Genomic DNA, 57671 nt, shown 5'->3' with positions numbered 1-57671 from the left:
CGTGCACAGGCATTGCTGGGCAATACCGCATCGGCCATGGCCCATCGCGCGCCGGCCGATGTCTTCATCGCGCGCGACAGCATCGTCGATGCCGATGGCACCGAGCACGTGCGCTTCGATCGCACGTATCAGGGCCTGCCGGTGATCGGTGGCGACGTGGTAGTGCATTCGCGGCGTGGAGTGATGCGTCAGTTGAGCCAGACCCTGGACACGCCGGTACGTCCGGGCCTGGTGCCTGGCATCGATGCCGACACTGCAGTGCGCGTGGCCGGTGCGCACTTCGATGTACCGCAGGATGCGCCGCCGCGTGCCAGTCTGGCGCTGTACGCACGCCAGGGTGCCCCACGCCTTGCGTATGAGGTGATCTATCGCGGCATCAAGCCCGATCAGACGCCAACCGAAATGCATTACATCGTCGATGCCGTGGATCAACGCATCCTCGATGCCTGGGACACGGTGCATACCGCATGTGCAGGCGGCACCAGCGCGGCGGGTACCGGGCGCCGCTGTATGCCGGTAGCGTGGCGCTGACCACCACGCGCTGTAGCAGCGGTTTCGAGATGACCGATCTCGGTCGCGGCGGCGGCGCCACCTACACCATGCGCAACAGTACCTCCGGCAACGGTACGCTGCTGACCGATACCGACAACGCCTGGGGCAGCGGCGCCAGCAGCGACGCCGCAACGGTGGCTGTGGATGCGCATTACGGCGTGGCGCTGACCTGGGATTACTTCAAGAACACCCATTCGCGCAGCGGCATCGCCAACGATGGCAAGGGCGCACGCAGCCGCGTGCATTACGGCAGCCGCTACAACAACGCCTTCTGGTCGGACAGCTGCTTTTGCATGACCTTCGGCGATGGCGACGGCAGCACCTTTACACCGCTGGTGTCAGTGGACGTTGCCGGGCACGAGATGACCCACGGGGTGACCAGCCGCTCGGCGCGGCTGGTGTATTCAGGCGAGTCCGGCGGCCTGAACGAAGCCACCTCCGACATCATGGGCGCGATGGTGGAATTCTCCGCCAACAACAGCGCACAGCCCGGCAATTATCTGATCGGCGAAAAACTCATTGCCGGCAACAGCAGCGGAACGCTGGCCCTGCGCTACATGTTCAAGCCGAGCCTGGATGGCGACTCGCCCGATTGCTATCGCAGCAACCTGGGTTCGATCGATGTGCACTACAGCTCCGGCGTGGCCAATCACTTCTACTACTTGCTGGCCGAAGGTGCGGTGGTGCCGAGCGGGTTTGGTGCGGGCACCAGCTACAACGTCACTCCGGCCGGGCTGGTCTGCAACGGCAATACCGCATTGACCGCGATCGGCCGTGCCGCGGCCAGCCGCATCTGGTACCGCGCGCTCACGGTCTACATGACCTCCTCCAGCAACTACGCGGCTGCACGTCGGGCCACGCTGAGTGCGGCCACCGATCTGTATGGCGGCAGCTCCACCCAGTACCGCGCCGTGGCAGCGGCTTGGAGTGCGGTGTCGGTGAACTGATGCTCCCCGGCGCTGCCATGCAATCGCCGCGTGGCAGCGCCCGGTTTCTCGCACACTGCCACCACGGCCGTTCGCACGCGTATGCTTGGGTCATTCCTGGGAGGGAACATGACCGAACGCACCACCACCGCACGCGCGATCGACCGCTATTTCGCCAGCTATTCCGACGACCATCGCAACGCCACCAATCAGCACATCCACGTGCTGGCCGTGCCGGCCATCCTGTGGTCGGTGGTTGCCCTGCTGTGGTGCATCCCGGTTGGCGGCACCTGGTTCAGCAGCGGGGTGTGGGCGGCGCTGGCGATGTTTGCCGCATGGTCGTACTACAACCGGCTCTCGCGCCCGTTGGGGCTGGGCATGCTGGCCATCTTCTTTTTCTTTGGCTGCTTGTGCCGGCTGATCGAAGGCAGGGCCGGGCTCAATGGCCTGTTTGCCGCAGGCGTATCGGTATTCGTGATGGCGTGGATCGCCCAGTTCGTCGGCCACAAGATCGAAGGCCGCAAGCCAAGCTTTCTGACCGACCTGACCTATCTGCTGATCGGCCCGATCTGGGTGCTGGCCAAGGCATATCGCCAGCTGGGCTGGCGCTACTGAGCGTGCCTGACGACAGGCCGGGCGCGACGGAAGCCACCACGGCGTGACACCCGGCAGCACCGCGCGAGTTTGCATGCATGCCAATGTCGCTGCGGTTGTCGACAGCTGGGCAGAGGCCAACGCCGCGCTCTAACACCCGCGCACACCGGCTGACATCATTCGCCGATGCCAAGCTCTTCCGGCAGTGGCTGGAACGTGCGTGGTGCATAGCCGAAATCGCGACGCGCCGGCTCCAGATCGAAGACCAGGTCTTCGCGCATGCGCTGCAACGCGGCGGCATTCATGCCGCGCAGGCGACCCAGGCGATGGGCGGCCGTGAGCGCCACTCCGAACAGGCCCGGTGGCACCTGATACAGCCGCGCCGGCCGCGGCAGTGCGGCCAGCACACGCTGCACCATCTGCGTGTAAGCCAGCACTTCGCCACCGCCAACGGCATAACTGCGTTGCTGGGTTGCCAGTTGACCGATCACCGCCAGCGCGGCGCTGGCCAGGTCGTCCACGTGCACCGGCTGGCGCAGGCCGGTGGCATTGGCCGGCAGTACGAAGGCGCCGGTGCGCTGCGCCAGGCCGGCGATCTGGGTCAGGGTCTTGTCGCGTCCGGCGCCATACACCAGGGTCGGGCGCAGCACCGTGGCCGTGGCACCACGCGCCTGGGCGGCCGAGAACAACGCCTGCTCGGCGTGCGCGAGCCGCTGCGCCACATCGCGCTCGGCGGCATCGACCGAATGCTGCTTGACCTCCAGGCTGGTGGAACCGAACGCCACGATGCGCGGCGCACGCACCGGATTTTCGGCATACCAGCGTGCGAAGTGGTCCAACGGGCCGCAGCTGAAAATCGCTTCGAAGGTCTCGCCTGCCGCTGCCGGCACCGACAGGTCGCCTTGCCGCCAGATCAGGCCCGAGCGCGCAGCGCGCGGCTGGCGCGACCATGCGGTGACCTGCCAGCCGCGGCTGAGCAGCCGGGCCAGCAACCGCTCGCCAATTTGCCCGCTCCCGCCGAAAACCAGGGCGCGTGGCGCGGATGCAGCAGCGGTTGGGGCGGGATTGGCAGCGGTCACAGGACGAAAGACACGAGTCACGGATGACTGCAGCATACCGAGTACGCCATGCCAATGCGTCGTCGATCGGCCACGTCGGCAGCGCGGGCGCAGTGCCGACGTTGACACTGGCGTCAGTCAACGATTTGTTAAGCTCTGGCCTGCTCGCGGCTCGTGTTCCCTGCATGTCTTTTCCGCTGGAAATCCTGCTTGCGCTGCCGTTCCTGATGGCAGCCGCCGTTGCGTTGTCCTGGCGCACGCCCCGTTCGATCACTGCGTGGTTGGCCGCGGCCGCGCCGTTGGCCGGCTTGCTGGTGCTCGCCTCGCTGACGCCGGCGGTGCTGCGCGGCGAGGTGATGGAAAGCGAGCATGCGTGGTTGCCGCAGATCGGCTTGCTGTTGTCGCTGCGGCTCGATGGCCTGGCCTGGATGTTTGCGCTGCTGGTGCTGGGCATCGGCGCGCTGGTGGTGATGTATGCGCATTACTACCTCAGCGCCCGCGACAGCGCATCGCGCTTCCTTGCCTACCTGCTGCTGTTCATGGGCGCGATGCTCGGCATGGTGCTGTCGGGCAATCTGTTGCTGCTGATGGTGTTCTGGGAACTCACCAGCATCAGCTCGTTCCTGCTGATCGGCTTCTGGTCGCAGCGCCAGGATGCCCGCGAAGGCGCGCGCATGGCGTTCGTGCTGACCGCCGGCGGCGGGCTCGCCCTGCTCGGTGGCGTGCTGATGATCGGCCGCATCGTCGGCAGTTTCCAGCTGGACGCGGTGCTGGCCGCCGGCGATGTCATCCGCGCCAGCCCGCTGTATCCGTACGTGCTGGGCCTGGTGTTGCTGGCCATCTTTACCAAGAGCGCGCAGTTCCCGTTCCATTTCTGGCTGCCGCATGCCATGGCCGCGCCCACCCCGGTGTCGGCGTATCTGCACTCGGCCACCATGGTCAAGGCCGGCGTGTTCCTGCTGGCGCGCCTGCATCCGGCGCTGGCCGGCAACGATCTGTTCTTCTATACGGTCACCAGTATCGGAGCGATCACGCTGCTGCTTGGCGCGTGGCATGCGATCTTCCAGCACGACCTCAAAGGCGTGCTGGCGTATTCGACCATCTCGCATCTGGGCCTGATCACCATGCTGTTCGGCCTGTCCACGCCGATGGCGGTGGTGGCGGGGGTGTTCCACATCCTCAACCACGCGGTGTTCAAGGCCTCGTTGTTCATGGCCGCCGGCATCATCGACCATGAAGCCGGCACGCGCGACATGCGCAAGCTGGGCAATCTGCGTCGGTTGATGCCCTTCACCAGCGCGCTGGCAATCACCGCCTCGCTGGCCATGGCCGGCATTCCGCTGCTCAACGGCTTTCTGTCGAAGGAGATGTTCTTCGCCGTGGCGCTGGAAACCGATGCACCGCAGCTGATGCGCGTGCTCGCCAGCATCGCAGCGCTGCTGGCCGGCCTGCTCGGCGTGGCCTACAGCCTGCGCTTCGTGCACGACACCTTCTTCGGCAAAGGCCCGCTGGATCTGGACACCACCCCGCATGAGCCACCGCGCTGGATGAAGATCCCGGTGGAAGTGCTGGTGTTGATCTGTGTGGCGGTCGGCATCGTCCCGGCCTGGACTGTGGCGCCGGTGCTGCATGCCGGTGCCGGCGCTATCCTGGGCGACAGGCTGCCCGACTACAGCCTGGCACTGTGGCATGGCTTCAACTGGCCGCTGGCGATGAGCATCGCCGGCATGGTCGGCGGTACGCTGCTGTATATGGCGATCCGCCGCACGCTGGACCTGTATGCGGTGCAGAACCGTTCGCCCGGCAAGGCGCTGTTCCACTGGAACCTGCGCGCCCTGTTCGCGGCCACCACACGCATGACCGACGCGGTGACCAACGGCACTCTGCAACGCATGCTGATGCTGTTGGTACTGAGCGCGGCGGTGGTGACGGTGCTGCCGTTCCTGCAGGGCGGCACGCTGCCGGCCTGGCCGGCTCCCACGCCCATGCCGCTGCTGGGCTGGACGGTGTGGCTGCTGTTGATCGCCTGTGCGCTGGGTAGCGTGTTGCTGTACAAGCAGCGCCTGCTGGCAGTGCTGGTGCTGGGCGGCACCGGCCTGGCGGTCAGCCTGACCTTCGTGTTTCTGTCGGCACCGGACCTGGCACTGACCCAGTTGCTGGTGGAGATGGTGACGCTGGTGCTGATGCTGCTGGCGATGAACTACCTGCCCGAGCGTTCGCCGCCCGAGCACGCGCGCCTGCGCAAGATCCGCGATGTCTGCCTGGCGGTGGTCGGCGGTGCCGGCCTGGCGGCGCTGTCGTATACGTTGATGACCCAATCCAGCCACACCATGGCCGGCGAGCTGCTGCAGCGCGCATTGCCCGAGGGATATGGGCGCAATGTGGTGAATGTGATCCTGGTGGATTTCCGCGGGTTCGATACCTTCGGCGAGATCACCGTGTTCGCCATTGCCGGGCTGGTGGTGCACGCGCTGCTGCGGCGCTCGCGCATGGCGCCGGAGCGCCGCATGCCGGGGCCGCCGATCAAGCTGCCGGTACCGGCCGACCTGGCACAGATCATGTTCCCGCTGACGCTGACGGTGTCGTTGTTCCTGTTCCTGCGCGGCCACAACGCGCCGGGTGGCGGCTTTATCGCCGGTTTGGTGCTGGCGGTGCCATTGCTGATGCAGTACGTGATCCAGGGCACCGCCTCGGTGGAGTCGCGCTTTGGCTTCGACTACATCCGGCTGATCGGCATCGGCCTGCTGTGCGCGCTGGTCAGCGGTGCGGGGGCGTTGCTGTTCGGGCGCCCCTTCCTGACCAGTGGGCACATTGATCTTCCTGTGCCGCTGCTGGGCGAGCTGGAACTTGCCAGCGCGCTGGGCTTCGATACCGGCGTGTATCTGGTGGTGTTCGGTGCGGCGATGTTGATGTTGTCGATGATGGGCACGATCAAGCCTTCTCGCACGCGCGCCTCGCAGCGCGGCGAAATCGATCCCAGCCAACGTTCGACACGCACCGCGGAGCAGCATTAATGGAACTGGCAGTGGCAAGCGCGATCGGCGTCCTCACCGCATTGGCGATCTATCTGCTGCTGCGTGCGCGCAGCTTCGATGTGATCCTGGGGATGACCTTCCTGTCGTATGCGACCAACCTGCTGATCTTTGCCGGCGGGCGGCTGCGCAGCGGACAGCCGCCCGTGCTGCGCGAGGGCGTGCCAGTGGATCTGCAGCATTACACCGACCCCTTGCCGCAGGCACTGGTGCTGACCGCGATCGTGATTGCCTTCGCAATGACCGCAGTGAGCCTGGTGCTGGCGATCCGCAGCCGCAGCGATAACGGCAGCGATCACGTGGACGCGCACGAAGATGCCGCCACCGGTGTGGACACGCGGCAGGCACGGCGATGAATCATTTGCTGATCCTGCCGATCCTGATCCCGATGCTGGGTGCGGCGGCGTCGCTGTTCGTCGAACACCGCCGTTACGGGCCACGCGTGCAGCGCAGCGTGGCGTGGGCGAGCATGGCGGTGCTGGCGGCCGCGGTCATCGCGCTGTTCGCGCGTGCCGCCGACGGTGGCGTGCTGGTCTACCTGCTCGGCGACTGGCCGGCGCGGCTGGGCATCGTGCTGATGGGCGACCGGCTCTCGGCATGGATGCTGTTGACGACGCTGATCCTGGGCTCGGCCTGCCTGCTGCATGCCTGCGCCGGCTGGGACCGGCGCGCACCGCACTTCCATGCCCTGTTCCAGTTCCAGCTGATGGGCTTGAACGGTGCCTTCCTCACCGGCGACATCTTCAACCTGTTCGTGTTCTTCGAAGTGATGCTGATCGCCTCCTACGGGCTGCTGCTCAGCGGCGGGCGCGGCCTGCAGATGCGCGTGGGCCTGCATTACGTGGTGTTCAACGTGTGCGCGTCAACGCTGTTCCTGATTGCGCTGGGCTTGCTGTTCGGCGTATTCGGCACCCTCAACATGGCCGAGCTGTCGCAACGCATTGCCGAGCTGCCGGCGCAGGACCTGCCGCTGGCCAAGGCCGCATTGGGCTTGTTGCTGTTGGTGTTCTGCAGCAAGGCCGCGCTGCTGCCGCTGTATCTGTGGCTGCCGGAGACCTACTCGCGCGCACCGGCCGCAGTGGCGGCGTTGTTCGCGATCATGACCAAGGTCGGGCTATACGCAACCTTGCGCGTATCGGCGCTGTGGTTTGGCGCCGGTGCTGGCGCGCTGCACGGCTTCGGACGACATGCCCTGCTGTGGCTGGGCATCGCAACGCTGTTGATGGCGGCGTTCGGGGTGATGGCCGCATCGCGGCTGCGGGTGATGGTGTCGTACCTGGTGGTGTTTTCGGCAGCGACGTTGTTCATCGCGTTTTCGCTGGACGATGCGGGCGCACTGGGCGCCGGCCTGTACTACCTGCCGCATAGCAGTTTCGTGGCTGCGGCCTTGTTCATGGTCTCGGACCTGATCCGGCGCCGCCGTGGCAGCGCCAGCGACCGCAAGGAAGTGGTGGCGCCACTGCCGGGGCGGGCGATCCCCGGCAGCATGTTCCTGATCGCCGCGGTCGCGGTGGCCGGCCTGCCGCCGTTGTCCGGATTTCTGGCCAAGGCCGCCTTGCTGCAGCACGTGCCCGCCGGCCTGGTGGGCCCGGTCTGGGCCGCGGTGCTGGGCAGCAGCCTGCTGGTGGTGATCGGATTGACGCGTGCCGGCGTGCGCCTGTTCTGGCGCGTGCCCGCCGCGGTGGAGGATGCGCCCGAGCTGCAACCGCCGCGCCGTGGCCGCATGCGCCCGGTGGAAACCGCCGCCACGGTCCTGTTGCTGACCGGCCTGGTGGCGATGACGGTTGGGGCCGAGCCGCTGATGCGCTACACCGATGCCGCCGCCGCGCAGTTGCACGACCCAGGCGCCTACGTCGAGCAGGTGCGTGCCACCACCCCGCTACGGAGGCAGCCATGAACGCACGGGTGTCATGGCGACGCCGGCTGTTTCCATCGGCACCGTTGAGCGTGATGGTCTTCGTGTTCTGGCTGCTGCTCAGCGACAGCTTCGGGCCGCAGCAGTGGGTGCTGGGTGCGCTGCTGGGCGTGGTGGTGCCGATCTTCGCCGCGCGGCTGGACCGCGAGTTCGCGCGCATCGGTTCGCTGCGCTCGATGCCGCGCATGCTGCTGGTGGCGGCCGGCGACATCGTGCGATCCAACATCAAGGTCGCCATCCAGGTGCTCGGGCCGGAATCGCGCATCCATCCCGGATTTATCTGGGTGCCGCTGGATATCGCCAACATCCATGGCATTGCCGCGCTGACCAGCATGATCACGCTGACGCCGGGCACGGTGTCTGCGGCGCTGTCTGACGACCGCAAATACCTGCTGGTGCACGTGCTGCATCTGGACGACCCGGACGCGTTGATCGCCGAGATCAAGACCCGCTACGAAAAGCCCCTGATGGAGATCTTTCCATGACCGGTCACATGTTCATCGAATCGACCATCGTCATCTGCATGCATGCGGTAGGGCTGGCCATTTTGATGGCGCTGTGGCGCCTGTTGCGCGGCCCCACGGTGCCCGACCGCATCCTGGCGCTGGACACGCTATCGGTCACCGCCATCGCCGAGCTGATGCTGCTGGGCATGTACCTGGACTCGCCGATCTACTTCGAGGCTGCCCTGGTGATTGCGATGCTGGGCTTCGGCAGCACCGTGGTGTTGAGCAAGTTCGTGCTGCGCCGGGACATCGTCGAATGATCGCGCTCACCGAATACCTGCTCAGCGCGCTGCTGCTGATCGGCACCTTCTTCATCCTGATCGGTGCCTTCGGGCTGGTGAAGCTATCGGACTTCTTCAAGCGTCTGCATGCGCCGACCAAGGCCAGCACGCTGGGCGTGGGCTGCGTGCTGCTCGCGTCGGTGGGCTACCACCTGCTTTTAGGCGTGGACCCGCAGCCGCGCGAATTGCTGATCACCGTATTCCTGTTCATTACCGCGCCGATCAGTGCGCACATGATGGCCAAAGCGGCGCTGTCGCTGATGATGGAAGATCGCCCGGAAGTACCCAACCACGGCGAGATGAAGGCAGAAGGCCTGCCGACACCGGCGGCCGACGGCGATATCGGCGAGAACGAAGAGACCGCCCGGCAGCATGAGCGCCCGTCCTCTGGGCACTGAACCCATGCGGCGGTGTGATGGGAGTGCGCTGGACAGCTAATGCCGTTCCATGCAGCGCCGTCGGTACGATGACGCTGCAGTGCGGGTGCGCGCGATTGAACGCCGGTGTCTCACCTCCCGGCTGATGCAGCTGCGGCAACCCTCAGCCGCATCCCTCCACATAATCCACCTGCGGCGCCTGCCCCACCCGCCAGCTGCTGACCTTGCCCCCGGCATCGGTCTCGAACACCAGCGCCGACTGCGTGGCAGCGTCGGCGTGGCGCAGCGTCTGCGCGCCGGACACGTATTTGTGCGGCTGCGCCTCCAGGCTACCGGGGTACAGCGCGCGTAGCTGGTCCAGCGTCATGCCGACCTTGCCGCCGCCCGGCGCCACGTCCTTCGGCTCGTTGGTCTGGTAGCGGACCAGCTGGTCGCCCTCGAACATGAGACCGAATCGGCGCGCATCGTCTGCCCATTGCGGACGCAACAGGTAGCAGCCGCCATCGCTGGCCGCCTCGCCGCGCAGGTCCCCGCCCCAGGCTGCGCGCGCTTGCGCAGCGTCCATGCCCAGGCGCAGGTCGCCGTAGCCATCCATGCGTGCCAGCGTGGTCGGCTGCTGCCGCAGATGCGGCGGAAACGTACCGGCCGGTGCAGTGGCCGGTGGCACCGCGCCGGTAGGCTGATCGCTGGCCGGCGCGTGCTGTGCAGCGGCGGGCGCGGCCGCCGCTGGCGTCTCGTCCGCGCGATTGCAACCGGCCACGGCCAGCATCAGGCCCATTACGCCAAGCAGTCTGGATGTCATCAAAGCGCTCCCTATGCAGGCGTCCAGCCTACACAGCGGACATCGCGGCAATGTGCAGGCCGCCATGACCCCACGCAAGACCGAACTCGCCCTCACCGCGCTGCAATCGCACCGCAGTCCGTTGCCCCTGCTGCAACGCCGCGCCCGGATTCTTGCCGATGGGCAGCGTGATCTGGCCGCGCTGGCAGCGTTGCTGGACAACGAGGGTAGCGTGCTGGTGCAGACGCTGTGCGCCACGGGCTATCTGCAACCCACTGGAGACGATGCGACCGACGCAAGGCGCGGCACCGCGCCCGTTGCGGCAAGGGCGCCGGCTGCAGCAGCAGCTCCAGCCACGGTGCAGGCGCCACCGGAGCCAGCACCGAGGAAGACCTGCAGCGTCTGCGTCGTCGCGCAACCACCAACGCCCGGCTCTACCTGCTGGACATCCTGCAGTTGCAGCGCAACCCGGTCGCCATGGCGCTGCGTCGCCAACTGCAGGCCGCGCGCGCCGAAGACGAGATCGCCACCGCCATCAACGCGGCCCTGCGTGAGCTGCCGCAGTTCACCTCGTCCTGGTATGCCGAGCGCGTGCGTACGCGCATCGGCGAGCTGCTACCGGACGCGTTGCAGGCCGCGTGACGCGCAGGAGCGCCTCGCTGTCTGGAGTGCCGCCCTTGGTGGTCAGTCTTCCGCGCCCGCTGCCGGCGCCATGAACCCGGCACGCAAGCCCTCCCAGCAGCGCTGATAGTCGCCCTGCCGATGCGTGGCCTGCAGCGCCTGCTGGGTGGGCCGCAGCACGGCGCGGGTTTCGAACATGAAGGCCATGGTGTCGGCGATGACGTCCGGGCGCGACAGATCCGCCTGCGAGGCCTTGTCGAAGGTCGCCGCATCCGGGCCATGCCCGCTCATGCAGTTGTGCAGCGACGCACCGCCGGGCGCGAAGCCCTCGGCCTTGGCGTCGTAGACGCCGTGCACCAGGCCCATGAACTCGCTGGCCACGTTGCGATGGAACCACGGCGGGCGGAAGGTGTGCTGCGCCACTAGCCAGCGCGGCGGGAAGATCGCAAAGTCCATGTTGGCGGTGCCGTGCGTGTCGCTGGGCGAGGTCAGCACGGTGAAGACGCTGGGATCGGGATGGTCGAAGCTGATCGAGCCAATGGTGTTGAAGCGGCGCAGATCGTAGCGGTACGGCGCGTAATTGCCGTGCCAGGCCACCACATCCAGCGGCGAGTGATCGATATCCGCCCGCCACAGATGGCCCTGGAACTTGGCGACCAGCTCGAATACGCCGTCGCACTGCTCGAACGCCGCACGCGGAGTCTCGAAATCACGCGGATTGGCAAGGCCATTGGCACCAATCGGCCCCAGATCCGGCAGCCGCAGCAGGCCGCCGAAGTTTTCGCAGACGTAGCCACGCGCTTGGCTATCGGGCAGTTCCACCCGGAAACGCACACCGCGCGGTATCACGCCGATCTGTTGCGGCTCCAGTTCGAGCACGCCCAGTTCGGTGCAGACCCGCAACCGGCCCAGCTGCGGCACCAGCAGCAGCTCGCCGTCGGCGTTGTAGAAGAACCGCCCGTGCATGGACGCGTTTGCCGCATACAGATGCACGGCCACGCCGGTCATCGCCTCCGGGCTGCCGTTGCCGGCCATGGTGTAGAGGCCATCGACGAAATCGGTGGGCGTGGCCGGCAACGGCAGTGGGCTCCAGCGCATCTGGTCCGGCGGCACCGGGCCGCTGCCGAAGTCGTTGTGGAGCCGGGACTGCTCGATCAGCGAGAAACGTCCGTGCACCGCCGCCGGACGAATGCGATACAGCCAACTGCGCCGGTTCTCGCCGCGTGGCGCGGTGAAGGCAGTGCCGGACAACTGCTCGGCGTACAGGCCATGCGCCACGCGCTGCGGCGAGTTCTGCCCGACCGGCAGGCTGCCGGCCACCGCCTCGGTTGCGAACTCGTTGCCGAAGCCGATCATGTAGGAAGTTTGGTCATGCATGGACATGGGCTCTTCGGTTGCGGCACCACCGTTGCAGGGAGGTGCGATATTGGAGAAGCGCAATGCTCAAGCCCCTCTCCCACCGGGAGAGGGGCTTTGAGCACGTGCGGCTTTACTACTTTGTTTCGTCAGATTGCCCTGGGATATGGCCAGAAACGTCACGTCTTGCATTACCGCAGCGACTGCACCTAACCGGCCCTCAAGGCACTCCACGCTTCGCATCCCCCCGGCTGACCCGACCAGCAGCCAAACCGCAGCGCCTCAGGTCAATCCCGAATCACCAATCCCGAATCCCTCAAAGCACCCCACGCTTGATCTGGTCGCGTTCGATGCTTTCGAACAGCGCCTGGAAATTGCCTTCGCCGAAGCCTTCATTGCCCTTGCGCTGAATGATCTCGAAGAAGATCGGGCCGATGCAGTTGGTGGTGAAGATCTGCAGCAGCTTGCGCTGCTTGGTATCCGGATCGGCGTCGATCAGGATCTTGTTGCGGCGCAGGCGTTCGACATCTTCGCCGTGCTCGGGAATGCGCAGATCCACGACGTCGAAATAGGTGTCCGGGGTATCCAGGAAGCTGACGCCGGCCGCGCGCATCTTTTCCACGCTGGTGTAGATGTCGTCGGTGAAGCAGGCGATGTGCTGGATGCCTTCGCCCTGGTAGGCATCCAGATACTCGTTGATCTGGCTCTTGGGGTCGGACGACTCGTTGAGCGGAATGCGTACGATGCCGTCCGGGGCGGTCATCGCCTTGGACACCAGGCCGGTCTTGGCGCCCTTGATGTCGAAGTAGCGGATCTCGCGGAAGTTGAACAGCCGCTCGTAGTAATCCGACCAACGCTGCATGTTGCCGAAATACAGGTTGTGCGTGAGGTGGTCGATGAAGGTCAGCCCAAAGCCGGCCGGCTGCTGGTCGGCGCCTTCGATGGCCTCGTAGTCGGCGTCGTAGATGCTGCCCGCCTCGCCATAGCGATCCACCAGATACAGCATGCAGTCACCGATGCCCTTGACCACCGGCGCCGGCACCGCGCGCGTGTCGGGCTTGTTCTGCACTGCTTCGCCGCCGTTACCCAGCACGGTCTGCAGCACGGTGTCGGCCGGGGTGCGGAAGCGGATCGCAAAGCCGCAGGCGCAGGGGCCGTGCGCGGCAGCGAAATCGGCGGCGAACGAGTCGGGGTCTTCATTGAGCAGGAAGTTGACCCCGCCCTGGCGATAGACGGTAATGGCGCGGCTGCGGTGGCGCAGTACCGCGCTGAAACCCATTTGGCGGAAGTAGGCGTGCAGTTGTGCAGCCTGGCCGGACGGTGCGGCGAATTCGACGAATTCGAACCCGTCGATCCCCATCGGATTGTCGAAGGTAGTGACCTGCATGCCCGGATCCGGGCGGTGTGCAGTGGTGTTCGGTTGTGCGCTCATCGTCGTTTCTCCACGCTGGGGTGTCCGCAAGACTATGCGAAGTGGGAGAAGACCCGCGAGAATGCGCAGGTCACCCTCGGTTTGTAGTTGCAAATGAAAACAAAATCAAGACACAGTGCAACATGAGCGATCTCGACGCCCCCCATCCGCCGCAACATCCCGTGCTGCTCAACCTGGAGCAGTTCCTGCCGTATCGCCTGAGCGTGCTGTCCAACCGGATCAGCAGCAACATCGCCAAGGTCTACGGTGATCGTTACGGCATGGCGATTCCCGAGTGGCGGGTGATCACGATCCTGGCGCTGTATCCGGGCTCGTCGGCCAGCGAGGTTTCCGACCGCACGGCGATGGACAAGGTGGCGGTCAGCCGCGCGGTGGCCCGGCTGCTGGAGCGCGGCTTCATCCGCCGCGAAACGCACGGCGACGACCGTCGCCGCTCGATGCTGGCGCTGTCGCCGGCCGGGCGCCAGGTCTATGAGACCGTCGCGCCGCTGGTCAACGAGATGGAACAACGGCTGATGTCGGTGTTCAGCGCCGAAGAGCAGCAGTTGCTGGAACGCCTGATCGACCGGCTGGCCAGGGACGGGCTGCCGCGCATGGCCGACAAGGACTGACGACAGGCATTCGCTCGCCCCCCATCCGCCCTTCGGGCACCTTCCCCCGCGAGCGGGGGAAGGAAGCACTTGGACCAACGCGCAACCAACCGCGCTCCCGTCTGCTGCGCGCGGAAGAAGGGGCCAGGTCTACAAGACTGTCGCTCCGTTGGTCAGCGAGATGGCACAACGCCTGATGTCGGTCTTCAGCGCCGCCGAGCAGCAATTGCTGAACCACATGATTGTTCGGCTGGCCCCCATCCGCCCTGCGGGCACCTTCCCCCGCAAGCGGGGGAAGGAAGCACTTGGACCAACGCGCGACCAGCCGCACGCCCTTCTCCCGCGCGCGGGAGAAGGTGGCGCAACGCGCCGGATGAGGGCCGCTCCTCGGCGACTCCTCGCAGACACTGGCCGGCCATACGCTTACGCACACAGGCCGCCGCGCGGGACTCGCTCAGGCCTACGGCGGTGCCCACTGTTTCAAGAACTCGAACAGCTTCTTGCGGTCGAAGCCTTCGCCCTTGCGCAGTTCCGGGCCGGCCTGGGTAGTCAGCAGCTTGCCGTCGTTGTCCAGCACCAGCAGCGATGGATACTCGTTGAGCTGGGCGAACTGCGACAGGAACGCAGCGTTTTCGTTGGCCGCATCGCGGTTGACCTTGACCACCACGAAGTTCGCATCGCGGAAGCTGCGCAGCTCCGCATCGCCGCCCATCAACTCGTCCAGCACCTTGCACGGCTCGCAGGCGGCGTTGCCGACATTGAGCACGATGCGCTTGCCGCCACGCTTGGCTTCAACCTTGGCCGTTTCCAGGTCGGCAGTCGGGTCGCGCAAGGGGTCGTACTGCGCATTGAGCGCGGCCGCCGCGGCGATGTCAGCGGCAGTGGGCGTGTTGCCCGAGGACACCGGCTGGCTGGGATCGGCGCTGGGCGGCTTCTGCATCGACGTGTCCAGCGGCCGCGGCGCTTCCCGTGGCTCGGACGACTGCCCGCAGGCGCTCAGCAGGCCGGTCAGCAACAGGCCACAGACAAGCGGTTGGATCGGCATCGCGTTTCTCCTCACTTCACACCATGCATGAGTTTGTTGATCAGCGGCGCGATCAGGAACAGCAGCGCGCCGGCGCCCACCAAGGCCCAGAACCCGAAGGTATACCCGCCCAGCGCCGAGGACACGCTCATGCCTGCGTTGCCGCTGACATGGCCGGCAAAGATGCCCGACAGGTTGTTGCCGATGCCGGTGGACAAAAACCAGCCGCCCATGCCGAACCCGACCAGGCGCACCGGGGCCAGCTTGGTCACCATCGACAACCCGATCGGCGACAGGCACAGCTCGCCCACCGACTGGATCACGTAGACCATGAACAAGGTCCAGAACGGGATCTTGCCGGCATCGTTGACCAGGCTGGACAACGCAAACATCAGCAGCAGGAAGGCCAGGCCGTTGAACAACAGGCCCAGGCCGAACTTGCGCGGAATCGATGGATTGAAACGGCCGGACTTGATCCAGATCCAGGCGATCACCGGGGCCAGCGCGATGATGGCGATCGAGTTGACCGACTGGAACCAGGCGGTCGGGAAGGTCCAGCTGCCGAAATTGCGGTCGACGATATTGTCGGCCAGGAAGGTAAACGAGCTGCCGGCCTGTTCGAAGAACATCCAGAACAGCACGTTGAAGGCGAAGATGATCAGCATCGCGATCACCTTGTCGCGCTGCACCTTGCCCTCGCGGATGCCTTCCACCAACAGCATCACCGACAGGCCGATGAACAAGACCGTCAGCACGATCTGCAACACATCCGCGCCCACGGCGAGCAGGAAGTACACGCCCGGAATCGCCAGCAGGCAGCCCACCAGCACCATCAGCACGCGGCCCAGGCCCTGCGCACCCGGCGCCGGCGCGCCGATGCCCTTGAGCTGGACGCGGCCGAACCAGAACCACACCAGGCTGATCAGCATGCCCACGCCGGAGGCCATGAATACCATCTTGTAGGACGGCATGGTGTCGGTGCCGAAGACCTTTTCGGCCAGCAGCTGGGTCAACACCGGCGAGATCATCGCGCCCAGGTTGATGCCCATGTAGAAGATCGTGAACCCGCTGTCGCGGCGCGGATCGGCAACCGAATACAGCTTGCCGACCATGGTGGAGATGTTCGGCTTGAACAGGCCGTTGCCCACCACCACGGTGGCCAGGCCGATCTCGAACATGGTGTGGTCGGGAATGGCGATCAGGAACAGGCCGGTGGCCATGACGGCCGCGCCGACCAGGATCGAGCGCTGGTAACCGAGCACGCGGTCGGCCACGTAGCCGCCGAAGATCGCTGCCGCGTACACCAGCGCCAGATAGGCGCCATAGGTGCGCCCCGCCGGCGCCTGCCCGGCGGCGTCGCCGTCGAAGAACTGCGCCACGATGTACAGCACCAGCGCCCAGCGAATGCCGTAGAACGCGAAGCGTTCCCAGAATTCGGTCATGAACAGCAACCACAGCGGCCGCGGATGGCCCAGCAGCGTGGGGAACTCGGGAGGCGCAGGCGGCTGCGGCGGTTTGGAGGCAGAAGTCGGCGCGGCAGCGTCAACGCTCATAGGGGTCCCTTGCGTATTCAGTAATGGCTGGGGCACCAGGGCGAACCCCGGGGCGACGCGCGAGGATCACTTAGACGTCATGGACGCGTCAAATTCGCCGGAGTCGCCGACCTGATGACGGTAGACGGGAAGAACCTCTGCACCGCTTCCTTCTCCGTCGGGACATTCTCAGCCCTTCCCGGCATCCGCATTGGCCTGCGATGGACGATTTTCCACGCCTACAGAAGTGCGCACGTCGAACAGTTCCGGGAAGAATGTCAGTGCCAGTGCCTGCTGCAGGAAGCCCACGCCGCTGGAGCCGCCGGTGCCGCGCTTGAAGCCGATCACCCGCATCACCGTGCGCATGTGGCGGAAGCGCCAGAGCTGGAACTGGGTTTCCACATCCACCAGGTCCTCGCACAGCGAATACTCGCGCCAGTAGCGGTCGGTGTTTTCGTAGATGCGTTCGAACACCGGCCGCAAGCTGTCGTCGGCCACATGCGCGGCGGTCCAGTCGCGCGTCTGGTAGTGCTGCGGAATTGCATGCCCGAAGCGCGCCAGGTAGCGCAGGAATTCCTCGTACAGGCTGGGCGCTTCCAGCACCTCGCGCAGCCGCGCCTGCCCCTGCGGGTCGTAGGCGAACACCTGCAGCATCTGCGGGTTCTTGTTGCCGAGCAGGAACTCGATATAGCGGTATTGCAGCGACTGGAAGCCGGACGAAGGCCCGAGCACGTCGCGGAAGCCCATGTACTCGCTGGGGGTGAGCGTTTCCAGCACCGACCACTGTTCGGTGAGCTGGCGCAGCACCTGCTTGCTGCGCGCCAGCACCTTGCGGCACTGCCAGACTTCGTCGCGCTGCAGATGCACGATGGCCGCGCGCAGCTCGTGCGCCAGCAGCTTCAGCCACAGCTCGGAGGTCTGGTGCTGGATGATGAACAGCATCTCGTCGTGATGCGCCGGCTCGGACAGGGGCTGCTGCGCCGACAGCAACTGGTCCAGCCGCAGATAGCCGCCGTAGGTCAGCCGCCCCTGCAGATCGGTGTGGATGCCGGGTTCCAGGTCACGCAGATTCTTGTCGACGGGCATGGCATCGCGCTGAAGATCGAGCCACGCAGGGTAGCGCGCTGGCGACGGCTTGGCAGCCGCTGCGGAATCGGGAATCGGGAATCGGGAATCGGGAATCGGGATTGGCGGAGGGCGGAGGGCGATTCGGCTGCCGCACCCGGGCCATGGGCTGCCGGCCGACTCTTTCGCCCCTGAACCACCTGGCGTGCCGCCGGCGCGGGCTCAGCCACTGCGCCGCTGTCACCGTATCGTCAACCAAGGTCTGCAAATTCATGCAGAATCCAACGGCGCTGCCGGCCAGGGACGTGGCCGGACCAGGGGAGCGCTTCACGTCTCATGAATCAGGGGACTCTCATCTCATGCATGTGTTGCAGCGTCGTGCAGCCTTACTTTGCTGTGCGCTGGCAGTTGCCGGCCACGCCGATGCGCAGGTCGTCATCAGCCAGGTCTATGGTGGTGGCGGCAATAGCGGCGCCACCCTCCGCAGCGATTTCATCGAGCTGCACAATATCGGCAGTACCACGGTCAGCCTGGACGGCTGGTCGGTACAGTACGCCTCGGCCGCCGGTAGCAGCTGGCAGGTCACGCCACTAACAGGCAGCGTGCCGGCCGGCGGCTATTACCTGGTCAAGCAGGCCGATGGCAGCGGCGGCAGCGTAGCGCTGCCCACACCCGACGCCACCGGAACGCTGGCCATGAGCGGCACCGCCGGCAAGGTGGCATTGAGCACGGCGGCGGCGGCCCTGAGCGGCACCTGCCCCACCGGCAACGCCGATCTGGTCGGCTACGGCAGCAATGCCAGCTGCGCCGAAGGCAATGCGCCCACCCCCGCTCCGAGCAACACGTTGGCGGTACTGCGTGCAGGCGATGGCTGCACCGATACCGACAACAACGCGGCCGATTTCGCCACCGGCGCACCGGCCCCGCGCACTAGCGCCAGCGCCGCGCGCCTGTGCAGCGGCGGCCGCCAGCCGATCGCCACGCTGGCCGATGTCAGCCAGGCCGAAGGCAACAGCGGCCGCCGCAGCGTCGTGTTCACGCTGAGCCTGAGCCAGCCGGCGGATGCGGGTGGGGTGAGCTTCACCGCCGCCACCGTCGATGGCACCGCCACGGCCGGCAGCGACTACATCGCCCTGCCTGCCACCACCCTGCGCATCGCCGCCGGGGAACGCAGCGCCACCATTTCCGTCGATGTACTGGGCGACACCACGCCGGAGCCGGATGAAAGCTTCCGGCTGCAGATCAGCGGCCTCACCGGCGCCTTGCCGGCCACGCTGAGCGCCACCGGCACCATCCTCAACGACGACTTCACCCTGCTGCCGATCCATGCCATCCAGGGCAAGGGCGCCCGCTCGCCGCTGGAGGGCCAGGTGGTCGCCACGTCGGGCATCGTGACCGCTCGCCGCAGCGCCGGTTTCTTCCTGCAAGCGCCCGACAGCGAAGCCGACGCCGACCCGTCCACCTCCGAAGGCGTCTACGTCTACACCGGCAGCGCACCGCCGGACGCGGCCGCCATCGGCAACCGGGTGCGCGTGCAGGGCACGGTGATCGAATACGTGCCTACCGCCGACCCGACCCAGCCGCCGCTGACCGAGATCGGCGGCAGCCTGACCGTGCTGCTGGATTCCACCGGCAATCCGTTGCCGATGCCGGTCGCATTGAGCGCGAACTTCCCCAACCCGAACGGCGCCTTTGATCAGCTCGAAGCGCTGGAAGGCATGCGTGTGGCTGCCGCCAGCCTCACCGTCAATGCGCCCACCGGCGGCAGCGTCAACGAAACCAACGCCACCGCGACCAGCAATGGCGTGTTCCATGCCGTGGTCACCGGCGTGCCGCGTGCCTTTCGCGAGCCGGGCGTGCAGTTGCCCGACCCGCTTCCGGCCGGCTCGCCTGCCGGCGTGCCGCGCTGGAACACCAACCCGGAAGTCATCGCGGTCGGCAGTGCCGGCGTCGGCGCCGAGCGACTGGATCTTGCCTCCGGCTGCCAGGTGCTCAATGTCGTCGGCCCGCTGGACTACAGCTTCCGTCGCTACACGCTGTACCCGGAACGCACCCCGCAGGTGAGCTGCAACGGTGCCGACCAACCGCGCCCGGCACCGCTGCCGCAGGCCGACGACGTGGCCGTGGCCACCTACAACATGGAACGGTTCTTCGACGACCAGAACGACCCGGCCATCGGCGAGCCGGTACTCACCCCGGCCGCGTTCCAGGCACGTCTCAACAAGGCCTCGCTGGCGATCCGCAACTACCTGCACACGCCCGACATCCTGGGCACGGTGGAGGTGGAAAACATCAGCGTGCTGCAGACCCTGGCCGCGCGCGTCAATGCCGACGCGGTGGCCGCCGGCCAGCAGGATCCCAAGTACGTGGCGTATCTGCAGGAAGGCAATGACGTTGGCGGTATCGACGTCGGCTTCCTGGTCAAGACCGCCGAGGTTGCCGGTGGCGTGCCGCGCGTAGAAGTGCTTTCCATTGCGCAGGAAGGCAAGACCACCACCTGGACCGAGCCGGCCGGCGCGGTAAGCCTGCTCAACGACCGCCCGCCGCTGGTGCTCACTGCCGACGTGCACCAGGCCGACGGCCGCGTGCTGCCGCTGACCGCCATCGTGGTGCATCAGCGCTCGCTCAACGGCGCCGAGACCGACGATGCGGCCGGTACCCGCATCCGCGCCAAGCGCCAGGCCCAGGCCGAGTATCTGGCGCGCCTGCTGCAGACGCGTCAGCAAGTGAACCCTGACGAAAAAGCGCTGGTGATGGGCGACTTCAACGCCTTCGAGTTCAACGACGGCTATGTGGACGCGATGGGCACCGTCACCGGCAAACCGGCGCCGGATGCGCAGACCGTGGTGGGCGGCGATGGTGCCGATCTGGTCAACCCGGATTACACCGATCTGACCTGGTTCAACACGCCCGATCAGAGCTACTCGTACGCGTTCGACGGCAACGTGCAGTCGCTGGATCACGTCCTGGCCAGCGATGCGCTGATGCGCACGCCGCAGATCGCCTCGTTGTTGGTGGGCCACGCCCGCATCAATGCCGACTTCCCCGGTACCGCGCGCAACGATGCCAATACACCGACGCGCTTGTCCGACCACGATCCCACCGTGGTGCTGTTGCGCATGCGCAAGCAGGTCAACGCGGATCTGGGTGTGGCAGTCACTGCCGCACGTGCGCAGGTCACCGAAGGCGAGCGCATCGACTACACCGTGGATGTGGACAATCGCGGGCCGGAGAGCGCCGCGTTTGCCGCAGTGGCGTTGGCATTTGATGCCGCGGTCAGCCCGCGCGTCAGCGCTGCACCCGGTTGGGCGTGCCAACCGCCGCAGATCGCTGCGCAGACCGTGGTTACCTGCACCATCGCGTCGCTGGCACCTGGCAATGTGCAGCGTTTTGACGTGCAGGTGGAGGCCGGCGCCGCGCTGGCCGGTCGCGCGTTGCTGCTGGCAGCGTCGGTGGCTTCACAGACCCCCGATCCGCGGGCAGACAACAACACCGACACAGCCAGCGTGGCCGTGCTGGCGCAACCGCGCAGTGACCTGGCAGTACGGCTCGATGGCCCGGCCAGCCTGCCGACCACCGCCTTCAACGCCAGCTACCGGGTGCTGCTGGACAACATCGGCGCCGCCCCGGCACAGCGCCCCGGCGTGGTGATCGAAGGCAATACCGTGTCTGCACTGTCGCTGCTGGTTCCGCCGCGCGGCTGGCGCTGCGACAAGCAGCTGCAATCGCTGCGTAACGCCCGCTTCGTCTGCAGTGCGGCGATGATGCAGCCGGGCACGCAGGCGGTGTTCCAGCTGACCGTTGCAACCCGGCCCACCCCGGCCGAAGGCGCGGTCCGCGTGCAGGCCAGTGCCACGTCCGCATCGCCGGACGCGAGCCCGGCCAACAATTCGGCGCTGATCGTCACCCCGATCGGTGGAGGCGCCGGCCGCCGCTGATCGCACTGCACCACATCGCAGTTTCTTACTGCGACAAAGGGCGCGGCCTGGTCCGCGCCCTTTTTTTGTGCAAGCCAGCATCCTTGTGTGCTGCGGTGCAGGACAGCGTTTTGCTCCGCCGTCCTTAACATGGCAACTCTTATCATTTGAAACTTCTTGATGAAGGTGTCGCCGCAATGAGCGTAGCCGCGCAGTTCCAGATCGACTATCTGCAATACATGGACGCGGACGGCAACCTCGTCCGCGACGACCTGCCGGCCGACGCCGCCAACCCGCACACCCTGCTGGCGCTGTTCAAGCGCATGCTGTTCGTGCGCACCTTCGACAGCAAGTCGGTGGCGCTGCAGCGCACCGGCAAGCTCGGCACCTACGCCGCCAGCCTGGGTCACGAAGCCACCCACGTGGGCATCGGCGCGTCGATGCGCAGCGGCGATGTGTTCGCGCCCAGCTACCGCGAATACGGCACCATGTTCGAACGCGGCGTGCGCCCGCGCGATGTGCTGCTGTACTGGGGCGGCGACGAACGCGGCAGCGATTACCCGCGTAACTCGGATGCGGCGATCGACTTCCCGATCTGCGTGCCGATCTCCACCCAGTGCCTGCATGCGGCTGGCTCGGCGCTGTCGTTCAAGCTGATGGGCAAGCCGCAGGTGGCGGTGGCCTGCTGCGGCGACGGCGGCAGTTCCAAGACCGACTTCTATGCCGCGCTCAATTCGGCCGGCGCCTACAAGCTGCCGCTGATCCTGTGCGTGATCAACAACGGCTGGGCCATCTCGGTGCCGCGCGCGGCGCAGACCGGCGCGCAGACGCTGGCGCAGAAAGGCCTGGCCGGTGGCCTGCACTGCCTGCAGGTGGATGGCAACGACCTCATCGCGGTACTCGAAGCGATGCGGCAGGCGCGCGAGCGCGCCCTGGCCGGCGACGGCGGTACGGTGATCGAGTTCATGACCTACCGCCTTACCGACCACACCACCGCCGACGACGCGCGTCGCTACCGTGGCGAAGACGAGGTCAAGCAGGCCTGGACCCGCGAACCGCTGCTGCGCCTGCGCCGCTATCTCACCGCGCAAGGCCTGTGGGACGACGCGCAGGAAGAGGCCTGGAAAACCGAATGCGGCGCGCGCATCGACGAAGAGGTCAATGCGTACCTGAACACCCCGGTGCAGCCGGTGGAAGCGATGTTCGATTACCTCTATGGCGATCCGCCGGCCGAACTGCTGGCCCAGCGCGCCGAAGCGATGGCCATGGAGGCGCATCATGGATGAGCTCAAGCATGTGCCCGCCGACACGTCGCAGCACGCCAGTGCCCCTTACAACGCTGCTGCCAGGCGCGGAGAGATCGCCATGAGTTCGCCCATCACCCTGATCGAAGCCATCACCCAGGCGCTGGCCTGGGAGCTGGAACACGACCCCGCGGTGCTGGTGCTGGGCGAAGACGTGGGCGTCAATGGCGGCGTGTTCCGCGCCACCGCCGGCCTGCAGCAGCGCTTCGGCCGCGAACGCGTGCTGGATACCCCGTTGGACGAAACCACCATCGCCGGCCTGAGCGTCGGCCTGGCCGCGCAGGGCATGAAGCCGGTGGCCGAAGCGCAGTTCGATGGCTTCGTGTACCCCATGGTCGATCATCTGATTTGCCACGCCGCACGCCTGCGCAACCGTACCCGCGGCCGCCTGCATTGCCCGATGGTGTTGCGCGTGCCGTGGGGCGGCGGCATCCGCGCGCCAGAGCATCACAGCGAAGCCAACGAAGCCATCTTCACCAACGTGCCCGGCTTGCGCGTGGTGTTGCCGTCCTCGCCGCAGCGCGCCTATGGCCTGCTGCTGGCCGCGGTCCGCGACCCGGATCCGGTGATCTACATGGAGCCCAAGCGCATCTATCGCCAGTACAAGGAAGTGGTGGCCAACGATGGCGAAGCGCTGCCGCTGGACGTGTGCTTCGTGCTGCGCGACGGCACCGACGTCACCCTGGTCACCTGGGGCGCGCAGGTCAAGGAAGCGCTGGAAGCGGCCGACAAGCTCGCCGGCGAAGGCATCAGCGCCGAGGTCATCGACGTGGCCACGCTGCGCCCGCTGGACTTCGACACCATTGCCGAATCGGTGGCCAAGACCGGCCGCTGCGTGATCGTGCAGGAAGCCCCGCGCACCGCCGGTTTCGGCGCGGAGATCGCCGCGCGCCTGGCCGAGCAGTCGATGTACGACCTGGTGGCGCCGGTCGAACGCGTCACCGGCTATGACACGCATATCCCGCTGTTCCGGCTGGAAATGAAGTACCTGCCCAGCGTGGAGCGCATCGTCACCGCTGCGCGGCGTGCGGTGGCTGCCGGCTGACATGCGCGCCCGTCTGCTGTGCGAGCACCGCGCCGCCTACGCCAACCCGGTCCGCTTCCAGGCAGGCCAGCAGGTCAGCGTCGGTGTGCGCGACGAAGAATGGCCCGCGTTCGCCTGGGTCACCACCGACGGCGGCCGTGCCGGCTGGGCCCCGCTGGCCTGGCTGCGCCCGTTGGGGGATGGCCTGGCCGAAGCGTTGCGCGACTACGACGCACGCGAACTCGATGCCCAGGCAGGCGAGGACGTATTGCTGCATCACGAACACGGTGGCTGGTGGTGGTCCGAGCGTGCCGATGGCGCGCAGGGCTGGCTGCCGGCGGCCGACCTGGAACTCCTCGAAGACACCCTGCCGCCATTGCCGGCGGCGCAAGAGAATCTGCCATGAGCGAAAGCAAGACGTTTCACCTGCCCGACCTGGGCGAAGGCCTGCCCGACGCCACCATCGTCGAATGGTTCGTCAAGGAAGGCGACAGCGTGCGCCTGGACGAGCCGCTGGTGTCGATGGAAACCGCCAAGGCGGTGGTCGAGGTGCCCTCGCCGTTCTCCGGCACTGTGGTCAAGCTGGCCGGTGCGGCCGGCGATGTGATCGTGACCGGCTCCATGCTGGCGCAGTTCGCGCTGGATGCCTCGCAGCCGCAGCGTGCCGACGGGCAGGACACCGGCCACGGACATGGCCACGGTGGCGCCCAGGCCCAAGTGCATACGCCCAGCACCGGCCAGAGCGCGGCCGGCCCCACCGAGCGCGTGGTCGCGTCCGACAATGGCGGCGAGATCGCCGATGCGGATGCCGGCGCCGATGCACCGAGCGAGCGCGACGACGCCGGCACCGTGGTGGGTGCCATGCAGAGCTCCAACGCCGTGCAGAGCGAACAGGCGATCGCGGTCGGCGGCGTACGCGCCATGCCGGTGGTACGTGCGCTTGCGCGCAAGTTGCGCGTGGACCTGGCACAGGTGCGCGCCACCGGCCCGGACGGCACGGTGACGCTGGCCGACGTAAAGCAGGCCGCAGCCGCAGGCACCGCGCGGCCCTCACCCGGCGCGCAGGGCGCGCCGACCTCTCCCGCAGGCGGGCGAGGTGGCCAGTTCGCTGAAGGTGGCAGCGCTAATGGGACCGCTGCCGACGGCAGAGATCGGCCGGCAACGGCGCCCCTTCTCCCGCCTGCGGGAGAAGGGGCCCGCAGGGCGGATGAGGGCAGCTCTACCCGCTCGCCGCTGTCGGCCAGCGGCAAGCCGATGCGCACCCAATCGCCCGGCACCAGCGTCAAGGGCCAGCCCGAACAGCTCAAGGGCGTGCGCCGCAACATGGCGCGCGTGATGGCCGATGCGCACAGCAAGGTGGTGCCCACCACGCTCAACGACGATGCCGACCTGCATGCATGGCAGCCCGGCAACGACGTCACCGTGCGCCTGGTGCGCGCCATCGTGCGTGCCTGCCAGGCGGTCCCTGCGCTCAACGCCTGGTTCGACGGCGACGCGCTCAGCCGTACCCTGCACCACCAGGTCGATATCGGCATCGCGGTGGATACCGAAGAAGGCCTGTTCGTGCCGGCGCTGCGCAATGCCGACATGCTCAACGCGCACGGCATCCGCGAAGGCGTGAACCGGCTGCGCCAGCAGGTGGAAACCCGCAGCATCGCCGCCTCCGAACTCAGCGGCTACACCATCTCGCTGTCCAACTTCGGCATGTTCGCTGGCCGCTATGCCACGCCGGTGGTGGTGCCGCCGTGCGTGGCGATCGTTGCTGCCGGCCGCGCGCGCTACCAGCTCGTGCCGGTGATGGGCGGCGTGGAAACCCACAAGGTGATGCCGCTGTCGCTGACCTTCGACCACCGCGCCGCCACCGGCGGCGAAGCCGCGCGCTTCCTGCGCGCGATGCTCGACGACCTGGCACTGGCGCAGTAAAGCCGATCTGCAACAACGGCGAATGCAAACGCCGGCGCAGCGATGCGTCGGCGCCTGACATCCGCGCTGCAGGCTGCATCTGCAGACGACACAACAGGATGCGAATCGATCGATTCCACGCATCCGCAACAGTCACCACACCCGACGCTTACTCACTGCCGACTGCCGCGCACGGCCCGTCGCACGGTGCGGCGGTGATCGCATCGACCAGGCGGCGGTCACGCAACGTCGTCCCGGATGGACACGCGCGCTGACGATCGATGCACGGATGCAGCTCCGCAACGGCGTGCACTCCGATCCAGGCCCTCCCACCGCTTCTCCCAGCGTGTCTGCCGCTGCACACGGCCATCGTGCATCCCATTGCGGTTCGGCGCTGGATGACCGATGACCGCACACCGCGTCGCGGGCGCTGCAGCGTAAGAGCGGCTAACAAAAAAAAACTGCGCAGCCAGACGGGCACAGCCGTTGCCTGCAATCCTCATACATTCCGGTGGTGAGCGCGCCGTCCACACACCCGACACCTGCTCGCTACATCCTGTTAGCCGCTCTGAATGCCGGATAATCGCTGCATGTCATTTGCCCACCTCTCGCTGTCGCCACAGCTACTGCCGTTTTTCGAGACCGCCCTGCGCCAGGCCGGCCACCGCACGCCCACGCCGGTCCAGCAGCAGGCCATCCCACCGATGCTGGCCGGGCGCGACCTGATCGCAATGGCGCAGACCGGCTCGGGCAAGACGCTGGCCTATGCGCTGCCGTTGTTGCAGCAATGCCTGCTCGCCCCGGACACGGCTCCGCGCGTGCCGGGTGCGCTGGTGCTGGTGCCCACCCGCGAACTTGCCGCACAGGTGGAGGCCACGCTGCGCCAGCTGGCTGCGCACCTGCCGCGACGGCTCAAGATCGTTGCCGCCACCGGCGGCAGCTCGATCAACCCGCAGTTGCTGGCGCTGCGCGGCGGTGCCGACATCGTGGTCGCCACGCCCGGCCGGCTGCTGGACCTGGTGGAGCACAACGCGCTGCGCCTGGGCCAAGTGACCACCCTGGTGCTGGACGAAGCCGACCGCCTGCTGGACCTGGGCTTCGGCGCCGAGCTCGATCGCATCCTTGCGCTATTGCCGGCGCAGCGGCAGAGCGTGCTGGTGTCGGCCACGTTTCCGCCCGCCATCGCCACGCTGGCCAAGCGCCGGCTGCGCGACCCACTGCGCATCACCGTCGAAGCGACACCCGAGCAGGCGCCGGCGATCGCGCAGCGCGCCATCGCCGTGGATGCCGCCCAGCGCACGCAGCTGCTGCGCCAGTTGCTGCTCGATCGCGGCTGGCCGCAACTGCTGGTGTTCGTCGCCAGCCGGCACACTGCGGAAAAGGTCGCTGAAAAGCTGGAGAAGACCGGCATCAGTGCACAACCCCTGCACGGCGAGTTGAGCCAGGGCCGCCGCGAACGCACGCTATCGGCCTTCAAGCAGCAGACCGTGCAGGTGGTGATCGCCACCGACCTGGCCGCCCGCGGCATCGATATCGTGCAGCTGCCAGCGGTGATCAACTACGACCTGCCGCGCTCCACCGTGGATTACACCCACCGCATCGGCCGCACCGCACGTGCCGGCGCCAGCGGCGTGGCGATCAGCTTCATCACCGCCGACAACGCGCAGCAATGGCGGTTGATCGAAAAACGCCAAGGCCTGCGTATCGCCGCCGAGGTGATCGCCGGCTTCGAACCCACGCCCAGCGACGCACCTGCCACAGACACGCCGACACGCGCCGCCGATGACAACGGCGGCATCAAGGGCAAGCGGCCCAGCAAGAAGGACAAGCTGCGCGCGGCCACGCAGGCCGCGCCCAAGCCGGACTGACCCGCGCGGCAGCGCTGCACATCGTGTCGCCAATGGCGTTGTTCAAATCGGCAGTCGCCGTGTGGTCACCAGACCTGGTGACCACACAGCTGGCGCGTAGCGTTGGCTCGCCGCGCCATGCCATACGGCCGCAAACGCCACCCTGCGCGAGCAGTGCCGGGAATGGCGGGCAGGACCTGGAGAACAGTGGCCAGGCAGCTGCGCACCGCGCGCAGAGGCGACGGTGCGCGCAAGGGTGGCCGATTCGGGCACCGGCTGCGCTGCCTGACGGCGGCGCAGTCGTCCAGTCATTGGATCATCTGAAAACCGCGTTCAGTCCTGCTCGAAATCCAGCTCGCCGCCGGCCAGCGCCTCGCCATCGGCACGCGGGGTGCGCTTGGCGGGCTTGCGCAGGATTTCCACGAAGAACTGGTCGCCACCGTCGCCGGTGAGCGCGTTGATCGAGCGGATCAGCTCTGCCGGCGGCAGCGGCTGCGCGCTGGCCTCGTCCACGCCGAAGCGCATGTCGAAATCCCAGTAATCGGCCCCTTCCGGCAGGTCCTTGCGGCGCTCGCGGCGGATGTACTTGCGGATATCGTGCTTGCTGGCTTCCAGCAGGCGATCGCGGTTCTTGCCTTCGAGGTTGAGCTGGTAGGTCTTGCGCATGGCGACTTGGTTCCGGAACTGGCCGCCTATTGTGAGGCCACGCGGGGTTCCGGGCGACTGCCGGCGATGCGGGAAAGACTGCGGCGGCTCCTGCCTGCCCGACCGGGAGGCTCATCGGGAACCCAGCCAGACCGTGCGAGCCGGAGAACGCCGCGGTGCCGTCCTCAGTGATGCGATAGGCCTCGATATGGCGGGCCACCGCGAGTCTGACTGGGCGCGGTGCCCGGCTCGGGCGTGCAGCGGCTGAGATCGGTGGTCAGGCTGACGTCGTCGCCAGCTTCCAGCGCAGAGATGACGGCGACATACGTCTTGAGCGATTCGGTTGCCATCGCAGGCAGGGCGCTGGCGCACAGCGCTACGGCGAAAACAGCGGAAACGAGACGAGGCATGGCGGACTCCAGTTCAGACGAAGGGGATGCGACGCCCTGAGCCCTGGCAGACCCAGGACGATCACCGTGGCGCAGTCCTCACCGCCTGCCTGCGCCCCGCCAGGTATTCCGCAGCACGATTGCGCGGTTCGACCCCTCGGGTGCACCAGTGCGCAGTTCTGAAGAGAACTGCGCGCAAACGCCGAACGTCCCGCTCCTGCCAGGCGAGGGACATGGGTATGAGGCCGCAGCGAGGCTCTGCACGATGTTCCTTCCGCGCCCGGCAGCAGGCATCGCCCTCCCGCCTACGCCACGGCGCTCCCGAACGGATCGGCTCAACCGCGACGTGCGCAGGACGCCTTGAGCAGCCTACAGCCGTCCGTTGACCTCACGCGGCACCTGCTCGGGCTCCGGCTGTAACGCCGGCGCGGCATTCAGCAGCAGATGGTCGGCCAGTGCGCGCGTGGCCACACGCAATTCGGGCACGGCGGTGATTTCCCAGTAACGTCCTCGCAGCAGCGGCCCCACGCAATACAGCCCTGGCACGATCTGCCCGGTACCGTCGCGTACGCGCAGATGCGCATCGGTATCCACACCCAGCCCCAGTGGATCGGCGCGCAACAGGCCGGCCTCGCGCATGCCGGCGATCAATGGGTCGCTGGTCCGGTCGATATCGGTGTCCAGGCCGGTGGCGCGAACAACCGCGTCGAACCGCAGCGTCTGCGCATCGGCCGCGCCGCGCGCGCGGATCACCGCTTCCACACCATCGGGAACCCAGCGCGCACGCAGCAGCCGCGCAGCGACAACCTGTAGCTGGCCGCCGGCCTGCAATTGCGCCAGTTGCTCCGCCGCGCCCGGTGCCACCCGATGCCGCGCCACTTCCCAGTACGGGCGCAGATGGCGCAGGAAGCGCGCACGCTGCCACAGTTCCAGGCGTTGCCACAGCGGCTGCAGATGCGGGCGCAGCGCATCCACCACGCGCCGCCAGTCGTCCACCACCGCGCTGAGTTGGCGCACGCCGCGCAACAGGCCACGCAGGTCGGCGTCCTTGAGCGCGCGGTGCAGATGCGGCGGCAACTCCAGCGGCGCGCCGGGCTGGCGCAGATGCGCCTGCGGCGCGAGCCCGCGCCGCGAGATCGCCAGCAGCCGTCCCTTGTGCCCGCGTGCGTGCAGGGTCAGCGCCACATCGACCATGGTCAAGCCCGCGCCGACGATCAGCACATCGTCATCCGGCGACAACCGCGCCAGCGCATCGCCCTGCCACGGCCAGCCGATATAGCGCGGATGCACGCTCAAGCGTGGGCCGATACCGGCCAGCGCCTGCGGCTGCAGCCCACCCACCGCCAGCACCACGCGGTCGCTGTGGAAGGCATCGCCGTTGGCCAGGAACACGCGAAACCCCTTGCGCACCCGCTCCACTGCCACCGCCTCCTGCGACAGCCGCACGATCGAGGCCTGCGCGCCGCTCACTGCCGCATCCAGTTCGCCGCGCAGATAGTCGCCATAGGCCAGCCGCGGCAGGAATTCCAACCGCCCGCTATCGCCCAGATGCAGCGTGTCGGCAAACGCACCCGGCGCCTGGGCATCGATGCCCAGATCCTTGGCGCGCACATTGAGCAGGTGCTCCGGCCGCGCGGCGCCATAGGCGATGCCGCTGCCGAAGGTCTCAGCCACGCCCGCCAGCGTGATGCGCACCTGCGCATCGGCCGTCTGCGCCAGCGCACGGACCAGCGCGGTGCCGCAGAAGCCGGCACCGATGACGGTGATATGGGTTTCCATGTGCAACTCCCACTGAATGACCTGCACGTTGTGCCCGCAGCGCGCCGCCGGTGTGTAAACGTTTGGTTAGCGACGCACAGCCAGAAAGGCATGAGCTGATCGCCAGCGGTGATGAGGCTTATGGGGCAAGCGGCGGCTGACGCACATGGCAGTGAGATGACAGCGGTCGCCACTGCAATCAGCAAGGTCAATCGATGATGTCGGCATTGGCCTGGCCTGCTGTTGCGCAAGGCCGCCTGGTTACCCGCGTCCCGGGAAAAGCGCGCCGACGATGGGCACGAGAATGCCAGGAGCCTGGATCTGATGCAGTCGTAGACTCGTTAGCCTTGCTGCCGGTTTTGAGGGACACCCTTTCTGATTTTCTACTCGAGCGTCTTGCGCGGGGCGGCAAACCTTGGTTTCAGTACAGGACCGTTGGCTGTGGCTGTTGGCCGTGGCTGACGTGTGCAGGTGCGTATGCTGGTGTGGATATCGATCGTGATGGTGCTGATATGGCCCATTGCGCCGGCGTGGCTGCTGTATCGGTACGGGCCACTCACCAGAGCATATCCGCCAGCGCAGACGGACGACGCTGCCGCACCAGGCAGTTGCTCCGATGGATGCCGCACTGCACATTGCATGGCGCAACGCCGCATGCCGAAACGTCGCGTTGCACGCTGCGCTACGCGCAAGATCCAGCCGTCATGACTCATGCAGCGCCAGCTGCCCGATAATGCGAGTCTCTGTTCTCTGGTGTCTGGCATGTCCAACTCCGCATCTCCTCCGCAACGTGTCCTGATCGCCGGTGGCAGCCGCGGCATTGGCCTTGCGATCGCCGACGCATTCGTGCGCAATGGCGCGCAGGTATCGATCTGTGCGCGCAACCCCGAAGGCCTGGCACAGGCGGCGCAGACGCTGGCGGCACTCGGTACGCCGGTGCATACCCTGCCCTGCGACCTGGCCGATGCTGCACAGATCGAGCACTACGTGCAGGCCGCCGCGCGGGCACTGGGTGGTCTGGATGTGGTCGTCAACAATGCCTCCGGCTACGGTCACGGCACGGACGATGGCAGTTGGCAGGTCGGCCTGGAGATCGACCTGATGGCGGCCGTGCGCTGCAACCGCGCGGCACTGCCACATCTGCGCCGCAGTGCGGATGCGGTGATCCTCAACATCAGCTCGATCAACGCGCAGCGCCCGACGCCGCGCGCGATCGCCTATTCCACCGCCAAGGCCGCGCTGAATTACTACACCACCACCCTGGCTGCCGAGCTGGCGCGCGAACGCATCCGCGTCAATGCCATCGCACCGGGCTCGATCGAGTGTCCAGACGGGCTCTGGGACCAGCGCAGGCGCGAAGAGCCAGAGCTGTATGCGCGCATCCGCGACAGCATTCCGTTCGGCAGATTCGGGCAGGTGCAGTACGTTGCCGATGCCGCGCTGTTTCTCGCTTCGCCACAGGCGCGCTGGATCACCGGGCAGGTGTTGGCGGTGGATGGTGGGCAATCGCTAGGCGCATGAGCAACTGCCGTGCCAGCGAAGATGCCGCTGCACACAAACTGGTAGGAGCGCGCCAGAGCGCGACGCGGCATTACCAGTGAGGCCTCATCGCGCTCGGGCGTGCTCCTATCAAGACACTCATAGCTTGCATCTCTCGTCCTGCGGGCACGCGCAGGGCGTTGGTCATCCAACCAGCTCCGCCGCCTCGACGCTGTGCTCGCCGCGCGCCGGCGATAACGCGGCGGCGACCATCGCCGCGGCAATCCGCTCGGCCGGGTTGATGCGGAACCGGCGCGGCAGGATCGGGCCTAGTCCGCCCAGCACCAGACTGCCGAGCCGTTCGCCGGTGCGGCGCTCTTCGCGTTCGCCACCGATCAGGCCGGGGCGTACGAAGGTGAGCGAGGGGAAACCGACCTCGCGCAGATCGCGTTCCAGCTCGCCCTTGACCCGGTTGTAGAAGATGCGCGAGCGCGCATCGGCGCCGGCCGCCGAGTTCAGCACGAACACCGAGGTGCCCTGCGCGCAGGCAGCGCGTGCCAGCGCCATCGGGTAGTCATGATCGATGCGGTAGAAGGCCTCGCGCGAGCCGGCCTGTTTCATGGTGCTACCCAGCGCGCAGATGGCCGCTTCCATGCGTGGGGCTGTCCAGCTGGACAGGCGCTCGAAATCGATCACCTGGTTGCGCAACTTGGGGTGGATCTGCGTCAGCGGCCGACGCGTCACTGCCACCACGCCGGTGCAACGTGCATCGGCCAGCAGCTGCTGCAACACCTGCTTGCCAACCAACCCGGTGGCTCCTGCCAGCAATACGTCCATCAGACCATCCTCTCCATCAGCGCGCTCCTTCGGAGACGATGCGCGCACTGCTGGCAATGCGGTCGCGCTCCACCGCCAGCAGCGTCAGCGAATGCGCCGGGGCCTTCCATTCGCTGCCGCCGGCCACCACGCGGCCGCCATGGCGTGCGGTGTCGACCAGCACGCGCCAATGCTCGTCGTGCATCGCCGGCAGAATGAACGACACGCTGGTGGACGCGGCATTGATCAGCATCAGCAAGGTGACGTTGGCGGCGATCTCGCGCAGGCCGGTGGTCGGCGAGCGGCCATCCAGGCGCAGCATCAGCGCGCGCGCCTCCGGGTCGTGCCAGGCGGCTTCGTCCATCTCCACACCGTTGGGCGCCAGCCAGGTGAGATCCTTCAGGCCGAGCGCGTCGTCGAACTTGCCATCGAAAAAACGCGCGCGATGCAGCAGCGGATACCGCTGACGGATACGGATCAGCCGCCGCACGAATGCGGCCTGGTCGGCGGCGGCAGCCTTGGTGGCAGCGGTCCAGTCGATCCAGGTCAGCTCGTTGTCCTGGCAGTAGGCGTTGTTGTTGCCGTTCTGGCTGTGGCCGAATTCATCGCCGGCCAGCAGCATCGGCGTGCCCTGCGACAGCAGCAAGGTGGCCAGCAGGTTACGCATCTGCTGGCGGCGCAGCTGTTTGATGGCCGGATCGTTGGTGTCGCCTTCCACGCCGTAATTGGCGGAAATATTGTGGTCGCTGCCGTCACGGCCGTCCTCGCCGTTGGCCATGTTGTGCTTGCCTTCGTAACTCACCAGATCGCGCAGGGTGAAGCCGTCGTGTGCGGTGACGAAGTTGACCGAGGCGGTGGGGCGGCGGCCGCTGTGATTGAACAGGTCCGCCGAGCCGGTGAGGCGCGTGGCAAGTTCGGCAAGCTGGCCGCCGTCGCCACGCCAGAACGCACGCACGTTGTCGCGGAACTTGTCGTTCCATTCCACCCAGCCGGGTGGAAAATTGCCTACCTGATAGCCGCCGGGGCCGATGTCCCACGGCTCGGCGATCAGCTTGGTCTGGCTCAGCACCGGATCCTGCCGCACCGCATCCAGAAAGCTGCCCGATGGATCGAAGCCGTAACGCTCGCGCCCGAGAATGCTGGCCAGATCGAACCGAAAGCCGTCCACGTGCATTTCCTGCACCCAGTAGCGCAACGAATCCATCACCATGCGCAGCGCGCCGACATTGGTCAGGTCGAAGGTGTTCCCGGTGCCGGTGTCGTTGATGTAGAAGCGGCGGTCGTCGGCCAGGCGGTAATAGCTGGCGTTGTCGATCCCCTTGAACGACAGCGTGGGCCCGAGTTCGTTGCCTTCGGCGGTGTGGTTGTAGACCACGTCCAGCAGTACTTCCAGCCCGGCGTGGTGCAGCCGCGCCACCATCTGCTTGAATTCGGCCACCGTGCGCGTGGACATGTAGCGCCCCTGCGGGGCGAAGAAGCCCAGGGTGTTGTAGCCCCAGTAGTTACGCAGGCCTTTTTCCAGCAGGTATTGATCGTCGACGAAGGCATGAACGGGGAGCAATTCCACCGCGGTAACGCCGAGGGAGCTGATGTGGTCGATGAGTTCGTCGGTCTTCAAGGCCGAAAAGGTGCCGCGATTTTCTGGCGGTACCGCCGGGTGCAGCATGCTCAAGCCACGCACATGCGCCTCATAGATCACCGTGCGGTTCCACGGCGTCTGCGGCGGGCGGTCCTGGCCCCAGGTGAACGCCGGGTCGATCACCGCGGACTTGGGCACGAACGCAGCGCTGTCGCGTCGGTCGAAACTCAGGTCCTTGTCGCGATGGCCGATGGTGTAACCGAACAGGTGCGGCGCCCACTTGAGCTCGCCGACAATCTGCTTGGCATACGGGTCCAGCAGCAATTTATTGTGGTTGAAGCGGTGGCCGGCATCCGGCGCATAGGGGCCATGCACGCGGTAGCCGTACAGCTGGCCGGGACGCGCGTCGGGCAGATAGCCGTGCCAGACCTCGTCGGTGTATTCGGGCAGTGCGATGCGTTCCTGCTCGCGGCCGCGCTCATCGAACAGGCACAGTTCCACGCGGGTGGCATTGCGCGAATACAGCGCAAAATTGACGCCCAGACCATCCCAGGTGGCGCCTAGCGGGTTGGGACGGCCTTCGCGGATGCGCGAGCGCTGGGTGAACTTGCGAGTGGCCATCGGTAACTCCTTGGCACGGTGAAATCAGATACGGGACAGCGGTGGCGTACGCCGGTGCGAGCGTACGCGGATCAAGCGACAGGCGATGCGGTAAAGGTGGCAGGGACCGCGTTACTGACGTGCAGTGATCGGCGTGACCGCATGCTCGGCGGCCTGCTCGGCCGCGCGCTCTTCGGCATCCACCAGCCGCTCGGCCATCGCCCAGTGGCGGTCCGCATGCCCGTCGGGACGGCCTTCGGCCTCCCAGATCTCCTGCGCCAACTGGCGAAGCCGTGCCTGCCGTTCCATTTCATTCATTGCGTGCGTTTCTCTCAGGGGTCTAGGGATGCCGGGACCGACAACACTGCCACCGGCGCACGTGCAAACAGCGTCGACAGCGGCACCCGGCCGCGCTGGGGCTGCAGCGTGCTGCCGTCGAGCACATTACGGTAGGACGCGTCCGGCAACGCCAACGCCGCCTGACCCCAGGTGGCCGGCGGCACCAGCAAGGGCAGGTCGCCGTCGCCCTGCGCAGCGGCGCCCAGCCGCGTCACCGCTACCACCAGCGACTGGCCGCGGTAGTGCCGACGGAAGGCCAGCACCTGCGCATCGCCGCTGCCGGCGACCTGCAAGGCTTGATAGTCGCCCTTCGCAAACAGCGCCGTATGTTCGCGGCGCAGTTGCAGCAGCACCGCGGTGAGGCGGGCCTTGACCGCGCCATCGCGCCAGTTGCGCAGCAGCGTGCTCCAGTCGCGCACCTGGTCCAGCCACTGCTGGCGTTGCGCATAGTCCACCGGGCGGCGGTTGTCCGGATCCACCAACGACAGGTCCCAGCCTTCGGAGCCCTGGTACAGATCCGGCACGCCCGGCACGGTCAGGCGCAGGGTGGTCTGCACCAGCGAATTGCGCGCACCGGCGGCGGCGATGTGGTTGCTGGCGCGCAGCAACGCGCGCCGCAGCGGCAGACCGGCGCGACTGCACAGCACCTGCTCCACCATGGCCTGCACCGCCTGTTCGTACTCGGCCGAGCCATCGGTCCAGCTGGTGTGCAGCTTGGCTTCGCGCACCGCCTTGAGCAGCCACTGCGCCACGCGCTCGGCAAAGACGGCCAGCGGCTCGGCCTGATCGGCGCCCAGGCCGATCGGCCAGGCGGCCACCAGGGTCTGCCACAGCATCTGCTGATCGCCACCGGCCAGGGACGGCGCATCCAGCGCCTCGGCCTGGGTGTCGAACTGGGCACTCTGCTCGATCCACCAGCGCGGTTGTTCGGACAACACCGCCAGCCGCATGCGCAGGTCTTCGCCGCGCTTGTGATCGTGCGTGGCAGTGGCCAGCAGCGCGCGCGGATAGTGCTTGGCGCGCTCGAGGTTCTGCGCGTGGAACTGCGCCGCCTCATTGGCAAAATGGGTCGGATGGCTGCCCACTTCGTTGCGCGACAGCAGCACGCCGTGCCGATAGAACGCGGTGTCTTCCACCGCCTTGGCATTGAGCGGTGCGGAAAGCTGTTCGACGCGCCGGCGCAGGATGCGCCGCAACGCGATCTGCGCGCGATCGGCGCCGGCATCGTCCAGCAGCCAGCGCTCGATGGCGTTCACCGCCGCCACGATCGATTCGGGCATCCCCTGGCGTGCACGTGCAGCAGTGGCGCGCAGGCGCTCGGCTTCGCTGCCGCCGATGCCCTTGGCGCCGGCGTAGGTGCGGTACACCGGGAACCAGCGCAGCAGCACGCACAACCCGCGCGCCAGCATCTGCGGGCTGAACTCGCGGGTAGGCGGGTCCAGCCGCGCCAGTGCCGACAACGCACCCACGGCGCGATTGAATTCCGTCTGCAATGGGCCACGCAGCATCTCGTCGCGCGCATTGCGTTCTTCCTGCGCAAAGTCGCCGCTGCGGCCGCTGGCCTTCTGCCACGCGCGTGCCAGCGGCTTGAAGCCGGCCGCGTCGTGCAGCACGCCGCTCACCTGATCCATGAAGTCGTAACCGGTGGTGCCATCGCACGGCCAGTCGGCCGGCAGGTGTTCGCCGGGGGCGAGGATCTTTTCCAGGTACAGGCCCAGCGTGCCGGGCTTGAGCCCGCGCACGCGGCCGGCCGCATCCAGCCGGCTGCGCAGCTTGCGCACATAGCCGGTGGGGTCGGTAAGCCCGTCCACATGATCGATGCGCAGGCCATCCAGGTGCCCTTCGGCCACCAGCCGCAGCGGCAGCGCGTGCACGGCATCGAACACCGCCGGCAATTCCACGCGCAGGGCCACCAGCGAAGTGATGTCGAAGAAGCGGCGGTAGTTGAGCATGTCGTTGCCCACGCGCCACCAGTTCAGGCGGTACGGCTGACGTTCGATCAGCTTGTGCAGACGGCCATCGCCACGCTTGGCGCCGTCGTTGTAGTCGCGCAACCACTGCGCGCGTGCGGCAGGTTCCGGCACGTCCAGGGTTTGCGGGCGAATCGGATAGCGCTGGTCGTAATGCGCCAGGGCGGCGCTACCTTCTTCGTCCACCACCAGGGTGATCAGGCCTTCGGCCAGGGCGCTGGCATACGGGCGATCCAGCACCGCCAGCCACAGCTTGCCGTCGCGGCCCGGTGCGCGCCAATCGATGTCGAACCAGTCGGCATGCTTGGCACTACGGCCATGCCGCAGTACATCCCACCACCACGCGTTGTCTGCGTGCGTGGCCATGTGGTTGGGCACGATGTCGGCGACCAACCCCATGCCGTGTTCGCGCGCGGCCTTCGACAGCGCGATCAACGCCGCTTCGCCGCCGAGTTCGGGGTTGACCACGGCAGGGTCGATATTGTCGTAGCCATGCGTGGAGCCCGGCACCGCCGTCCCGATCGGCGACAGATACAGATGGCTGATGCCCAGGCCGGCGTAATACGGCACCTGCGCGCGTGCATCGTGCAGGGTGAAGCCGGCATGCAGTTGCAGGCGGGCGGTGGCGCGAAGATCGATCATGACTGGGAGTCCGAAACAGCCGCGACGCGACGCGCCTCGGCAACGCCGTGCAGCGCCGTGGTCAGGCGCGCATGCGGCAAGGGATCGGGCAGGCGTCGGCGCCAATTGGGATGGACCTCGACGGTGCCCGGGAGATTGGGTTGTTCTTCCAGCGCCAGCGCATCTTCCACCGGCAGCAGCATCAGCGGCGACACGCCGCTGGCGGTGAACCGCAGCGCGCCCAGCAACGGGTCCTCGCCCTGCAGGCCGGCGCGTTCCACCGCGGCATCCAGGCGGGCCAGATCGTGCGTGCGCGCCTTGGCGTCATCGGCCGCCTGGGCGGGCTGGATCAGTTCCAACGTGCGTCGCCAGTCGATATCGCGGCCCTTGCGCCAACCGGTGAGCGTGGGCAGATCGTGGGTGGTGGTGGTGGCCACCGCATCCGGCCGCCACAGCGCCGGAGCGATGAATGCACCGTGCTTGTCGCGGGTGAACATCAGGACATCGATGCCCATCACCCCGCGCTGGGACAGTTCTTCGCGGATGCCCGGAGGCACCACGCCCAGGTCCTCGCCGATCACGATTGCGCGGTGCCGCCACGATTCCAGCGCCAGCAGGTTGAGCAGGTCGTGCAGCGGATAGGACAGATACGCGCCTTCATTGGAGCCGGCGCCATCGGGCACCACCCACAGCCGCAGCAGGCCCAGGATGTGATCGATGCGGATGCCGCCGCGCTCGCGCAGCACCGCGCGCAGCAGCGCGATATACGGTGCGAAGCCGCTGCGGCGCAGGGCGGTCGGCGAATACGCACCGATGCCCCAGTGCTGGCCGTCGGCATTGAAGGCATCTGGCGGCGCGCCCAGCACCAGTCCACGCAACACAGTGTCGCCGGCCGCAGCAGCTTCGGCGCCATTGGGATCGAAGCCCACTGCCAGGTCGGCGATCAGGCCGATGTTCATGCCGCGCGCGCGCGCTTCGCGCTGTGCGTCGGCCCAACTGCGCGCGGCCAGCCACTGCGTGAACACATGCAGCTGCGGATCGTTGTCGCCGAAATCGCGTGCGGCGAAGCGTGCAAACCCGTCCAGCTCCGCGCCACCTGCCGCGCGGAACGCCAACAGATCCGGATGATCGGGCGACACCCGCGCGTAGAGCTCGCGCAGCAAGCGCCACTTGGCCTGCGCCGAGGCCGGCCAGTCGATCAAGGCATGACTGTGCAACGCGGTGTAGCGCTCGCGCAGGCCGGGCACGGCATCGCGTGCTTCCAGCGCGGTCTCGCCGAGCACGCGCACCGGTGCGGCATGCAGTGGGTCGAAGAAGCGCCGGTCGCTGGGCGAATACGGGCTGTAGCCCCCGGTGACCGGGCGTGAAGCGTGCACCGGGCTCAGTGCCAGCGCATCGGCACCGGCCACTGCCGCGTGCCGCAGCCATTCGACAGTGCCGGCAGCATCGCCGATGCCACCATCGTCGGGGCTGCAGGCCGAATACACCTGCAGCGCCATGCCCCAGGCCCGAGGTGCGGCCTGGCCGCAGGCATCGGCCACGCTGAAACACCGCTGCGGGGCGACCGCCACCTGCTGCGTGATTCCGCCGATCTCCAGGGTCCAGTACCCATACCGCTGCGGCGCGACTAGCTGCCCCTGCACGTTGGCGTGCGCGGCCTCGCTGGCGCCGCTGCCATCGATCCAGCGGCCACTGGCGTTGGCGGCAACACGCAGCGCCAGCGGCGCGCCCACCTGCACCGTGACCAGGGCGGCCGGTTCGGCAGCCTGTGCCTGGCAGCGGCGCAGGCTGTCTTCGCGCTGCGCAGCGGTGGCGGCCGGCAACTCGAGCGCGGTGAGTACTGCCTGCAGCGACGGCTCGGACACCTGCCGCGGTTGATCGCTGGCATCCACCCAATCGACCATCACCCCGGCCGCGGTGGCCAGGGTGTGCAGAGGGTGCGCGCTCATACCTGCGCCTCGTGCCAGGCGATGAAACCATCCACCGGCAGCAGCTGCGCGGCGGCATCCATGTTTTCGGCATGGGCCACCTGCCCGCGTCGCGGTGGCAGCGGCACGGCGGCGGCGCCGACATTGAAGGCGATATGCCACAACCCGCCCGGCAACTGCCAGGTGGCGGTGAGCGCGCCATCGGCCAGCACGCTGGCACGCAGCGCACGCGCCTGCGCCAGGCCCGGCACCACCCACTGGCGCCGCACCGCCAGCAGCGCGGTGAACCAGACCGCCCACTGCGCGCCCTCGCCCTGCGCAGCGTCGGCGATCGGCGAACGCGACGCGGCGAAGGTGTCGTGGCTGTTCGGATCGGGGATGGTGGCGCGCTGGGCCTGGTCGGCGAACGCGGCAAAGTGCGCGAACTCGCGGCGACGACCTTCGCGCACCGCCTCGTCCAGGGGCGGGCCGAAGTCGGTGAAGAACAGGAACGGCTGGGTGGCGCCCCACGGTTCGCCCATGAAGAACAGCGGGATCATCGGCGTCAGGGCGGTCAGCGCCAGCGCCGCGCGCAAGCGCTGCGGCGAGACCAGCACGCTCAACCGTTCGCCGCGTGCGCGGTTGCCGATCTGGTCGTGGTTCTGCGCGAACACCACGAACTTGTACGGCGGCAATGCCCCGCTTGGTTCGCCACGCACATGCCCACGCGGATCCGGCTCGCCCTGGTAGGCGAAGCCTTCGCCGAGCACGCGCGCCAGGTGGTCGGTCGGCTTGTCGGCGAACGCGGCGTAATAGCCTTCCGCTTCACCGGTCAGCAGCACATGCAAGGCGTTGTGGAAGTCGTCGTCCCACTGCGCGGTGTAGCCGCGTTGCAGCTGCGAGACCTGGTTGGCCTCGTTTTCCAGCACCAGGTGCACGTGGCGGCCGGGGGGCAGGCTGGTCTCGATGGCCTCGCGCAAGGTGTCCAGGAAGGCGTTCGGGGTGATCGCGTGCACCGCGTCCAGGCGCAGCCCGTCGAAACGGTATTCGTGCAGCCACATCAGCGCGTTGTCGAGGAAGTAGCGCTGCACCTGCGGCTTGCGGAAGTCGATCGCAGCGCCCCACGGGGTGGGCTTGTCTGCGTTGAAGAATGGCGCGGCGTAGCTGTGCAGATAATTGCCGTCCGGGCCGAAGTGGTTGTAGACCACGTCCAGCAGCACCATCAGGCCATGCCCGTGCGCGGCGTCGATCAAGGCCTTCAGTTCGTCCGGCGTGCCATAGGCCTGCGCCGGCGCATACGGCAGCACGCCGTCGTAGCCCCAGTTGTGCGCACCGGGGAAGGCACTCAGCGGCATCAGTTCGATCGCGCTGATGCCCATCGCCGCCAGCTGCGGCAGCTGCGCCTGCACACCGGCATAGCCACCGCAGGCACCCACGTGCAGTTCGTAGATCACTGCCTCGTCCCAGGGCCGGCCCTGCCACTGCGGGTGGCTCCAGCGATAGCCATGGGTGGGCTGCACGGCACTGGCGCCATGCACGCCATCCGGCTGCCAGCGCGAAGCCGGGTCCGGTACCGGCTCGCCACCGTCGATGCTGTAGCGATAGCGCGCGCCGGCGGCACAGGCCAGCACCGCACTGAAGAAGCCGTCCGCCCCCACCTGCAGCGCAGCGCGCGTGCCATCGGCGAACACCACGTCCACGCCGCTGGCGTCCGGCGCCCAGAGCGCGAAGCGCACCTGTCCTTCACCCGCTGGCCATGCGCCCCAGGCCGGGGTGGTCGCGTCGCGCTCGTTCATTGTTATTTCTCCGCTTGCAGGTAGATCGTGGCCAGCGGCGGCAAGATCAGGCGCAGCCGTTGCGCATGCCCATGCATGCCCATCGGCTCGGTCGCCAGACGACCGCTGTTGCCTAGGTTGCTGCCACCGTAATGGGCGCTATCGGTATTGAGGATTTCGCGCCAGATGCCGGCACGCGGCACGCCCACGCCGTAGTCGTGCAGCGGTTGCGGGGTGAGGTTGCTCACCGCCAGCAGCGGCACGCCGCCGCCGTCGGGATCGTGGCGAATGAAGGCCAGCACGCTGTTGCGGGCGTCGTCGGCCACGCTCCAGTCGAACCCCTCGGCACGGTGGGTGCCGCGGTACAACGCCGGCACGCGGCGCAGCGCGGCATTGAGATCGCCCACCAGCCGCTGCACGCCGCGGTGCGGCGCGCCGTCGAGCAGATGCCAGTCCAGCGACTGGTCGTGATTCCAGTCGGCCCACTGGCCGAACTCGGCGCCCATGAACAGCAGTTTGTCGCCCGGATGCGCCCACATCAGCGCCAGGTAGGCGCGCAGGTTGGCAAAGCGGCGCCAGTCGTCGCCCGGCATCTGCCCAAGCAGTCCCCCGGTGCCATGCACGACTTCGTCGTGCGACAGCGGCAGCACGAAGCGTTCGGAGAACGCATACACCAGGCCGAAGGTGAGCTGGCTGTGATGCTGCGCGCGCTCGACCGGATCGCGCTGCATGTAGCGCAGCGTGTCGTGCATCCAGCCCATGTTCCACTTGTGGGTGAAGCCCAGCCCGCCATCGGCCAGCGGTGCGGTCACGCCGGGCCAGGCGGTGGATTCTTCGGCAATGGTCAGCACGCCAGGAAACTGCACGGCGATTTCGCGATTGAGCTGGCGCAGGAAGGCCACCGCTTCCAGGTTCTCGCGGCCGCCATGCGCATTGGGCACCCACTCGCCCTCGGCGCGGCCATAATCGCGATACAGCATCGAGGCCACCGCATCCACGCGCAGGCCATCGAGGTGGTAATGGTCGATCCACTCCAGCGCGCTGCCCAACAGGAATGCGGTCACTTCCGGGCGGCCGTAGTTGTAGATCAGCGTATTCCAGTCGCGGTGCATGCCTTCGCGCGGGTCGGCATGCTCATACAGCGCCGCGCCATCGAACTGCGCCAGGCCATGTGCGTCCTCTGGAAAGTGCGCGCTGACCCAGTCCAGGATCACGCCGATGCCGGCGCGATGGCAGGCATCGACGAACGCGGCGAAGCCATCCGGGCTGCCATGCCGCGCGGTGGGCGCATACAGGCCCAGCGGCTGGTAGCCCCACGAGCCGCCAAACGGGTGCTCGGTGATCGGCAGCAGCTCGATATGGGTGAAGCCGAGCTGCTGCACATACGGAATCAGCTGCCCGGCCAGGCTGGGCCAGTCCAGCGGCTGGTCATGCCCGTCGCGACGCCACGAGGCGGCATGCACCTCATAGATGGACATCGGCGCCGGCAAGGTCTGCGCACTGCGCCGGCCCATCCACGCGGCGTCGGTCCAGGCAAATGCCGCGTCCCCAGGCACCACCGAGGCGGTGGCCGGCGGCAGCTCGCTCTGGCGCGCCACCGGGTCGGCCTTGAGCAAGACGTGGCCATCGGCGGCGGTGACGGCGTACTTGTAGCGGGCGCCGGCTTCCACCCGCGGCAGGAACAGCTCCCAGAAACCGCCGGTGCGTTGGCGCATCGGGTGCCGCCGCGCCTCCCAGCCATTGAAGTCGCCGACCACGGCCACGCGCTGCGCATGCGGTGCCCATACCGCAAAGCGCACACCCGGCACCTCGCCGCAGTGCGTGTGCCGGGCGCCCAGCGCGCGGCGCAGCGCCTGCCCGTCACCGGCGGCGATCTGCAGCAGCAGCGATTCGTCCAGGATCGGGCCGAATGCGTAGGGGTCTTCGATCTCCTGCACCACGTCCGGCCACACGATGCGCAGCCGGTACGGGCCATCGCCGGCCAGCTCACCTTCGAACAGGCCGTCGGTCTCGGTGGCCTGCATGCGTGCCAGCAGCTTGCCGCGCGAATCGATCAAGCCCATCGCCTCGGCGCCTGGCGCCAGTACGCGCACGCGGCGACGCCCGTCGGCCTGCGGATGCGGGCCCAGCACCGTGAATGCATTGGCGGGCAGGCCCTGGGCCAGTGCCTGCAGGATCTGCGCGACATCGGACATGCCTTCCATGGTCACCGCGTCAGTCTCCGTCTCCTGGCCCTGCCCGCCCAACCGTTCGCTCATGACACCGTCGCAAGCACGGGCGCAGTGGCGGCGGTGTGTTCATAAAGGGAGAGGTACTTCTTGCCGGCCACATCCCAGCCGCTGGGGCGCAGCATCGCCGCCCGGCGCATCGCCGACAGCAGGCTGGGCAGGCGGAAGGTGCGGAAGGCACGTTCCAGGCAGCGGCGCAGCGCTTCGGTGCTGGCGTGCTGGAACAGGAAGCCGGTGACGCCATCGTCCACGGTGTCGATCAGCCCGCCGGTGGCGTGGGCGATCGGCAGGCAGCCAAAGCGCTGGGCATACATCTGGCTCAACCCGCAGGGCTCGAACCGCGACGGCATCAGCAGGAAGTCGGCACCGGCGAACATGCGCCGTGCCAGGCCTTCCTCGAAGCCGATGAAGGCGCCGACCTGGCCGGGATAGCGCCGGGTCAGCTCGGCCACCTGCTGCTCGATCTCCGGCTCGCCGCCGCCGATCACCGCAATCTGGCCACCGGCCGCCACGATCTGCGGAGCGACCTCGCAGATCAGGTCCAGGCCCTTCTGGTGCACCAGCCGCGAGACCACTGCAAACAGCGGGCCGGTGCTCTCGCGCAGGCCGAACGCCTTGCGCACCTGCCCGGCGTTGGCCTGACGGCCCTGCCAGTGGTTCACGCTGAAATGCGAATCCAGATGCGCGTCGGTGCGCGGGTCCCAGCTGGCATCGATGCCATTGACGATACCGGTCAAGGCGCCCTTGGCAGCGCGACCGGCCAGCAGCCGGTCCAGCCCGCAGCCCTGCGCCGGGCCGGTGATCTGCTTGGCATAGCTGACGCTGACGGTATTGACGTGGTCGGCATTGACGATGCCCCCGCGCAGGAACGACATCTGCCCGTAGAACTCCAGCTCGGCCACGCGCTCGGCGGGAATGCCCAGCGCGGCAGCCATCGAATACGGCACCAGACCCTGGTAGGCCAGGTTATGGATGGTGAGCAGGCACGGGGTGGTGCCACCGGACCAGCGCACATAACCGGCCCCCAGCGCGCACGGCCAATCGTTCAGATGCAGCAGGCGCGGCTTCCAGCCCAACCCGGCGTGGCCGGCGGCAATCTGCGCGGCGGCATGCGACAGGGTGGCGAAGCGGATCGCATTGTCTTCGAACTCCGAACCGCTGGTGCTCACATACGGCGAGCCATCGCGTTCGAACAGTTCCTTGGACAACAGGATGTAGATCGGCAAGCCATCCGCTTGCACGATACGGCCGATGTCGCAGGCCGGCAGCGCTGCATGCGCCAGCACACGGCCCACGATCTCCACCTTGCCGGCGCGCTCGAGCACCGCGCGATACCCGGGGATCAACACACGCACGTCGTAGCGGTGACGCAGCGCGCGCGGCAGCGCGGCCGCCACATCGCCCAGACCACCGGCCTTAATGAAGTCGGCCATCTCCGACACCACGAACAACGCGCCGCGCGTGTCGGCCAGCGACACCGGCAGACGCTCGTGATGCCGGATGAAACGCCCGCGCGCATCGCGCGGCCGCCCACTTTTCTTCAGCGTGGGGATCAACGCGCTACGCTCAAGGCGTGCGCTGGTAGCGTGGAGCGGCATCATGGCAACCATCTAAACGTCCGTCGTAAAGTGGGTGGAGACGGAAAACGGCGAAGCGACAACCATCGTCTGCCGATCGGGCCAGACGACATGCAACGAATGAGGAGCGGGGGCAACGCGCGTACTCCACGTCGTCCTTGTCGATGAATCTACACCCCGACCAAATAAAATATGCGTGAACACGTGCTGACTTTTCCGCGACAGCCACATTCCATCGCGCACAGTTGCGCATGCCGACCGGCATAAGCGGCACGTTGCAGTGCAATGACATCCCCGCATTGGTGCACGGGCATTGCGATGCACCGAATGCGGGAGAGCTCAGCCGCGCTCCTCGTCATCTGCGTAACTTGTTCATACCTGCGGTCTCGCCCTTCTTCGCATCGCCGCTTCGCAATGGAGGCATGCTGTGCCGGCGCGCTCCGGTCGAGCCTGCTCAAGCGGCCTGCGTCTGCGCCGATAACGAGCGTTAGCACGTCGACCTTTTCGAGATCTGGCATGGCAGACCAGCCTGAACGTCCAAGCCGCCCGCGTGGCGGGCTGCGCCGCCTGCTGCCCTGGGGTGGCGCGGACGGCGCACGCCCGGCCGCTGCCCTGCCAACGCTGCGCAGTTCCGCGCACGGCGCACAGGCCATGGCGGCCCACCAGCTGGTGCCGGCCAAGGCCAAGTCCGGCGCGCACGACCCGGCCATTGCCACGGCCATGCTGATCCGCCTGTTCTCGCACGCCGCGCATCCGGAGGCGCTGCTGCTGGCGTTCGCCGAAGGCATTGCCAGCCTGCATGGCGAACTCGGCGACATGGGCGTACGCCTGAGTACGGCTCATGCCGCCGGCGACTGGCTGGGGTATGGCCGCACGCTGCGCCAGCTGATCGACAAGTACATCCGCACCATCGATATCGGCGATTCGCTGGCAGAAGGCCGCACCGAAGCCGAACAACTGCGCGACCTGCTGCGCCATGCGCTGGGCAATGCCCTGGCCACCTTGCTGCAACGCAGCCCCGAGCTGGCCGAAGAAGCCCAGACCCTGGCATCGGCACTGCGCCACTGGCGCCCGGGGCATGAGCTGATCACGCTGGAGCAGCGCCTGCGCGAACTGAGTCATCAGATCGGCCTGCGTGCCGAAGATGCCAGCGAGCAGCAGAACCTGCTACTCGGCTTGTTCGACCTATTGTTGGAGAACGTCGGCGAACTCCTGGACGATCGTAGCTGGTTGCAGGGCCAGATCTCGGTGGTGCGGCAGTTGCTGGCCGGCCCGCTGGACGGAGACGCGATCGAGCAGGCCCGCGGGACCCTGCGCGAGGTGATCTACAAGCAGGGCCTGCTCAAGCAGGGCATCGCCGATTCCAAGACCGCCATGCGCGAGATGATGGTGTCCTTCGTCGACCGGCTCGACGGCATGGCGACCAGCACGGGCGAGTACCACGACCGCGTTGCCGGCTATTCGCAGGCGATCGGCGACGCTCGCAGCATTCCCGACCTCAATCGGCTGTTGCAGGACGTGCTGCAGGACACCGCCGGGGTGCAGGCGCAGGCATTGGCCGCGCGCGACGAGCTGCTGTCGGCCCGCCGCCAGGTCGAAGACGCCGAGCAGCGCATCGCCTCGCTGGAGCAGGAGCTCAATACGGTGGCCGGGCTGGTCCGCGAAGACCAGCTGACCGGCGCGCTCAACCGGCGCGGCTTCGAAGAACTGTTCCAGCGCGAATCGGTGCGCACCCAGCGCAGCGGGCAACCGTTGTGCGTGGCGATGCTGGATCTGGACGACTTCCGCCGCCTCAACGAGACCCACGGCCATGCCGGTGGCGACGCCGCGCTGCGCCACACCGTGGACGTGGCCAAGGCGGTGCTGCGCACCACCGACGCCATCGCCCGCTTCGGCGGCGAGGAATTCGTGCTGTTGCTGCCGGACTCGACCATTTTCGAGGCCAGCGCTGCGGTCATCCGCGTGCAGCGCGCCCTGGCGCAGCGCTCGCTGCTGCACGAGGACGTACGGATCTTCATCAGCTTCAGCGCCGGCGTAGCGCTGCGGCATACCGACGAGACCCAGGACGAACTGGTCCGCCGCGCCGACCGCGCCATGTACGACGCCAAGGCGGCCGGCAAGAATCGCGTGATCAGCGCCGACTAGCCGCGAACGCGGCCTGCCGCATCGACCGGCCAGACCGGGTATCGGCGCACGACGCAGAGGCGCCGCAGGTCCTTCGGTTGCCGCCGGGCCCCACCACGGCCAACCGCTTCCGTGCGGCGGCCAGGGGGCTCCCAAGGCCCGCCGCGGTACGGCGTCAGTGCGCTGCCGGCTTCCCGCGCAGCTTCTGGAACAGCATCACCGCGCCCAGCACCACCGTACCGGTCACCACGCCCACCAGCATATTGCCCAGCGCCTCGACCAGCCAGCCCAGTCCGCCGGCCGCCTTGGTCAGATCCACCACTACGTGGTGCAGCAGGGGGATGTTGTGCACCAGGATGCCGCCGCCGACCAGGAACATCGCCAGCGTGCCGGCTACCGACAGGAACTTCATCAACCACGGCGCGGCTATCAGGATGCCGCGGCCCAGCGCGGCCAGCAACGTGCCCTTCTTGGTCAGGTACAGACCCACGTCGTCCAGCTTCACGATCGCCGCCACCAGGCCGTACACGCCAATGGTCATCGCCAGCGCGATCGCCACCAGCACGGCCACCTGCTGCCCGAACGACACGCTCGCCACCACGCCCAACGACAGCACGATGATCTCCGCCGACAGGATGAAGTCGGTGCGGATCGCGCCCTTGACCTTGTCCTTCTCCAGCGCCACCACGTCCACGCTCTCGTCGGCCAGCGCGCGGGTGCGTTCGGCGTGCCGCTGCGCGTCTTCGTCTTCGCTGTGCAGGAATTTGTGCGCCAGCTTCTCCACGCCTTCGAAGCACAGGTAAGCGCCGCCGATCATCATCAACGGCATCACCAGCGGAATGTTGTAGCCGCGTCCGCGCAGCCAGGCCTCCAGCGCGCTGATCGCCAGGGCTGCCGGCACCAGGATCACCTTGTTGACCAGCGAGCCCTTGGCCACCGCCCAGACCACCGGCAACTCGCGGTCGGCGGTGACCCCGGTCACCTGCTGCGCGTTGAGCGCCAGATCGTCGCCGAGCACGCCGGCGGTCTTCTTGGCCGCGACCTTGGTCAGGATGGAAACGTCGTCCAGCAACGTGGCGATGTCGTCGAGCAGGGTGAACAGGCTGGCACCGGCCATGCGCAAGGTCCTTCGTGGGTGGCCGGGGATTCTGGCCGATCCGGCGCCCGCGCAGGGTGATGGCAGGCCATTGCAGGTGGATTGGGCGCCGATGCGCGAGCGATGGAAGGCACTGCCTCGCCGCCGTGTCCAGCGCGTGCTGCCGCGCTCGCAAGCACCCGCGCGATGCGTCCGGATTCACCACCTGACGACCCGGCGCTGGCCACACTCGCCGCTATGCACGACGCCCGGAGATGGCCTTGAGTCCCAACGATCCACACCGCGCCACGGCCCCGGCCGCGCACCCGGCCGACCACGCCGTGGTGGGTGGCATGAGCCGGCGCACGCAGATCCTGCGCCTGCTGTTGCGGTATCGCGGGTCGGGCGTATTTGCCGGCATGAACCTGGATCCGGCGGCCATCAACGAATACGAAGTGCCTGCCGAAGGCACGCCGGACCAATTCGTCTCCGACCTGGAGGCGCTGGGCCCCACCTTCGTCAAGCTGGGCCAGATGCTGTCCACCCGGCCGGACATCGTGCCGCCGGAGTTCGCTACCGCGCTGGAGCGCATGCAGGAGAACACCAGCTCGGTGCCGGTGGAGCGCATCCGCCAGATCATCGAGGACGAGCTAGGTGTTTCGGTCAACAAGGCGTTTTCGCATTTCGATCCGGTGCCGCTGGGCTGCGCATCGCTGGCGCAAGTGCACCGTGCCGCCCTGCGCGATGGCACGCCAGTGGCGATCAAGGTGCAAAAGCCTGAGGTGGCTGCGCAGGTGCGTTCGGACCTGGATGTGCTCAAGAGCTTCGCCACCGCCGCCGACCGCCTGACCGGCATCGGCCGCCGGGTGCGCTTTGCCGATTGGCTGGGCGAATTCGGCAAGACCCTGCGCGCCGAACTCAACTACCAGGACGAGGCCGAAACCCTGGTGCGCTTCGGCAAGCATCTCAAGCCGTTTCCGCTGCTATGGGTGCCGCAACCGATCTGGGATCTGAGCAGCCGTCGCGTGCTGACCATGCAGCTGGCCGAAGGCGTGCGCGTGGACAAGATCTCCGGCCTGCGCCGCACCGAGCAGCCGATGGACGATCTGGCCGCCGAACTGGTCAAGGGCTACCTGGACCAGATGTTCGTGCACGGCGAAATCCATGCCGACCCGCACCCTGGCAACCTGCGGGTGCTGGCGGATGGGCATCTGGCCATCTTCGATCTGGGCATGGTGGCGCACGTGCCGCCGCGCCTGCGCGAACGCCTGCTCAAGCTGCTGTTTGCCGCGGTCGACGGCCGTGGCGAAGAGGTGGCCGAAGAGACCATTGCGCTCAGCACGCGGCTGGAGGATTACGACGAGGACCGCTACCAGCGCGAAACCGGGCAGATGATTGCGCGCTACGCCGCGCACGACGCCACCTCCGAAGGCCGCGTGGTGTTGGATCTGGTGCGTATCGCCACCTCCACCGGGCTGCGCACGCCACCGGAGCTGAGCCTGCTCGGCAAGACACTACTGAACCTGGAGGGCGTGTGCCGCGCCCTGTCGCCGACCCTGGACACCCGCCGCATCGTCGAACGCCATCTGCAGCACGTGATGCGCGCACGCCTGAAGAAATCCATGTCCGCCGCCAACCTGGCCAGCGAGGCGATGGAACTGCAGCACCTGGTGCGCGAAGGGCCGCGGCGCATGTCCGAGATCCTGTCGTTGGCGGCGGAAAACCGCCTGCAGATGCGCGTCACCGGGCTGGAAGAATCGCATCTGATGGAAAGCCTGCAGAAGATCGCCAACCGCGTCGCGGCCGGCATTGTCACTGCGGCGCTGATCATGGCCTCGGCGCAGATGATGCGCATCGACACCGGCTTCAAACTGTGGGGCTACCCCGCCATCGCAATGGTGCTGTTCCTGCTGGGCGTGGTGCTGGGCCTGGGCATCGTGGTCAGCGCGCTGCTGTTCGACCGCCGCGTACGTGCGCGCGAGGAACGCGGCCACCGCTAGCACTGCGCTCGATCACGGCGCAAGAATCCTGCTGCATGGCGTCGTTACTCATGCTGCAGAGCCTGCGTCACCTGCAAGGGTGTAGTGCACTGCCGTCGTTAAACACGCGATGCCTGGGTGTACCAAACGTCTCGGTCGCCACCTGCAGCAAGCACCTCTACCCCCGGAAGAGGGGTTGGGGCGAGGGTACGGAGCAACGCAACGCACTAAGAATTTCGCCAAAGCACCAAGCGTCCTCGCACCATCGCCGGCCATACGATGGCAGTCGGCTGCACGCACGCTCTTACGAGGCTGCTGACCACTCCAATTGCCTGCACCATCGCGCTTACACGCTGTGTGCGTGCTTCCAGACCGCCAAGCAACGATGAAATACACACAGCAAACGCACGTCCTATGTACGCGCATCAACCAGCGCCGCTGGCGGCCCATCTCGGCCTCAACAAACATTTCAGTCAGCTTCGGCGCGGCATAGTCGGTCGTTCCGGTGTCACATTGCGGTGACGCACAGGACATGGCGAGCCAGGCGTCCGGTACGCGCTCGCACCATTCCCCCATGGACGCTGCGCATGCATTGGATGTTGTTGGTTTCGTTGCTGCTGTTGTTGTGGCTGTTGGTCGCCTCCCCGCGCCTGGCATGGCTCAAGGCCGGCCTGTTGTCGCTGTTTCTGCTGCTGCTCAGCGCCTGGGGCCTGATCGACCGCCTCAGTGGCGACGGCATCAACGCAGCCACGCTTTATCACCTGCGCGCCGACATGGATGGCGCCGGGATCAGTGACTTTTCAGGCTATATCGCCGTGTTTATCGGCATGCTGCTGCTCTCGCTCAGTCCGCTGCTGCTGGTGAAGGTGCGCCGCTTCCAGCGGCCGCACGGTGGCGCGGTGTTCGCGGGCTTTATGGCGATGTTGGTCGTCAGCCTGGCGGTCAGCCCGCTATATCGCGACGGCAAGCGGCTGTACTACCAGCTGCGCCCGGTCGACTATGCCACCGTCGTGCCCGAATACCAGGTGCCGCAGCAACCGCTGCACAAGCGCCGGAACATCGTGTGGATCTACGCCGAGAGCCTGGAACGCACCTACTTCGACGAGGCGGTGTTTCCGGGATTGATGCCCAACCTGCGCGCGCTTGCCACCGAGGCCGTGGACGTGCGCAACCTCGCCTCCACCGAAGGCAGTGGCTGGACCATCGCCGGCATGGTGGCGTCGATGTGCGGCGTACCGCTCACCACCGCGCCGGGCGATGAAAACAGCATGGACCGCATGGGCCTGTTCCTGCCCGAAGCGCGTTGCCTGGGCGACTATCTCAAGGATCAGGGCTACCGCAATCACTATGTCGGCGGTGCCGACGCCAGCTTCGCCGGCAAGGGCGGTTTTCTGTCCAGCCACGGTTTCGACGTGGTGAATGACGTGCACTATTTCCACGACAAGGGCATAGCCCCCCAGCATTTCTCTGCCTGGGGCGTGCACGACGACGTGCTGCTGGACGATGCCTGGGACAGTTTCCAGACGCTGTCACGTGCCGGCCAGCCGTTCATGCTGACCACGCTCACCATGGATACCCATCACCCGGCAGGCCATCTGCCGCTGGCCTGCAAAGGCCAGGCATATGATAGCCCGCTGGGCGATATCGGCCTGTTGCACGCAATCAAGTGCAGCGACCGGCTGATCGGCGAACTGGTCACGCGCATCCGCAACAGCCGCTACGGCAGCAACACGGTGATCGTGATCGCCTCCGATCACCTGGCCATGCCGAACGACCTCAGCGAGGCGCTCGCCAGGCAGAAGCGCGAAAATCTGCTGCTGTTCCTCGGCAACGGCATCGCGCCACAACAGGTGGTCACCCACGCAGGCAGCACGCTCGATTCCGGCGCCACGTTGCTGCAGCTGCTGGAACCGGGCATGCGCACCTTGGGATTTGGCCGCTCGCTGCTCGCCAACGACGCGCCGCCCAGCGCCAGCGTGGCGGCCAGCCGTGACAGCGGCAAGGAGTACCCCCGCTATCTGGCCTACGCACGCACGTTGTGGACCGGGCAGAGCACGCGCCTGCTGCGCGTCAACGGCAATGGCGATGTGGTGGTGGGCGTGCAACAGGTCCGCCCGCCGGTACTGCTGGAATACGACGAAGACACCAACCTGAAGACGGTGTACCTGGAAAACACTTCACGCCAGTTCGACCGCACCCACAGCAAGGGCACGCTGGCGTATGTGGACCGCTGTACCGCGTTCGAGGATGGGTCGGCCGACGGCGACTGGTGCGCGCTAGTGGTGGACCGCGACCAACACATGAAGCTGTATCGCGACCCGGACCTCACCCGCGGCGTGGCGGTGGATGCACCGCTGGATGTCACTCCGCAGGGGCCGCGCCCGCGCGTGCGCCAGCCGATCATGCTGACCCAGACTGCGCGCAAGACCGAGGCCGGCCGCTACATGCTCGAGGTCTACGCCAAGCGCCGGCCTACCCGCGCGTTCTGGGTCGAAGCCGTATCGTCCGAACGCAAGGTGGTGCTGGCGCAGCAATGGGTGGTACCCGATGCCGCCGGGCGCATCCGTATGCCGGTGGGCCTGGAGCATGCCGTGGACGATCTGGAAATCCGCGCCTGGCTGGACTACACCGAAGACGTCAGTGTCGACGACCTGGCGCTGGTCAAGGACGTGGCAGTGGCGGACCGCTCCTAGAGCGACGAACAGACGACTGCGCAACGGCCAGGCGGGCGCAGCCGCTAGAGATCCGCAAGGTCCCCTTGTCCGCTCCCGCTCCTGCGCATCGCCCCCCACCTGAAGACGGCTCACGACGTTCCAGTGGCCACCCTCTGCTACTTGCAGGCGCTGTGTGAAGCGCCAGGTGCCGCGCACCTCACGCAGTGCCTCCAGCGCATCGTTCTTGCAAGGGCTGTTTGCCGCGCGCGCTCTGCGCGCGCGCACGCACAAGCCCACTCACCCCTGTGCGGGTGTCTCCTCACCGCCATCGCGCGCCACGGCAGCGCCTGCACGGCTGAAGCGGATTTCCTGCGGTGATTGCAGTGCAATGCCGGCACCGTCCATGCGTTGCAACAGCGCGAAGAACAGTTCGCTGCGCACACCGTATGAGTCGCGCGGGCTGCTCACGTAGGCGAACGAGTTGAAGTTGATGTGGCCGCCGGCCAGCGAATCGATGAACACCGAGGGCGCCGGCTCGGCCAGCACCTTGGCATGTTCGGCAAACAAGGTCAGCAGCATATCGCGCACCTTGGCCGCATCGGCTTCCAGCGGCACCGAGAACTGCAGTTGCACGCGGCCCATTGGGTTGGAGAGCGTCATGTTGCGCACGCTTTTGGTGATCAGCTCCGAGTTGGGCACGATCAGGGTGGAACGATCGCCCACCTGGATCTCGGTCGCGCGCACGCTGATCCTGCGCACATCGCCTTCCTGATCGCCGATCCGCACCCAATCGCCGATCTTGACCGGCCGCTCGGCGAGCAGGATCAGGCCGGAGACGAAATTCTGCGTGATCGCCTGCAGGCCAAACCCAATACCCACCGACAGTGCGCTCAACACCAGCGCCAGCCGCTTCAGGTCCAGGCCCAGCGCAGTCAGCCCCCACACCACGACCACCAGCCAGCCAAGATAGCGCGCCACCGTGCTGATCGAATTGCGCGCCCCCGCGTCCAGCTCGGTCTTGGGCAGATAGGTGTTGAGCAGCCACTGCTGCACCACGTGCACCAGCCCCATGCCAAGCAGGAACACGCAGAGCGCCCGCACCGCATCGCCGGGCGTGATCACCAGTTCCTTGCTGATCGAGATGCCATGGGTGATGTTCTCCACCCAACCGGTGATCAGGCTGATATTGCCGCCGTAGGGCGTCAGCAGTACGGCGATGGCCAGCAGCACCAGCAGCACGCGCGCCGCTGCCGACATCAGCAGGCCCAGCTGCACCAGGCGGCCGCTGCCGATGCTGAGCGCGTGCGAAAGCGCCCTGCTGAAACGACCCTCGGGCTTGAAGACCCAGGTCGACAGATCGTCGGCGAACACTACCAGCAGCCCAAGCAGACTGCAGATCAGGGTGATCCAGATGATCTGGCGCGCAATGAACAACGACAGGTTGAGATATCCAAACAGGGCCGCCAGCAGCGACACGATCACCGCCACATGCCCCAGCAGGCGGATCAGCACGATGACCCCACCGCCACGCGACACCACCGGCGGCGGCTCGCTGCTGTCGGCGCCGGCCGCTCCGGCACTGGCAGCGCGCGCGCGCAACGACAGGCTCAGCCCGGCAAGGGCCGAGAGGATCAGCCCGGCATACAACAGGGCCGTCACCGCATCGGTGGCGGTGGCCGCTGCGCTGCTGGTGCGCGCCACCTCGTTGACCTTGCTCGCCATGCCACTGCACCAGCTCACCGCGGCGGTGGCCAGGCAATGCACGCGCAAGCGATCGACTGTGGCGTCATCCAGCGGGAACAACCGCCAGCTGGGTTGATGCTTCATCAACAGGCTGGCGCTGAGCGAACCGACAAAGGCGGCGATGAAGCTGATGATGACCAGCGCATCCAGCAACTCATCCAGATCGGCCGGCACCTCGGCGATCGCACGCATGCTTTCGGCCAGCACCCAGGCCGCCGTGCCCAAACTGAGGATGCCGACCAGCAGAAACCACAAGGCCAGTCCGGAGCGTCGCAGCCGCCCGCCCGGCGCACGCGATGCCGCATAACGTCGGCCGAGATGGCGCAGGAAGATGCGCAGCGGAAATGCCAGCAGCAGCGCGCTCACCGCGCCGGTCACCAGCCCGCCGACGCCATTTGCGGCAATGCCGGCACGCAGGACCTGGGCCGCCTCGTCGTTCAGGGCTTGCAGCCGCGCACGGTCGTCCGGCCACTGCTGGGCGATCCGGGTCCACAACGCCGGCGATAACGGCGAAGCAACGCGCGTGGACAGCTGCACATTGAACAGCTGCGCGCGCTTGTGTTCCAGGCGTTCGGCCAGCTCACCCGCTTCGGAGGCGAGCAGATTGGCGCGCTTGAGTTGCGCGTCCAGCTTGTTCTTTTCATCCGCCAGCGCCTTGCGCTGCTTTTTCAAATCCACCGGGTCGGTCTTTTGCTCCACTCCCAAGCCGTCCAGGCGCACGCTCAGTTGCTTGAGCGGCGCAGCCAGCTGACGTGCCAGATCCTGGGTTTGCCGTTGCGTCGCGATGACCTGGTCGGTCTGCTCACGCAGCAGGTCGGTATTGGCTTTGTCCAGCCCGGCCTCGCCCTGGTCCAGCACCTTCTGCGCGTCATCCAACTGGGTCTGCGCGGTCTCCATCAGCGTGACTTCGTCCTGGGCCAGCACACCACCGGCGCACACCAGCCAAAGGCCGCAGTACAGCACCACACGCAGCAACAGGCTCGAACGGGCAGACGGAGCGAAGCGGAATGCGGACACAGGCAGGCAGCTGGCAGGCGCGCGGGCGCGCGGTGCCGGCATCTTAATCTACCCTCCAGGCCCGGCCGAGGCCTGCGGCGGCGACGATTCATGCAGACGCAAGCGCAGCGGTCCGGGGGCGCGCTCCCCACGCCATACCGCCTGCTCGCCACTGTTTGACTGCGCAGGAACTTTCGAGGTAGTTCGGCCAACACGACGACTCACGGTCCAGGCCCATGTCTCGGCTCGGCCCCCTGTCCACTTGCTAGGAGTCGTTACAAGCATGCCGACGCACACCGTGCGTTCGCTGCGCATCAGCATCTGAGCAACGGCCGCCGCAGTAGCCATGCCCCTGAGGTTCGAGGCTGGAACGGGGAGCTACCGAGGCAATGACGGGCGCTACCGTGCCAGGCAAGCCATGCCCCATCCAGGGCATGGAGCGCGTGCGGCATCGGAACCCATTGCCAAACCTGCTGCGCATCTCGGGTGGGCGCGGCCGCTGCCCGGAATCCTCATGGCACCGGCGCGTACTTCGACCTGAGTGCGCTGCCCACACCACCTGACGCTGCTCGCTAGGTGGTGTGGGCCACTTTCACCTCCCGCTACGCAGCCGACCCGCGCATGAACATGCGACGCCTTGTCACCTTGCGGCAACACCGGGCTATCGCAGAATCGGGCTACCGCTGCGGCAGACGCAGTGGATGACCGCGAAGGAGACACGCTATGCAGATCCAGATCCAGACCGACAAGCACGTGCCGCATGACCCGTCTGTCGTGCAGCATGTCGAGAAAACCTGCACCACCCAGTTGGCGCACTTTGTCAACGACATCACCCGCATCGAGGTGCATCTGCGCGACGAGAACGGCCAACGTGGTGGCGCAGCGGATCGAACCTGCAGTATTGAAGCCCATGTCGCCGGCCTGCCGCCGATCGCAGCGACCAACAGCGCCGAAACCACCGCCTCGGCCGTCACCGGCGCCGCCCGCAAGCTGCGTACCGCCATCGAGCATGCACGCGGCAAGCAGCACGCACGCGCCACGGCGCCGGCACCCGATAGCCTCTAAGCACCGCTTGTTGTCTCCAAGCACCGCTTAGCTGAGGTGCAATTCGGATCGGGCGGGCCAGCCGGTGCCCCGCCCGATCATCGGCCGCAATCGAGCCTAGGCAGATTGACTCCGAGTGAGCACCTCGCGCCGAACAAGATGTGCACAAGCTTCGGCGCAACGTCCGAGAGTCGCGGCACATGCAACCGCTACACATTCAATGCCGGTGCTCAGGCCGGGGAAATGTCGCATGCTCAGTGGATACGTTCTGCTCTGACGCGGCGACGTCGTTCTTCCTGTGTTGGCGCGCGAAATAGCGGCGGAAAAGCCGATTTCATATTGGATAACTCGCTCGAACCGGAAATTGCGGCACGACGGTCACTGCACCTGCGACATTCCCAAGGCTGCGCAGGCGCATGCCGTCTGGATTGTCTGGGGAGCAATGTCGCGCACCTTCCGAGACGCCGACCCGGCCAGCGAACGATGGATACTGCATACGCTGAGCCAGGCGGGCTGAAACGGAGAGACGCGATTGAACGTTGGAGCTCTGCGACTGGTGGAAGGCTGCACCGACAGCGGCCCTTTGTTTAGGAGAAGGGAGGATGAGGATCGCCCGTTCTTGAATGACACTCCGGTCTCCTAAGGATGGTCTGATCAACGCAGCCGGAAAACGAAACACGCCACATCCGCCGCGCTGAGGGCGCTCAAACCCCCGGTTTTTTGCCGTTTTCGGCACG

At 67.1% G+C, this 57671-nt stretch carries 39 protein-coding genes and 3 pseudogenes (2 of these 42 only partly in view); 21 read left to right on the top strand and 21 right to left on the bottom strand.

Annotated features, from left to right (window positions below; translation table 11 throughout):
* Positions 1-1499: pseudogene (locus tag XCSCFBP4642_RS23995) on the top strand (M4 family metallopeptidase) (it extends 96 nt beyond the left edge of the window).
* Between the two features lie 108 nt (positions 1500-1607).
* Entirely contained in the window at positions 1608-2093 is a 486-nt protein-coding gene (locus tag XCSCFBP4642_RS0103600; protein WP_029218583.1) for an Mpo1 family 2-hydroxy fatty acid dioxygenase, read from the top strand.
* 155 nt (positions 2094-2248) lie between these two features.
* Here the strand turns inward: XCSCFBP4642_RS0103600 and XCSCFBP4642_RS0103595 are convergent, their stop codons facing one another.
* Positions 2249-3151 carry an NAD-dependent epimerase/dehydratase family protein gene (locus XCSCFBP4642_RS0103595; RefSeq protein ID WP_029218582.1) on the bottom strand — a complete coding sequence of 301 codons (903 nt, stop codon included), beginning with the start codon at positions 3149-3151 and terminating at the stop codon, positions 2249-2251.
* A 164-nt stretch (positions 3152-3315) separates the two neighbouring features.
* On the opposite strand from XCSCFBP4642_RS0103595, the gene XCSCFBP4642_RS0103590 reads away from it, so the two are divergent.
* From XCSCFBP4642_RS0103590 to XCSCFBP4642_RS0103565, 6 genes are read left to right on the top strand one after another with little or no spacing between them, the layout of a single operon-like run.
* Positions 3316-6144, top strand: coding sequence for a monovalent cation/H+ antiporter subunit A (locus XCSCFBP4642_RS0103590; protein WP_029218581.1), 2829 nt, complete (start codon positions 3316-3318; stop codon positions 6142-6144).
* Positions 6144-6518, top strand: coding sequence for a Na+/H+ antiporter subunit C (locus tag XCSCFBP4642_RS0103585; protein ID WP_029218580.1), 375 nt, complete (start codon positions 6144-6146; stop codon positions 6516-6518). The genes XCSCFBP4642_RS0103590 and XCSCFBP4642_RS0103585 overlap by 1 nt, the downstream gene beginning before the upstream one ends.
* Positions 6515-8059: a monovalent cation/H+ antiporter subunit D gene (locus tag XCSCFBP4642_RS0103580; protein WP_029218579.1), complete on the top strand. Its 1545-nt coding sequence runs from the start codon at positions 6515-6517 to the stop codon at positions 8057-8059. The genes XCSCFBP4642_RS0103585 and XCSCFBP4642_RS0103580 overlap by 4 nt, the downstream gene beginning before the upstream one ends.
* Positions 8056-8562 (top strand): Na+/H+ antiporter subunit E, encoded by a 507-nt coding sequence (locus tag XCSCFBP4642_RS0103575; protein WP_029218578.1) that lies wholly within the window; start codon positions 8056-8058, stop codon positions 8560-8562. The genes XCSCFBP4642_RS0103580 and XCSCFBP4642_RS0103575 overlap by 4 nt, the downstream gene beginning before the upstream one ends.
* Positions 8559-8843, top strand: coding sequence for a K+/H+ antiporter subunit F (locus XCSCFBP4642_RS0103570; protein WP_029218577.1), 285 nt, complete (start codon positions 8559-8561; stop codon positions 8841-8843). The genes XCSCFBP4642_RS0103575 and XCSCFBP4642_RS0103570 overlap by 4 nt, the downstream gene beginning before the upstream one ends.
* Positions 8840-9262, top strand: a complete 423-nt coding sequence (locus XCSCFBP4642_RS0103565; protein WP_029218576.1) for a Na+/H+ antiporter subunit G — start codon at positions 8840-8842, stop codon at positions 9260-9262. The genes XCSCFBP4642_RS0103570 and XCSCFBP4642_RS0103565 overlap by 4 nt, the downstream gene beginning before the upstream one ends.
* A gap of 142 nt (positions 9263-9404) precedes the next feature.
* On the opposite strand, the gene XCSCFBP4642_RS0103560 is transcribed toward XCSCFBP4642_RS0103565, so the two are convergent.
* Positions 9405-10043: a lectin gene (locus tag XCSCFBP4642_RS0103560; protein ID WP_084624385.1), complete on the bottom strand. Its 639-nt coding sequence runs from the start codon at positions 10041-10043 to the stop codon at positions 9405-9407.
* A gap of 64 nt (positions 10044-10107) precedes the next feature.
* Between XCSCFBP4642_RS0103560 and XCSCFBP4642_RS23990 the strand changes: the two are divergent.
* A pseudogene (locus XCSCFBP4642_RS23990) lies at positions 10108-10664 on the top strand (hypothetical protein).
* 42 nt (positions 10665-10706) lie between these two features.
* Here the strand turns inward: XCSCFBP4642_RS23990 and hmgA are convergent.
* On the bottom strand, positions 10707-12020 hold the full coding sequence (hmgA, locus tag XCSCFBP4642_RS0103550; protein ID WP_029218574.1) for a homogentisate 1,2-dioxygenase: 1314 nt from the start codon (positions 12018-12020) through the stop codon (positions 10707-10709).
* A gap of 295 nt (positions 12021-12315) precedes the next feature.
* A complete protein-coding gene (gene hppD / locus XCSCFBP4642_RS0103545) occupies positions 12316-13431 on the bottom strand; it encodes a 4-hydroxyphenylpyruvate dioxygenase (protein ID WP_029218573.1) in 1116 nt (371 codons plus the stop codon).
* Positions 13432-13553: 122 nt separating this feature from the next.
* Here hppD and XCSCFBP4642_RS0103540 point away from each other — a divergent pair, with 122 nt between their 5' ends.
* Positions 13554-14042 (top strand): MarR family winged helix-turn-helix transcriptional regulator, encoded by a 489-nt coding sequence (locus XCSCFBP4642_RS0103540; RefSeq protein ID WP_029218572.1) that lies wholly within the window; start codon positions 13554-13556, stop codon positions 14040-14042.
* Positions 14043-14481: 439 nt separating this feature from the next.
* Here the strand turns inward: XCSCFBP4642_RS0103540 and XCSCFBP4642_RS23985 are convergent, their stop codons facing one another.
* The 3 genes from XCSCFBP4642_RS23985 to XCSCFBP4642_RS0103525 form a co-directional block, all read right to left on the bottom strand.
* The gene (locus XCSCFBP4642_RS23985) at positions 14482-15066 is read right to left on the bottom strand and encodes a thioredoxin family protein (RefSeq protein WP_033897954.1); all 585 of its coding nucleotides are present in this window, start codon (positions 15064-15066) and stop codon (positions 14482-14484) included.
* A gap of 11 nt (positions 15067-15077) precedes the next feature.
* A complete protein-coding gene (locus XCSCFBP4642_RS0103530) occupies positions 15078-16598 on the bottom strand; it encodes a peptide MFS transporter (protein WP_029218571.1) in 1521 nt (506 codons plus the stop codon).
* 168 nt (positions 16599-16766) lie between these two features.
* A complete protein-coding gene (locus XCSCFBP4642_RS0103525) occupies positions 16767-17663 on the bottom strand; it encodes a tryptophan 2,3-dioxygenase (protein ID WP_029218570.1) in 897 nt (298 codons plus the stop codon).
* A 338-nt stretch (positions 17664-18001) separates the two neighbouring features.
* On the opposite strand from XCSCFBP4642_RS0103525, the gene XCSCFBP4642_RS0103520 reads away from it, so the two are divergent.
* From XCSCFBP4642_RS0103520 to XCSCFBP4642_RS0103495, 6 genes are all read left to right on the top strand, one after another.
* Positions 18002-21580, top strand: a complete 3579-nt coding sequence (locus tag XCSCFBP4642_RS0103520; protein ID WP_029218569.1) for a lamin tail domain-containing protein — start codon at positions 18002-18004, stop codon at positions 21578-21580.
* Between the two features lie 176 nt (positions 21581-21756).
* Positions 21757-22845, top strand: a complete 1089-nt coding sequence (gene pdhA, locus XCSCFBP4642_RS0103515; protein ID WP_029218568.1) for a pyruvate dehydrogenase (acetyl-transferring) E1 component subunit alpha — start codon at positions 21757-21759, stop codon at positions 22843-22845.
* Positions 22838-23908 carry an alpha-ketoacid dehydrogenase subunit beta gene (locus XCSCFBP4642_RS0103510; RefSeq protein WP_029218567.1) on the top strand — a complete coding sequence of 357 codons (1071 nt, stop codon included), beginning with the start codon at positions 22838-22840 and terminating at the stop codon, positions 23906-23908. Before pdhA ends, XCSCFBP4642_RS0103510 begins: the two co-directional genes overlap by 8 nt.
* Before the next feature lies 1 nt (position 23909).
* The gene (locus tag XCSCFBP4642_RS0103505) at positions 23910-24293 is read left to right on the top strand and encodes an SH3 domain-containing protein (protein ID WP_029218566.1); all 384 of its coding nucleotides are present in this window, start codon (positions 23910-23912) and stop codon (positions 24291-24293) included.
* A complete protein-coding gene (locus XCSCFBP4642_RS0103500; RefSeq protein WP_029218565.1) occupies positions 24290-25810 on the top strand; it encodes a dihydrolipoamide acetyltransferase family protein in 1521 nt (506 codons plus the stop codon). The genes XCSCFBP4642_RS0103505 and XCSCFBP4642_RS0103500 overlap by 4 nt, the downstream gene beginning before the upstream one ends.
* Before the next feature lie 569 nt (positions 25811-26379).
* Complete coding sequence (locus XCSCFBP4642_RS0103495) at positions 26380-27657, top strand: DEAD/DEAH box helicase (protein WP_029218564.1); 1278 nt, start codon at positions 26380-26382, stop codon at positions 27655-27657.
* A gap of 312 nt (positions 27658-27969) precedes the next feature.
* Here the strand turns inward: XCSCFBP4642_RS0103495 and XCSCFBP4642_RS0103490 are convergent, their stop codons facing one another.
* From XCSCFBP4642_RS0103490 to XCSCFBP4642_RS0103480, 3 genes and pseudogenes are all read right to left on the bottom strand, one after another.
* Positions 27970-28302, bottom strand: coding sequence for a DUF6172 family protein (locus XCSCFBP4642_RS0103490; RefSeq protein WP_029218563.1), 333 nt, complete (start codon positions 28300-28302; stop codon positions 27970-27972).
* A gap of 133 nt (positions 28303-28435) precedes the next feature.
* Positions 28436-28691: pseudogene (locus XCSCFBP4642_RS23980) on the bottom strand (VirK family protein); the annotation flags it as partial.
* 348 nt (positions 28692-29039) lie between these two features.
* Positions 29040-30449 (bottom strand): FAD/NAD(P)-binding protein, encoded by a 1410-nt coding sequence (locus XCSCFBP4642_RS0103480; protein WP_029218562.1) that lies wholly within the window; start codon positions 30447-30449, stop codon positions 29040-29042.
* 741 nt (positions 30450-31190) lie between these two features.
* On the opposite strand from XCSCFBP4642_RS0103480, the gene XCSCFBP4642_RS0103475 reads away from it, so the two are divergent.
* Complete coding sequence (locus tag XCSCFBP4642_RS0103475) at positions 31191-31949, top strand: SDR family NAD(P)-dependent oxidoreductase (RefSeq protein ID WP_029218561.1); 759 nt, start codon at positions 31191-31193, stop codon at positions 31947-31949.
* Between the two features lie 162 nt (positions 31950-32111).
* On the opposite strand, the gene XCSCFBP4642_RS0103470 is transcribed toward XCSCFBP4642_RS0103475, so the two are convergent.
* From XCSCFBP4642_RS0103470 to glgA, 8 genes are all read right to left on the bottom strand, one after another.
* A complete protein-coding gene (locus tag XCSCFBP4642_RS0103470) occupies positions 32112-32744 on the bottom strand; it encodes an NAD(P)H-binding protein (RefSeq protein WP_029218560.1) in 633 nt (210 codons plus the stop codon).
* 16 nt (positions 32745-32760) lie between these two features.
* On the bottom strand, positions 32761-34923 hold the full coding sequence (gene glgX / locus XCSCFBP4642_RS0103465) for a glycogen debranching protein GlgX (protein ID WP_029218559.1): 2163 nt from the start codon (positions 34921-34923) through the stop codon (positions 32761-32763).
* Between the two features lie 111 nt (positions 34924-35034).
* Positions 35035-35220 carry a DUF2934 domain-containing protein gene (locus tag XCSCFBP4642_RS0103460; protein WP_029218558.1) on the bottom strand — a complete coding sequence of 62 codons (186 nt, stop codon included), beginning with the start codon at positions 35218-35220 and terminating at the stop codon, positions 35035-35037.
* Positions 35221-35234: 14 nt separating this feature from the next.
* On the bottom strand, positions 35235-37853 hold the full coding sequence (treY, locus tag XCSCFBP4642_RS0103455; RefSeq protein ID WP_029218557.1) for a malto-oligosyltrehalose synthase: 2619 nt from the start codon (positions 37851-37853) through the stop codon (positions 35235-35237).
* Complete coding sequence (locus tag XCSCFBP4642_RS0103450) at positions 37850-39781, bottom strand: 4-alpha-glucanotransferase (RefSeq protein ID WP_029218556.1); 1932 nt, start codon at positions 39779-39781, stop codon at positions 37850-37852. The genes treY and XCSCFBP4642_RS0103450 overlap by 4 nt, the downstream gene beginning before the upstream one ends.
* Positions 39778-41535 (bottom strand): malto-oligosyltrehalose trehalohydrolase, encoded by a 1758-nt coding sequence (gene treZ, locus XCSCFBP4642_RS0103445; RefSeq protein ID WP_029218555.1) that lies wholly within the window; start codon positions 41533-41535, stop codon positions 39778-39780. The genes XCSCFBP4642_RS0103450 and treZ overlap by 4 nt, the downstream gene beginning before the upstream one ends.
* Positions 41536-41537: 2 nt before the next feature.
* Positions 41538-43772 carry a 1,4-alpha-glucan branching enzyme gene (locus tag XCSCFBP4642_RS0103440; RefSeq protein WP_029218554.1) on the bottom strand — a complete coding sequence of 745 codons (2235 nt, stop codon included), beginning with the start codon at positions 43770-43772 and terminating at the stop codon, positions 41538-41540.
* Positions 43769-45352, bottom strand: a complete 1584-nt coding sequence (gene glgA / locus XCSCFBP4642_RS0103435; protein ID WP_029218553.1) for a glycogen synthase GlgA — start codon at positions 45350-45352, stop codon at positions 43769-43771. Before glgA ends, XCSCFBP4642_RS0103440 begins: the two co-directional genes overlap by 4 nt.
* A 483-nt stretch (positions 45353-45835) precedes the next feature.
* Here glgA and XCSCFBP4642_RS0103430 point away from each other — a divergent pair, with 483 nt between their 5' ends.
* Positions 45836-47464, top strand: coding sequence for a GGDEF domain-containing protein (locus XCSCFBP4642_RS0103430; RefSeq protein ID WP_029218552.1), 1629 nt, complete (start codon positions 45836-45838; stop codon positions 47462-47464).
* Between the two features lie 154 nt (positions 47465-47618).
* Here the strand turns inward: XCSCFBP4642_RS0103430 and XCSCFBP4642_RS0103425 are convergent, their stop codons facing one another.
* On the bottom strand, positions 47619-48560 hold the full coding sequence (locus XCSCFBP4642_RS0103425) for a DUF808 domain-containing protein (RefSeq protein WP_029218551.1): 942 nt from the start codon (positions 48558-48560) through the stop codon (positions 47619-47621).
* Positions 48561-48793: 233 nt separating this feature from the next.
* On the opposite strand from XCSCFBP4642_RS0103425, the gene XCSCFBP4642_RS0103420 reads away from it, so the two are divergent.
* Together XCSCFBP4642_RS0103420 and XCSCFBP4642_RS0103415 are read left to right on the top strand one after the other, a co-directional pair.
* The gene (locus XCSCFBP4642_RS0103420; RefSeq protein WP_029218550.1) at positions 48794-50518 is read left to right on the top strand and encodes an ABC1 kinase family protein; all 1725 of its coding nucleotides are present in this window, start codon (positions 48794-48796) and stop codon (positions 50516-50518) included.
* A gap of 566 nt (positions 50519-51084) precedes the next feature.
* On the top strand, positions 51085-53190 hold the full coding sequence (locus XCSCFBP4642_RS0103415; protein WP_029218549.1) for a phosphoglycerol transferase I: 2106 nt from the start codon (positions 51085-51087) through the stop codon (positions 53188-53190).
* A gap of 258 nt (positions 53191-53448) precedes the next feature.
* On the opposite strand, the gene XCSCFBP4642_RS0103410 is transcribed toward XCSCFBP4642_RS0103415, so the two are convergent.
* A complete protein-coding gene (locus tag XCSCFBP4642_RS0103410; protein WP_167331379.1) occupies positions 53449-55953 on the bottom strand; it encodes a DUF3772 domain-containing protein in 2505 nt (834 codons plus the stop codon).
* Positions 55954-56613: 660 nt separating this feature from the next.
* Between XCSCFBP4642_RS0103410 and XCSCFBP4642_RS0103405 the strand changes: the two genes are divergently transcribed.
* Positions 56614-56955 carry an HPF/RaiA family ribosome-associated protein gene (locus tag XCSCFBP4642_RS0103405; protein ID WP_029218547.1) on the top strand — a complete coding sequence of 114 codons (342 nt, stop codon included), beginning with the start codon at positions 56614-56616 and terminating at the stop codon, positions 56953-56955.
* Positions 56956-57638: 683 nt separating this feature from the next.
* On the opposite strand, the gene XCSCFBP4642_RS0103400 is transcribed toward XCSCFBP4642_RS0103405, so the two are convergent.
* Positions 57639-57671, bottom strand: partial view of an IS1595 family transposase gene (locus XCSCFBP4642_RS0103400; RefSeq protein ID WP_029218546.1) — the 3' portion only. Its footprint extends 942 nt past the window's final position; only the last 33 of its 975 coding nucleotides appear in the window; its start codon lies off the right edge, out of view; it ends in the stop codon at positions 57639-57641.

Origin of the sequence: Xanthomonas cassavae CFBP 4642 (assembly GCF_000454545.1) — a bacterium.
GTDB lineage: Bacteria > Pseudomonadota > Gammaproteobacteria > Xanthomonadales > Xanthomonadaceae > Xanthomonas > Xanthomonas cassavae.
Note: the sequence above shows the minus strand (reverse complement) of the source record. Positions and strands in the feature narration are given on the sequence as shown.

What these genes read in the sequence shown, in the direction of transcription:
- XCSCFBP4642_RS0103600 (WP_029218583.1), top strand. Translation starts at nt 1,608, where the DNA reads ATGACCGAACGCACCACCACCGCACGCGCGATCGACCGCTATTTCGCC.
- XCSCFBP4642_RS0103590 (WP_029218581.1), top strand. Translation starts at nt 3,316, where the DNA reads ATGTCTTTTCCGCTGGAAATCCTGCTTGCGCTGCCGTTCCTGATGGCA.
- XCSCFBP4642_RS0103585 (WP_029218580.1), top strand. Translation starts at nt 6,144, where the DNA reads ATGGAACTGGCAGTGGCAAGCGCGATCGGCGTCCTCACCGCATTGGCG.
- XCSCFBP4642_RS0103580 (WP_029218579.1), top strand. Translation starts at nt 6,515, where the DNA reads ATGAATCATTTGCTGATCCTGCCGATCCTGATCCCGATGCTGGGTGCG.
- XCSCFBP4642_RS0103575 (WP_029218578.1), top strand. Translation starts at nt 8,056, where the DNA reads ATGAACGCACGGGTGTCATGGCGACGCCGGCTGTTTCCATCGGCACCG.
- XCSCFBP4642_RS0103570 (WP_029218577.1), top strand. Translation starts at nt 8,559, where the DNA reads ATGACCGGTCACATGTTCATCGAATCGACCATCGTCATCTGCATGCAT.
- XCSCFBP4642_RS0103565 (WP_029218576.1), top strand. Translation starts at nt 8,840, where the DNA reads ATGATCGCGCTCACCGAATACCTGCTCAGCGCGCTGCTGCTGATCGGC.
- XCSCFBP4642_RS0103560 (WP_084624385.1), bottom strand. Translation starts at nt 10,043, where the DNA reads ATGACATCCAGACTGCTTGGCGTAATGGGCCTGATGCTGGCCGTGGCC.
- hmgA (WP_029218574.1), bottom strand. Translation starts at nt 12,020, where the DNA reads ATGCATGACCAAACTTCCTACATGATCGGCTTCGGCAACGAGTTCGCA.
- hppD (WP_029218573.1), bottom strand. Translation starts at nt 13,431, where the DNA reads ATGAGCGCACAACCGAACACCACTGCACACCGCCCGGATCCGGGCATG.
- XCSCFBP4642_RS0103540 (WP_029218572.1), top strand. Translation starts at nt 13,554, where the DNA reads ATGAGCGATCTCGACGCCCCCCATCCGCCGCAACATCCCGTGCTGCTC.
- XCSCFBP4642_RS23985 (WP_033897954.1), bottom strand. Translation starts at nt 15,066, where the DNA reads ATGCCGATCCAACCGCTTGTCTGTGGCCTGTTGCTGACCGGCCTGCTG.
- XCSCFBP4642_RS0103530 (WP_029218571.1), bottom strand. Translation starts at nt 16,598, where the DNA reads ATGAGCGTTGACGCTGCCGCGCCGACTTCTGCCTCCAAACCGCCGCAG.
- XCSCFBP4642_RS0103525 (WP_029218570.1), bottom strand. Translation starts at nt 17,663, where the DNA reads ATGCCCGTCGACAAGAATCTGCGTGACCTGGAACCCGGCATCCACACC.
- XCSCFBP4642_RS0103520 (WP_029218569.1), top strand. Translation starts at nt 18,002, where the DNA reads ATGCATGTGTTGCAGCGTCGTGCAGCCTTACTTTGCTGTGCGCTGGCA.
- pdhA (WP_029218568.1), top strand. Translation starts at nt 21,757, where the DNA reads ATGAGCGTAGCCGCGCAGTTCCAGATCGACTATCTGCAATACATGGAC.
- XCSCFBP4642_RS0103510 (WP_029218567.1), top strand. Translation starts at nt 22,838, where the DNA reads ATGGATGAGCTCAAGCATGTGCCCGCCGACACGTCGCAGCACGCCAGT.
- XCSCFBP4642_RS0103505 (WP_029218566.1), top strand. Translation starts at nt 23,910, where the DNA reads ATGCGCGCCCGTCTGCTGTGCGAGCACCGCGCCGCCTACGCCAACCCG.
- XCSCFBP4642_RS0103500 (WP_029218565.1), top strand. Translation starts at nt 24,290, where the DNA reads ATGAGCGAAAGCAAGACGTTTCACCTGCCCGACCTGGGCGAAGGCCTG.
- XCSCFBP4642_RS0103495 (WP_029218564.1), top strand. Translation starts at nt 26,380, where the DNA reads ATGTCATTTGCCCACCTCTCGCTGTCGCCACAGCTACTGCCGTTTTTC.
- XCSCFBP4642_RS0103490 (WP_029218563.1), bottom strand. Translation starts at nt 28,302, where the DNA reads ATGCGCAAGACCTACCAGCTCAACCTCGAAGGCAAGAACCGCGATCGC.
- XCSCFBP4642_RS0103480 (WP_029218562.1), bottom strand. Translation starts at nt 30,449, where the DNA reads ATGGAAACCCATATCACCGTCATCGGTGCCGGCTTCTGCGGCACCGCG.
- XCSCFBP4642_RS0103475 (WP_029218561.1), top strand. Translation starts at nt 31,191, where the DNA reads ATGTCCAACTCCGCATCTCCTCCGCAACGTGTCCTGATCGCCGGTGGC.
- XCSCFBP4642_RS0103470 (WP_029218560.1), bottom strand. Translation starts at nt 32,744, where the DNA reads ATGGACGTATTGCTGGCAGGAGCCACCGGGTTGGTTGGCAAGCAGGTG.
- glgX (WP_029218559.1), bottom strand. Translation starts at nt 34,923, where the DNA reads ATGGCCACTCGCAAGTTCACCCAGCGCTCGCGCATCCGCGAAGGCCGT.
- XCSCFBP4642_RS0103460 (WP_029218558.1), bottom strand. Translation starts at nt 35,220, where the DNA reads ATGAATGAAATGGAACGGCAGGCACGGCTTCGCCAGTTGGCGCAGGAG.
- treY (WP_029218557.1), bottom strand. Translation starts at nt 37,853, where the DNA reads ATGATCGATCTTCGCGCCACCGCCCGCCTGCAACTGCATGCCGGCTTC.
- XCSCFBP4642_RS0103450 (WP_029218556.1), bottom strand. Translation starts at nt 39,781, where the DNA reads ATGAGCGCGCACCCTCTGCACACCCTGGCCACCGCGGCCGGGGTGATG.
- treZ (WP_029218555.1), bottom strand. Translation starts at nt 41,535, where the DNA reads ATGAACGAGCGCGACGCGACCACCCCGGCCTGGGGCGCATGGCCAGCG.
- XCSCFBP4642_RS0103440 (WP_029218554.1), bottom strand. Translation starts at nt 43,772, where the DNA reads ATGAGCGAACGGTTGGGCGGGCAGGGCCAGGAGACGGAGACTGACGCG.
- glgA (WP_029218553.1), bottom strand. Translation starts at nt 45,352, where the DNA reads ATGGTTGCCATGATGCCGCTCCACGCTACCAGCGCACGCCTTGAGCGT.
- XCSCFBP4642_RS0103430 (WP_029218552.1), top strand. Translation starts at nt 45,836, where the DNA reads ATGGCAGACCAGCCTGAACGTCCAAGCCGCCCGCGTGGCGGGCTGCGC.
- XCSCFBP4642_RS0103425 (WP_029218551.1), bottom strand. Translation starts at nt 48,560, where the DNA reads ATGGCCGGTGCCAGCCTGTTCACCCTGCTCGACGACATCGCCACGTTG.
- XCSCFBP4642_RS0103420 (WP_029218550.1), top strand. Translation starts at nt 48,794, where the DNA reads ATGGCCTTGAGTCCCAACGATCCACACCGCGCCACGGCCCCGGCCGCG.
- XCSCFBP4642_RS0103415 (WP_029218549.1), top strand. Translation starts at nt 51,085, where the DNA reads ATGCATTGGATGTTGTTGGTTTCGTTGCTGCTGTTGTTGTGGCTGTTG.
- XCSCFBP4642_RS0103410 (WP_167331379.1), bottom strand. Translation starts at nt 55,953, where the DNA reads ATGCCGGCACCGCGCGCCCGCGCGCCTGCCAGCTGCCTGCCTGTGTCC.
- XCSCFBP4642_RS0103405 (WP_029218547.1), top strand. Translation starts at nt 56,614, where the DNA reads ATGCAGATCCAGATCCAGACCGACAAGCACGTGCCGCATGACCCGTCT.